At 74.4% G+C, this 57,671-nt stretch carries 40 protein-coding genes, 1 pseudogene and 2 riboswitches (1 of these 43 running past the window's edge); of the genes and pseudogenes, 23 read left to right on the top strand and 18 right to left on the bottom strand.

The window, feature by feature from the left end; all coding sequences use genetic code 11:
* Positions 1–517: the 3' portion of an FAD-binding oxidoreductase gene (locus IRQ30_RS10205; protein ID WP_338089651.1), read on the top strand. Its footprint begins 200 nt before the window's first position; the window shows 517 of its 717 coding nt (coding positions 201–717); its start codon lies off the left edge, out of view; the stop codon is at positions 515–517.
* On the opposite strand, the gene IRQ30_RS10200 is transcribed toward IRQ30_RS10205, so the two are convergent.
* The 4 genes from IRQ30_RS10200 to IRQ30_RS10185 all read right to left on the bottom strand — a co-directional run bounded on the left by IRQ30_RS10200 (position 507) and on the right by IRQ30_RS10185 (position 3,746).
* Positions 507–1,508, bottom strand: a complete 1,002-nt coding sequence (locus tag IRQ30_RS10200; protein ID WP_193612787.1) for an alpha/beta hydrolase — start codon at positions 1,506–1,508, stop codon at positions 507–509. The two genes, IRQ30_RS10205 and IRQ30_RS10200, sit on opposite strands and share 11 nt — an antisense overlap.
* Positions 1,509–1,553: 45 nt before the next feature.
* Positions 1,554–2,042: a PGPGW domain-containing protein gene (locus IRQ30_RS10195; protein ID WP_193612786.1), complete on the bottom strand. Its 489-nt coding sequence runs from the start codon at positions 2,040–2,042 to the stop codon at positions 1,554–1,556.
* Between the two features lie 80 nt (positions 2,043–2,122).
* The gene (locus IRQ30_RS10190) at positions 2,123–2,632 is read right to left on the bottom strand and encodes a nuclear transport factor 2 family protein (protein WP_338089650.1); all 510 of its coding nucleotides are present in this window, start codon (positions 2,630–2,632) and stop codon (positions 2,123–2,125) included.
* A gap of 52 nt (positions 2,633–2,684) precedes the next feature.
* Positions 2,685–3,746, bottom strand: coding sequence for a TerC/Alx family metal homeostasis membrane protein (locus IRQ30_RS10185; RefSeq protein WP_227467381.1), 1,062 nt, complete (start codon positions 3,744–3,746; stop codon positions 2,685–2,687).
* A 284-nt stretch (positions 3,747–4,030) separates the two neighbouring features.
* Between IRQ30_RS10185 and IRQ30_RS10180 the strand changes: the two genes are divergently transcribed.
* The gene (locus IRQ30_RS10180; RefSeq protein WP_193612785.1) at positions 4,031–4,936 is read left to right on the top strand and encodes a sulfite exporter TauE/SafE family protein; all 906 of its coding nucleotides are present in this window, start codon (positions 4,031–4,033) and stop codon (positions 4,934–4,936) included.
* Positions 4,937–4,955: 19 nt separating this feature from the next.
* On the opposite strand, the gene IRQ30_RS10175 is transcribed toward IRQ30_RS10180, so the two are convergent.
* Positions 4,956–5,699, bottom strand: coding sequence for a lytic murein transglycosylase (locus tag IRQ30_RS10175; protein WP_227467379.1), 744 nt, complete (start codon positions 5,697–5,699; stop codon positions 4,956–4,958).
* Positions 5,700–5,794: 95 nt separating this feature from the next.
* Here IRQ30_RS10175 and IRQ30_RS10170 point away from each other — a divergent pair, with 95 nt between their 5' ends.
* Entirely contained in the window at positions 5,795–7,366 is a 1,572-nt protein-coding gene (locus IRQ30_RS10170; RefSeq protein ID WP_193612784.1) for an adenylate/guanylate cyclase domain-containing protein, read from the top strand.
* On the opposite strand, the gene IRQ30_RS10165 is transcribed toward IRQ30_RS10170, so the two are convergent.
* Together IRQ30_RS10165 and IRQ30_RS10160 are read right to left on the bottom strand one after the other, a co-directional pair.
* Entirely contained in the window at positions 7,351–8,334 is a 984-nt protein-coding gene (locus IRQ30_RS10165; RefSeq protein ID WP_193612783.1) for an aldo/keto reductase, read from the bottom strand. The genes IRQ30_RS10170 and IRQ30_RS10165 overlap by 16 nt on opposite strands.
* 83 nt (positions 8,335–8,417) lie before the next feature.
* Entirely contained in the window at positions 8,418–11,606 is a 3,189-nt protein-coding gene (locus IRQ30_RS10160; protein WP_227467400.1) for a response regulator, read from the bottom strand.
* A gap of 143 nt (positions 11,607–11,749) precedes the next feature.
* Here IRQ30_RS10160 and icmF point away from each other — a divergent pair, with 143 nt between their 5' ends.
* The 3 genes from icmF (at position 11,750) to ppgK (ending at position 16,578) form a co-directional block, all read left to right on the top strand.
* Positions 11,750–14,980 carry a fused isobutyryl-CoA mutase/GTPase IcmF gene (gene icmF / locus IRQ30_RS10155; RefSeq protein ID WP_193612781.1) on the top strand — a complete coding sequence of 1,077 codons (3,231 nt, stop codon included), beginning with the start codon at positions 11,750–11,752 and terminating at the stop codon, positions 14,978–14,980.
* A gap of 49 nt (positions 14,981–15,029) precedes the next feature.
* The gene (locus IRQ30_RS10150) at positions 15,030–15,737 is read left to right on the top strand and encodes a helical backbone metal receptor (RefSeq protein ID WP_193612780.1); all 708 of its coding nucleotides are present in this window, start codon (positions 15,030–15,032) and stop codon (positions 15,735–15,737) included.
* A 61-nt stretch (positions 15,738–15,798) separates the two neighbouring features.
* Positions 15,799–16,578 carry a polyphosphate--glucose phosphotransferase gene (gene ppgK, locus IRQ30_RS10145; RefSeq protein ID WP_193612779.1) on the top strand — a complete coding sequence of 260 codons (780 nt, stop codon included), beginning with the start codon at positions 15,799–15,801 and terminating at the stop codon, positions 16,576–16,578.
* Positions 16,579–16,587: 9 nt separating this feature from the next.
* Here ppgK and IRQ30_RS10140 read toward each other — a convergent pair whose 3' ends face one another.
* Positions 16,588–17,226, bottom strand: coding sequence for a TetR/AcrR family transcriptional regulator (locus IRQ30_RS10140; protein ID WP_193612778.1), 639 nt, complete (start codon positions 17,224–17,226; stop codon positions 16,588–16,590).
* Between the two features lie 64 nt (positions 17,227–17,290).
* Here IRQ30_RS10140 and IRQ30_RS10135 point away from each other — a divergent pair, with 64 nt between their 5' ends.
* Entirely contained in the window at positions 17,291–18,643 is a 1,353-nt protein-coding gene (locus IRQ30_RS10135; protein ID WP_193612777.1) for a cytochrome P450, read from the top strand.
* Between the two features lie 638 nt (positions 18,644–19,281).
* Positions 19,282–20,487, top strand: coding sequence for a YibE/F family protein (locus tag IRQ30_RS10130; protein ID WP_227467378.1), 1,206 nt, complete (start codon positions 19,282–19,284; stop codon positions 20,485–20,487).
* 10 nt (positions 20,488–20,497) lie between these two features.
* Here the strand turns inward: IRQ30_RS10130 and IRQ30_RS10125 are convergent, their stop codons facing one another.
* Entirely contained in the window at positions 20,498–20,869 is a 372-nt protein-coding gene (locus IRQ30_RS10125; RefSeq protein ID WP_193607965.1) for a VOC family protein, read from the bottom strand.
* 129 nt (positions 20,870–20,998) lie between these two features.
* Here IRQ30_RS10125 and IRQ30_RS10120 point away from each other — a divergent pair, with 129 nt between their 5' ends.
* Positions 20,999–22,462, top strand: coding sequence for a protein adenylyltransferase SelO family protein (locus IRQ30_RS10120; RefSeq protein ID WP_193612776.1), 1,464 nt, complete (start codon positions 20,999–21,001; stop codon positions 22,460–22,462).
* 37 nt (positions 22,463–22,499) lie between these two features.
* Here the strand turns inward: IRQ30_RS10120 and IRQ30_RS10115 are convergent, their stop codons facing one another.
* The 3 genes from IRQ30_RS10115 to IRQ30_RS10105 all read right to left on the bottom strand — a co-directional run bounded on the left by IRQ30_RS10115 (position 22,500) and on the right by IRQ30_RS10105 (position 25,284).
* Positions 22,500–24,164 (bottom strand): sigma-70 family RNA polymerase sigma factor, encoded by a 1,665-nt coding sequence (locus tag IRQ30_RS10115; RefSeq protein WP_193612775.1) that lies wholly within the window; start codon positions 24,162–24,164, stop codon positions 22,500–22,502.
* A gap of 167 nt (positions 24,165–24,331) precedes the next feature.
* Positions 24,332–24,919 carry an RNA polymerase sigma factor gene (locus tag IRQ30_RS10110; RefSeq protein ID WP_193612774.1) on the bottom strand — a complete coding sequence of 196 codons (588 nt, stop codon included), beginning with the start codon at positions 24,917–24,919 and terminating at the stop codon, positions 24,332–24,334.
* A 41-nt stretch (positions 24,920–24,960) separates the two neighbouring features.
* A complete protein-coding gene (locus IRQ30_RS10105) occupies positions 24,961–25,284 on the bottom strand; it encodes a hypothetical protein (protein ID WP_193612773.1) in 324 nt (107 codons plus the stop codon).
* Between the two features lie 159 nt (positions 25,285–25,443).
* Here IRQ30_RS10105 and IRQ30_RS10100 point away from each other — a divergent pair, with 159 nt between their 5' ends.
* On the top strand, positions 25,444–26,802 hold the full coding sequence (locus IRQ30_RS10100) for a hypothetical protein (RefSeq protein ID WP_193612772.1): 1,359 nt from the start codon (positions 25,444–25,446) through the stop codon (positions 26,800–26,802).
* Between the two features lie 22 nt (positions 26,803–26,824).
* Here IRQ30_RS10100 and IRQ30_RS10095 read toward each other — a convergent pair whose 3' ends face one another.
* Entirely contained in the window at positions 26,825–27,559 is a 735-nt protein-coding gene (locus IRQ30_RS10095) for a hypothetical protein (protein WP_193612771.1), read from the bottom strand.
* A 4-nt stretch (positions 27,560–27,563) separates the two neighbouring features.
* Positions 27,564–28,274, bottom strand: coding sequence for a hypothetical protein (locus tag IRQ30_RS10090; protein ID WP_193612770.1), 711 nt, complete (start codon positions 28,272–28,274; stop codon positions 27,564–27,566).
* 170 nt (positions 28,275–28,444) lie between these two features.
* Between IRQ30_RS10090 and IRQ30_RS10085 the strand changes: the two genes are divergently transcribed.
* On the top strand, positions 28,445–29,209 hold the full coding sequence (locus tag IRQ30_RS10085; protein WP_193612769.1) for a sigma-70 family RNA polymerase sigma factor: 765 nt from the start codon (positions 28,445–28,447) through the stop codon (positions 29,207–29,209).
* Positions 29,210–29,782: 573 nt separating this feature from the next.
* On the opposite strand, the gene IRQ30_RS10080 is transcribed toward IRQ30_RS10085, so the two are convergent.
* Entirely contained in the window at positions 29,783–36,097 is a 6,315-nt protein-coding gene (locus tag IRQ30_RS10080; protein WP_193612768.1) for a DUF5979 domain-containing protein, read from the bottom strand.
* Positions 36,098–36,316: 219 nt separating this feature from the next.
* Between IRQ30_RS10080 and IRQ30_RS10075 the strand changes: the two genes are divergently transcribed.
* Positions 36,317–36,973, top strand: a complete 657-nt coding sequence (locus IRQ30_RS10075) for a sortase domain-containing protein (protein ID WP_193612767.1) — start codon at positions 36,317–36,319, stop codon at positions 36,971–36,973.
* A gap of 51 nt (positions 36,974–37,024) precedes the next feature.
* On the top strand, positions 37,025–37,303 hold the full coding sequence (locus IRQ30_RS10070) for a hypothetical protein (protein ID WP_193612766.1): 279 nt from the start codon (positions 37,025–37,027) through the stop codon (positions 37,301–37,303).
* Between the two features lie 106 nt (positions 37,304–37,409).
* On the opposite strand, the gene IRQ30_RS10065 is transcribed toward IRQ30_RS10070, so the two are convergent.
* Complete coding sequence (locus tag IRQ30_RS10065; protein WP_193612765.1) at positions 37,410–43,754, bottom strand: ThuA domain-containing protein; 6,345 nt, start codon at positions 43,752–43,754, stop codon at positions 37,410–37,412.
* A 190-nt stretch (positions 43,755–43,944) separates the two neighbouring features.
* Positions 43,945–44,121, top strand: a riboswitch (cobalamin riboswitch).
* A 54-nt stretch (positions 44,122–44,175) separates the two neighbouring features.
* Here IRQ30_RS10065 and IRQ30_RS10060 point away from each other — a divergent pair.
* From IRQ30_RS10060 to IRQ30_RS23360, 4 genes are read left to right on the top strand one after another with little or no spacing between them, the layout of a single operon-like run.
* Positions 44,176–45,039 carry a nitrite reductase gene (locus IRQ30_RS10060; RefSeq protein ID WP_193612764.1) on the top strand — a complete coding sequence of 288 codons (864 nt, stop codon included), beginning with the start codon at positions 44,176–44,178 and terminating at the stop codon, positions 45,037–45,039.
* Positions 45,036–45,701, top strand: coding sequence for a precorrin-8X methylmutase (locus IRQ30_RS10055; protein ID WP_193612763.1), 666 nt, complete (start codon positions 45,036–45,038; stop codon positions 45,699–45,701). Before IRQ30_RS10060 ends, IRQ30_RS10055 begins: the two co-directional genes overlap by 4 nt.
* Entirely contained in the window at positions 45,698–47,218 is a 1,521-nt protein-coding gene (locus tag IRQ30_RS10050; protein WP_193612762.1) for a precorrin-2 C(20)-methyltransferase, read from the top strand. Before IRQ30_RS10055 ends, IRQ30_RS10050 begins: the two co-directional genes overlap by 4 nt.
* A 53-nt stretch (positions 47,219–47,271) precedes the next feature.
* Positions 47,272–47,772: a hypothetical protein gene (locus IRQ30_RS23360; protein WP_227467377.1), complete on the top strand. Its 501-nt coding sequence runs from the start codon at positions 47,272–47,274 to the stop codon at positions 47,770–47,772.
* Between the two features lie 61 nt (positions 47,773–47,833).
* On the opposite strand, the gene cobM is transcribed toward IRQ30_RS23360, so the two are convergent.
* Both cobM and cbiE read right to left on the bottom strand, forming a co-directional pair.
* The gene (gene cobM / locus IRQ30_RS10040) at positions 47,834–48,601 is read right to left on the bottom strand and encodes a precorrin-4 C(11)-methyltransferase (RefSeq protein ID WP_193612761.1); all 768 of its coding nucleotides are present in this window, start codon (positions 48,599–48,601) and stop codon (positions 47,834–47,836) included.
* Positions 48,598–49,818, bottom strand: coding sequence for a precorrin-6y C5,15-methyltransferase (decarboxylating) subunit CbiE (gene cbiE, locus IRQ30_RS10035; protein ID WP_193612760.1), 1,221 nt, complete (start codon positions 49,816–49,818; stop codon positions 48,598–48,600). Before cbiE ends, cobM begins: the two co-directional genes overlap by 4 nt.
* 18 nt (positions 49,819–49,836) lie before the next feature.
* Positions 49,837–50,003, top strand: a riboswitch (cobalamin riboswitch).
* 22 nt (positions 50,004–50,025) lie between these two features.
* Between cbiE and IRQ30_RS10030 the strand changes: the two genes are divergently transcribed.
* From IRQ30_RS10030 to cobT, 6 genes and pseudogenes are all read left to right on the top strand, one after another.
* Positions 50,026–52,113, top strand: a complete 2,088-nt coding sequence (locus IRQ30_RS10030; protein WP_193612759.1) for a VWA domain-containing protein — start codon at positions 50,026–50,028, stop codon at positions 52,111–52,113.
* Positions 52,113–52,727, top strand: a complete 615-nt coding sequence (gene cobO / locus IRQ30_RS10025) for a cob(I)yrinic acid a,c-diamide adenosyltransferase (RefSeq protein WP_193612758.1) — start codon at positions 52,113–52,115, stop codon at positions 52,725–52,727. The genes IRQ30_RS10030 and cobO overlap by 1 nt, the downstream gene beginning before the upstream one ends.
* A pseudogene (locus tag IRQ30_RS24365) lies at positions 52,724–55,082 on the top strand (cobyrinate a,c-diamide synthase). The gene cobO and the pseudogene IRQ30_RS24365 overlap by 4 nt, the downstream one beginning before the upstream one ends.
* A gap of 291 nt (positions 55,083–55,373) precedes the next feature.
* Entirely contained in the window at positions 55,374–55,589 is a 216-nt protein-coding gene (locus tag IRQ30_RS10015; RefSeq protein WP_193607985.1) for a CbtB domain-containing protein, read from the top strand.
* A 92-nt stretch (positions 55,590–55,681) separates the two neighbouring features.
* Positions 55,682–56,476 carry a CbtA family protein gene (locus tag IRQ30_RS10010; RefSeq protein ID WP_193612757.1) on the top strand — a complete coding sequence of 265 codons (795 nt, stop codon included), beginning with the start codon at positions 55,682–55,684 and terminating at the stop codon, positions 56,474–56,476.
* A complete protein-coding gene (cobT, locus tag IRQ30_RS10005; RefSeq protein WP_338089647.1) occupies positions 56,473–57,501 on the top strand; it encodes a nicotinate-nucleotide--dimethylbenzimidazole phosphoribosyltransferase in 1,029 nt (342 codons plus the stop codon). Before IRQ30_RS10010 ends, cobT begins: the two co-directional genes overlap by 4 nt.
* Positions 57,502–57,671: the final 170 nt, after the last annotated feature.

The raw sequence follows: 57,671 nt of genomic DNA, 5'->3' as shown, positions 1-57,671 counted from the left end.
CGCCTCCTCGCCCGACGACCCGCTGCTGGAGCTGATGGTCGAGTGCCTGCCGGGCGGCGAGGTCTCCGGCCACCTGCACGACGTCGCCGACGTCGGCGACGTCTTCGAGCTGCGCGGCCCGATCGGCGGCTGGTTCACCTGGTCCGGCGAGGCGACCGCGCTGTGCGTGGTCGGCGGCACCGGCGTCGTGCCGGTCGTGGCGATGCTGCGTCACGCACGCGCCCACGGACTCACCGACCGGCTGCGCGTGGTCGCCGTCGGCCGGAGCCTGGCCGAGCTGCCCTACGCCGCCGAGCTGATCGAGGCGGGCGCGTTCGTGGCGCTGACCCGTGAGAACCTCGGCGACCGCGTCGCCGCCCCGCCGTACCCGGAGGAGATCGCCGCGCTCGCCGACGGCGTCGAGCGGGCCTACGTGTGCGGGTCGGTCGGCTTCGCGTCGTACGCCACCCGCCTGCTGGGCGAGATCGGCGTCCGGTCCGACACGATCCGCATCGAGCAGTTCGGCGCTACCGGCTGACGCTCGGCGCCCCGAGCGCCTCGCGCTGGGAGGCGACGATCGCGGCCAGCGCCGGCCTCGCGTGGCGGCTGAAGTGCGGGAAGCTCAGGAAGCCGTGCGGCATGACGTGGAAGTCCTCGACGCGCGCGTGCACGCCCGCCGCGACCAGCGCCTCGGCGTAGCGCACCCCGGCGTCGTGCAGCGGGTCGAGCCCCGCCACCACGACGACGGCCGGGGGCAGCCCGGAGAGGTCGGTCGCGTGCAGCGGCGAGAGCCGCCAGTCGGAGGGGTCGTCGGTCTCGGAGAGGTAGAAGCTGCGGAAGATCTCCATGTCGGCGTTGCTCAGGACGATGCCGCGGGTGTTGCCGACGTACGACTCGTGCTCGCGCAGGCCCTCGGTGAGGTCGGTCGCGGGGTAGATCAGCGCCTGGTGCAGCACCCGGGGGCCGCCCGCCTCGCGGGCCATGATCGCGACGACGGCGGCGAGGTTGCCGCCGGCGCTGTCGCCCATGAGCCCGAGCCGCTCGGGGTCGCCGCCGAGCTCGTCGGCGTGGCCGGCGGTCCACACGAGCGCGTCGTAGCAGTCCTCGACGGCGGCCGGGAAGCGGTGGGTGGGCGCCAGCCGGTAGTCGACGGAGACCACGACGGCGTCGAGGTCGGCCGCGACGTGCGAGCAGATCCAGTCGCCCTGGCGCGAGCTGCCGAGCGCGAAGCCGCCGCCGTGGAAGTTGACGACCACCGGGCGCGGACCCGCCGGCGCGTCGGGCGTGTAGATCCGCAGCGGCACGTCGCCGTGCGACGCCGGGAAGGAGCTGGTCGCGATGGTGACGCCGGCGCGCGGGCGCCCGACGAAGATCCCGGCGACCAGCGCGCCGAGACCGGCGTCGGGGATCACCTGGGTCTGGGCGCGCTGCAGGGCGCGCTCGTCCATGTGCTCGACGGAGAAGCTCTTGTTGGCCTTCATCAGGCGGTCGATCGCACGCACGCCGGGAGGCAGCCTGGGCTCGTTCATGACACCGATTGTGTCAGCGTGCCGGTGACCCGGCGCTCGGGCGGGTCAGTCGTCGCCCCAGCTGGCGTCCGCGTCGGCCTGCTCGAGGTCGGCCTCGAGCTTGGCGACGGCGTCGGGGTCGCCGTGGAAGCGGCGGTAGCTGTAGACGATGAGCGCGAGCGCGATGAAGCCGGACGCGATCTGGGTGACAGCCGTGGCGACGCCGCCGGGCAGCCACCAGGCGTCGCTGAGCGGCCACCACTCCGGCGCGGGCGGCTGCCAGATCCACAGGGCGCCGGCCGCGAAGAGGACCAGCACGCCGAACACCGAGACGACCAGCCGCGGGATCGTCTCGACGCTCTCGGCCGCGCCCTTGAGCGCGCGGAACTTGATCGGCGCGAGGCGGCGCTCGGCCCACTCGTACTGCTGGGAGAGGATCGCCAGCCCGCCGAAGACCATGAGCAGGCCGGGGCCCGGGAGGATGAGCGCCGCGATCCCGGCGACCACGAGGAGCCAGCCGACCGCTTCGACCCCGACACGCTTCGCCGCATTCATGACCCGAGCATCCCAGACCCCGCCAACCGCGGCATCCGGGACGACCCCGACCCGTCCCCCGGATCCGGGGGACGGGTCCGTCAGCCGCCGTACCGGGCGAGGTAGGCGCGGCCCTCGTCGGAGAGGGTGCCGTGGGCCTCGGCCACCCTGGCCCAGCGGACGGCCATGCGCAGGAAGCGCAGGGGGTTGTAGACGTCCTCCTCGCGGCTCCAGAGCCCGTCGCCGGCGTAGGTCATGATCGTGAGGTTGGAGGCCTCGTGGACCGAGCCGTCGCCGGGGTCGGGCATCACGTTGCGCACCTCGCAGAGCAGCCGCGAGGTCGGGACGTCGACGACCTGCCAGGCCAGCGGGAAGCCGGTCATCGCCGCGCCGGGGAACGACGTCATCGTGGCCACCGACCACTCGCGGATCGCCGCGCGGCCGCGGAACGTGCCGAACGCGTGCTCGACGTACTCCGCGTCCTCGGTGAAGCTGAGCGCGAAGTCGTCCCAGTCGCCGGTGCGCGCGTGCTCCTGCACGCGGGCGTGCATGGCGGCGTACGCCTCGGTGATCTCGGCGGCGGAGAAGGTGCCCGTGCGGTCGGTGCTCACGAGGCCATCCAACCAAGGAACAAGAACAGGTTCTAGTGTCGCCTCGAGCCGGCTAGTGCCGTCCCGCCGGGTCCGCGACCGGCTCCGGGTCCTCGTCGCCCGCGTCCTCACCGGCCGCACTGGCCGCGCTGGGCCGGGAGGCCGCCAGCGACGTCAGCGTGGTGACGACGAGGATCGCCAGGATCACGGCGAGCGAGGCGAGCGTGGGGATGTCCGGCACGGCCGGCCACGTCAGGTGGGCCCAGTGGAGCGCGAGCTTGACGCCGATGAAGCCCAGGATCGCCGCCAGCCCGAAGCCCAGGTGCACGAGTCGGGCGAGCGCGCCCTGCAGGACGAAGTAGAGCGCCCGCAGGCCCAGCAGCGCGAAGGCGTTGGTGGCGAAGACGAGGTAGGGGTCGCCGGTGATGCCGTAGACCGCCGGCACGGAGTCGATCGCGAACACCAGGTCGGTCGCCAGGACCGCCACCACGACGAGGGCGAGCGGGGTGAGCGCCCGACGGCCCCCGCGCAGCACGGTCATCCTCGGACCGTCGTACTCGTCGGTGACGGGCATCAGCCGTCGGGCGAGGCGCACGACCCGCAGCTGGGACACGTCGACCTGGTGGTCCTGGCCCTTCAGGGCGTCGCGGAGCAGCTTGACGCCCGTGGCGAGCAGCACCAGGCCGAACACCAGGAACACCCAGTCGAAGGCGCTGAGCGCGGCGGCGCCGAGCGCGATGAACGCACCGCGCATCAGCAGCGCGCCGACGATGCCGTAGAGCAGGACCCGCTGCTGCAGCGCGGCCGGTACGGCGAAGGCCGCCAGCAGCAGCATGAAGACGAACAGGTTGTCGACGCTGAGCGCCTTCTCCACGACGTAGCCGGTGTAGTACTCCACGCCGCGCTCGCTGCCGTGCTGCGACCAGACGTAGCCACCGAACGCGAGCGGCAGGGCGACGTAGAACGCCGACCAGGCGACGGCCTCCTTCATGGAGACCTCGTGGGGGCGGCGGGTCACGACGAAGTCGACGACGAGCAGCACCACGACGGCGGCGATGGTGACGGCCCACAGGCCGGGGGTGCCGATCGTGTCCAGCGCCAGCGGCGTGGGCATCGGCAGGGCGGACGACAGCATGCAGGTCTCCTCAAGTGGTGATCACTTGAGGTCTTCCTCACCGGCCCCGTGGGACCGGCGACCGCCCGAGACGGCGTCGGAGCCGTCGTACTGACCGGGCGGTGCTTGGGCGAGGTACTCCCCTCGCGGACAGGCTACGGGCGGCACCCAAGAGCGACGGCGACGCGCCGGAGGATTGCGCTGCCGACCACTTGGAGGATAATGTTTAGTAATCCACTGCATTAGTGGATCACAGTCGACTACGTCGGGCCCGGTGCAGGGTCCGAACAGCCGGAAGGTCCACCATGCGCAAGCTCATCGTCCTGGGGTTCGTCGGACTCCTCGCCCAGCTCATCGACGGCTCCCTCGGGATGGCCTACGGCGTGACGTCGTCGACGCTCCTGCTGGCCGCCGGCCTGGCCCCCGCGTCGGCCTCCGCCGCGGTGCACTTCTCCGAGATCGGGACCTCGCTGGTCTCCGGCTTCTCCCACCACAAGCTCGGCAACGTCGACTGGCGCACCGTCTCGATCCTGGCCATCCCGGGCTTCGTGGGCGCCTTCGCCGGCGCGACGTTCCTCGCGGGCCTGGACGGCGACGTCGCCAAGCCCTGGGTCGCCGGCATCCTGCTGAGCCTCGGCATCTACGTCATCTGGCGCTTCCTGGTGCTCGGCGGCCGCCGTCCCACCTTCAAGAGCCGCCCGTCCGCGCGCATGCTCGCGCCGATGGGGCTCGTCGGCGGCGCGCTCGACGCCATCGGCGGCGGTGGCTGGGGCCCCGTGGGCACCACGACGCTGCTGTCGTCGGGCCGCCTCGAGCCCCGCAAGGTCGTCGGCTCGATCGACACCTCGGAGTTCGTGGTCGCCGTCGGCGGCTCGCTGGGCTTCCTGCTGGCCCTCGCCTCCGAGGACATCCCCTGGAGCTACGCGCTCGCCCTGCTCGCCGGCGGCGTCGTCGCCGCGCCGGTCGCGGCGTGGCTGGTCAAGAAGCTCGCCGCGCGGGTGCTCGGCGTCGCGGCCGGCGGCCTCATCGTCCTGACCAACTCCAAGACCATCGCCGAGACCCTCGGCGCCGGCACGGGCACGGTCATCGCCGTCGCCGCCGTGCTCGCGGTCCTGTGGGTGACCGGCATCGTCTGGGCCGTCCGCCAGGAGCGCCTCACCCGGGCCCTCGAGCGCGCCGCCGAGCGCGAGACGGAGCCGGCCCCCGCCTGACAGCGGCCGTCGTCGGCCCTCAGCTGGTGCGGGAGGCGTACGACGTGGCCGCGGCGTAGACCGCGTCGACGTAGGACTGGGCGTGGTTGTAGGAGAAGATCCCGCCGGCCCAGCCCGAGCCGGTGGTGAGGTCGCGGCCGTCGTGGCACAGGTAGCGCGCCGCGGCGTAGGCCGCGTCGTCGATGTCGTTGGGGTTGGCGCGGCCGTCGCCGTCGCCGTCGGAGGCCCAGGTGTCCCAGGTCGACGGGATGAACTGCAGCTGCCCCACGGCGTGGTCCCACCGCGGGTCGCCGTGCCAGCGCGTGGAGTCGGCCGTCGCTGGGATCGCCGCGACGTCGCCGACGCCGTCGAGCGCCGGCCCCAGGATCCGTCGCGACGACGTGCCGTCGTCGCGGAGCGTGCGCCCGCCGATCGTGCCGTGCTGCGACTCGACCCAGCCGATCCCGGCCAGCGTGGTCCAGCCGATCCCGCAGTCGGCGTCGGCCTGCACCGTCGCGCGGGCGTAGGCGAGCACCGCCCGCTCGGGGATGCCGGCGCGCGCGGCCGTCGTGCTCACCCAGGCGGCGTCGATGGTGGGCACGGTGCTCGCCGGGGCGGCGGCCGCGGTGGCCGGCGGCGGAGCCGCGGCGGGTACGGCGCCCGGCGTCAGGTCGAGCGGCTCGCGACCGCCGTAGAGCGACTGCTGGAGCACGAAGCCGACCCCGCCGATGACGGCCAGCGCCGCGAGGAGGAGCACAGCGCTGCGCAGGGGGGAGCCGGTCATGACGGTCCCCAGTATGCGATGCCGCCCCACGCGCCACGACATCGTGGCCCGCACCTGGCGGCCCCTGGCGACACTGCGGCACTAGGCTCGCGCCCATGGGGCAGCGCCGTACCGACGTGCGCCGCCGCAACCCGTTCGGCTCGCGCCTGCTGGGCGCCGCCGACCAGTCGGCCCGGGCGCTGCGGATCCGCGTCCAGGTCCTGCTGACCGCACTCCTGGTCACCACCAACGTCGTGGGCGCGGTGCTGGTCTTCGTCATCTCCTACTTCGTGGTGCCCGCCCCTCGGCCCACGGCCGCGACCGTGCTGTCACTGGCCATCGCCGTGCCCGTCTACGTCGCCGCCGCGGTCGTGGTGGGCGCGGCCGTGGGCACGACCACCACGCTGCGGGCACTGCGCTGGGCCACCACGGGCGCCGCCCCCGACGACGCCGACCGCCGTACGGCGCTGCGCGTGCCGCTGCGGCTGACGCTCATGCAGGCGGGGATGTGGCTGGTGGCCACCGCGCTGTTCACGCTGCTCGCCGTCGTCCTGCAGCCCAGCCGCGCGCTGAGCACCGGACTGACGGTGGGCATCGCCGGGCTGGTGTCGTGCGGGGTGGCGCACCTGCTGACGGAGTTCACGCTGCGCCCGCTGGCCGCGCGGGCGCTGGCCGGCGAGGCGGTCAGCCGCCGGCCGCGCGGCGCCGGCGTGGGCGGTCGGATGGTGCTCTTCTGGTGGCTGGGCACGGGCGCACCGGTCGTGGGCCTGCTCGTCGCGGCGATCGTGGCGCTCACCGACGACGACACCTCGCTGGTCCGGCTGGCCGTGACGGCGCTGGTCCTGGCGGGCGTGATCCTGGTCTTCGGCTTCCTGCTCACCGTGCTCAACGCCCGCTCGGTCGTCGCCCCGATCCTGTCCGTGCGCGACGCGCTCCTCGACGTCGAGCACGGCGACCTCGACCGAGAGGTCCCGGTCTACGACGGCACCGAGCTCGGGCTGCTGCAGTCGGGCTTCAACCAGATGGTGAGCGGGCTGCGCGAGCGCGAGCACCTGCGCGACCTCTTCGGCCGCCACGTGGGACGCGACGTCGCGCAGCTCGCGGCCGACGGCGAGGTCGAGCTGGGCGGCGAGACCCGCGTGGTCTCGGTGGTGTTCGTCGACCTCGTCGGCTCCACGACGTACGCCGAGGCGCACTCGGCCACCGAGGTCGTGCAGGTGCTCAACCGGTTCTTCGCCGTCGTCGTCGACGAGGTCGACCGGCACGGCGGGCTGGTCAACAAGTTCATGGGTGACGCCGTGCTCGCGATCTTCGGGGCGCCGGTCGAGCTCGACGACCACGCCGGCGCGGCGCTGGCCGCCGCGCGGACGATGGCGGAGCGGCTGGCCGCGGAGGTGCCCGAGATCGGCGCCGGCATCGGCGTCGCCACGGGCGAGGTCGTCGCGGGCAACGTCGGCCACCAGGAGCGCTTCGAGTACACCGTCATCGGCGACGCGGTGAACTCCGCGGCCCGCATCACCGACCTCGCCAAGGACGTCGACGGGCGGCTGCTCGCCGCGTGGCACACGGTGGAGTCGGCGCAGCGGTCAGGCGACGGCGACGCCGCGGCGTGGGTGCGCCACGACAGCGTCACGCTGCGCGGCCGCGGCGCGCCGACCGAGCTGGCGGTGCCCTACCAGCGCTCGTGAACGGCGGCGCGGAAGCGCTGGTCGTAGATGCGGTGCACGCCCTCCTCGACGTCCTCGCCGAGCGGAGCGGCCTGACCGGCGGCGGCGTTGGAGCGCGACTGCTCGACGTTGCGGGCACCCGGGATGACCGTGGAGACGCCCGGCTGCTGCCAGACCCAGGCGATCGCGGCCTGGGCCGGCGTGAGGCCCTCGGGCACCAGCGCCGCGAACTCCTGCGCCGCGGCGACCCCGGTCTCGAAGTCGACGCCGGAGAAGGTCTCGCCGATGTCGAAGGCGCTGCCGTCGCGGTTGTAGGTGCGGTGGTCGTCGGCGGCGAACGTCGTGCCGGCGTCGTAGCGGCCCGAGAGCAGGCCCGAGGCCAACGGGACGCGCGCGATGATGCCGACGCCGGCCGCCTCGGCCGCGGGCAGCACCTCGTCGAGCGGCTTGAGGCGGAAGGCGTTGAGGATGATCTGCACCGACGCGACGCCCGGGCGCGCGATCGCGCTCAGCGCCTGGGCGGCGGTCTCGACGCTCACGCCGTACGCCGCCAGGGAGCCGTCGGCGACCAGGGCGTCGAGCGCGTCGTACGTCGCGTCGTCGTCGATCACCGCCGAGGGCGGGCAGTGCAGCTGTACGAGGTCGAGGGTGTCGACGCCGAGGTTGCGGCGCGACCGGTCGACCCAGGCGCGGAAGTTGTCGGGCGTGTAGCTCTCCGGGAGCTGCTCGGCGCGGCGGCCCATCTTGGTCGCGACCGTGAAGCCGGCGTCGGCGTGGTCGGCCAGGAAGCGCCCGACGATCTGCTCGCTGCGGCCGTCGCCGTAGACGTCGGCGGTGTCGAAGAACGTCACGCCCTCCTCGGCGGCGGTCTCCAGGACCGCCCGGGCGTCGCTCTCCGAGACGTCGCCCCAGTCGGCGCCGAGCTGCCACGTGCCGAGGCCGACGACGGAGACGAGTCGGCCGGTGCGTCCGAGGGTGCGCTGTTCCATGCCCCCGACCCTAGGCGGCGCCTGGTGGTCGGCGGTCGGGTGGTGGTCGCGGATGCAGTTGGACTCGCCGAGCGCGGACGGGCTCAGGCGAGGCCGCGGCTGGCGAAGTCGGCGAGCTCGTCGGCGGCGCGGTCGAGGGCGAGCGTGAGGTCGGGGAGGTGGGCGTCGGTGGGGAGCTCGCCGGCGAGGCCGCGGCGCTCGACCTCCTCGCACAGCCCGGCCAGGGCGAGCAGGCCGAGGGTGGCGGCGCTGCCGCGCAGCGCGTGCGCCTCGCGCGCGACAGCGGCGGGGTCGCCGGCGGCGGCGGCCTCACGCAGCCGCTCGGCGGTGGCGGTCGCCGTGGGCACGAAGCGCTCGATCATCCGCGCCACCAGCTCGCGGGGGATGCCGTCGCGGTCGATGAGCTCGCGCAACCGGCGGGCGGCCGGCGAGTCCTCGGGCTCCACCGGCTCGGGGGCAGGGGCGACCGGGGCCGGGCGCTCGGGCACCCAGCGCGCCAGCGTGGCCTCCAGCAGGTCGACGTCGACCGGCTTGGAGAGGAAGTCGTCCATCCCGGCGGCCAGGCAGCGCTCCCGCTCGTCGGCGATCGCCGCGGCCGTCATGGCGACCACCGGCGTACGCACGCCGCTGCCGCGCTGCATCGCCCGGATCGCGCGGGTGGCGTCGAAGCCGTCCATCACCGGCATCTGGCAGTCCATCAGGATCACGTCGAACCCGTCGGGGGCGTCGGCCAGCGCCGCCACGCCGGCAGCGCCGTTGTCGGCGAGCACCACGTCGTAGCCGAGCCGTCGCAGCACCCCCTCGGCGACGAGCTGGTTGACGTTGTTGTCCTCCACGACCAGCACCCGGCCGCGCCCGGTCGCCCCGGCCGTCGCCGTCGCCGGTCCCGCGGCCGTCACCGCCGCCGGGTCCATCCGTCCGCCCAACGTGGCCAGCACGTCGAGCAGCCTCGTCGGCAGCACCGGCTTGCTCACGAACAGGTCGACGCCCACGTCGGTCAGCCACTCCGCCGTCGGCTCCTCGGCCGCGGACAGCAGCACCAGGCGGGTCTGGTCGTGGCGCTTCTCGGCCCGCAGGATCCGGGCCAGCTGCTCGCCGTCGACCCCGGGCATCAGGTGGTCGAGCAGCACCACGTCGTACGGCGTGCCGGTGCGGACCGACGCGTCGAGCTGCACCAGCGCCTCGTAGGCCGACTCCGTGGCCGTCACGTCGACGCGCCAGACGGCCAGCTGCTCGGCCAGGCTGGTGCGGTTGGTCTCGTTGTCGTCAACGACCAGCACCCGCAGGCCGGCCACCGAGTCCTCGCGCGACGCGTCGCGTCGCGGCCCCGCGCTCAGCGGGGTCTCGAAGGACGCGGTGAACCAGAAGGTGCTCCCGACCCCGAGCCGGCTCTCCACCCCGATGTCGCCGCCCATCGCGGACACGATGCGCCTGCTGATCGCCAGCCCCAGCCCGGTGCCGCCGTACTCACGGGTGGTCGAGCTGTCGGCCTGGCTGAACGCGTCGAACAGCCGCGCCTGCGCCGACTCCTCCACGCCCACGCCGGTGTCGGTGACCTCGACGCGCAGCACGGGACCGTGCTCGCCGACCCGTCCGGTCGTGCGCACCACCACCTCGCCCTCGGAGGTGAACTTCACCGCGTTGGCCGCGAGGTTGGTGACCACCTGGCCGAGCCGGACCGGGTCGCCGCGCACGAGCCGCGGCAGGTCGGGCGCGCCCGCCACGACGAGCTCCAGGCCCTTCTCGCGCGCCTTCTCGGCGACCAGCCCGACGCTCTGCTCGAGGACCTCGCGCGGGTCGAAGTCGACCTCCTCGAGGTCGAGGTGGCCGGCCTCGATCTTCGACAGGTCGAGGATGTCGTTGACCAGCGCCAGCAGGGTGCGTCCGGCCTGGTCGACGCCGGCGGCCAGGCGCTGCTGGTGCGAGGTCAGCTCGGTGCGGCGCAGGAGCTCGCTGAGCCCGATGACGCCGTTGAGCGGGGTGCGGATCTCGTGGCTCATCGTGGCCAGGAAGTCGGACTTCGCGCGCGAGGCGCTCAGCGCCTCGTCCCGGGCGGCGGCGAGCTCCTCGGCCGCCCACTCCCGCTCCGCGACCCGCGCCAGGAAGCCGAGCATCTGGTTGAAGACGGCGAGGTCCGAGGCGCGCGGGGCGACCGGGTCGAGGGAGTCCGACACGATGACCGCAGCCAGCCGGCCGCCGTAGACGACCGGTCCGGCCACCAGGGCCGTGCCGCCGGGACCCACCTCCACCAGGGTGCGCTGGGCCTCGGCCGCGCGGGTGGCGAGGTCGCGCGCCGACCGCCGTACGTCGTCGGGGTGCTTGTCCCACGCCACGTCGATGAACCACAGCCCGCCGTCCTCGAGGTACGGCGCGGCCACCAGCACGGCGGGCCACTGGGCGTAGGGCATGACGTGCTGCTCGGCGGCGTTGAGCACCTCCTCCAGCGTGCGGGCGTCGTTGGCGGCCGAGGCCATGGCGGTCAGGAAGCCCAGCCCGAGCTCGTTCTCCTTGGCGGCGGTGACGTCCTGGAGGGTGCCGCCCATGCGCAGCGGCGTGCCGTCGCGGTCGCGGGTGACGACGCCCTGGGCGTGGACCCAGCGGGCCTGGCCGCCCTCGACGGCGACCCGCGCCTCGAACTCCAGGGTGTCGCTGCCGGCCAACATCCGCTCGAAGGCGGCGACCGCCAGGGGACGGTCGTCGGGGTGCAGGAGCTCGAAGAACGACTCCGGCGTCGCGTGGAAGGTCTCGGGGTCGACCCCGCACAGGTGGTAGGTCTGCTCGGACCACTCGGCCTCGCGCGTCAGCAGGTCGAGGTCCCAGCTGCCGATGCGGCCGATCTCCTGCGCCTCGGCGAGCTGGTGCTCGCGCCGCTGCGACTCGGCGAGCACGCGGCGCTGCTCGGTGTGGTCGCCGACCCGGTGCAGCCAGCCGCGCAGGGTCCCGTCGTCGTCGCGCAGCGGGGTGACCCGGACCTGGGCCCAGAACTCCTCGCCGTCGGTGCGGGTCACGCAGCACTCCACCTCGGTGGCGACGTCCTCGTGGTCGCGCAGCCGGCGCCGGTGGCGCTGCAGCAGCTCGAGGCCGTCGTCGTCGAGCGCCTCGGCGACGTCGTAGCCGGCGACCTCGTCGGGCGGCACGCCCAGCATCTGCGCCATCCGCTCGTTGACGTAGACGGTGGTGCCCACCTCGTCGACGACCCAGAGCCCGTCGGGCAGGGCGCGGACGATCCAGTCGTGGAGCCCCGGGGGCGGCGCGGGCCGACCGTCCTGCATCGCTCTCACCCCGTCCTCGTCCGTGCTGTTCGCGCCCACTGTAAGGGGGCCGCCCGCCGGCCGCTGCCGGTCGGGATGACCGAGTTACTAGGACGTCCTACTATATTGGTGGCACGCCCCAGTCGTGAGCACCCGGAGGACCGATGTCGGACCTGTACCGCCCCACCCACCCCGTGCGCCTGGTCACGGCCTCGGCGCTGTTCGACGGCCACGACGCCTCGATCAACATCATGCGGCGGATCCTGCAGAGCCAGGGCGCGGAGGTCGTCCACCTCGGCCACAACCGCTCGGTCCAGGAGGTCGTCGACGCGGCGATCGAGGAGGACGTGCAGGGCGTCGCCGTGTCGTCGTACCAGGGCGGTCACGTGGAGTACTTCGAGTACCTCGTCGAGTCGCTGCGCGCCCAGGGCGCCGACCACGTCAAGGTCGTCGGCGGCGGGGGCGGCGTCATCGTCCCCGAGGAGATCGCGCGCCTGCGCGAGTCGGGCGTCACGATCTTCTCCCCCGAGGACGGCCAGCGCCTCGGGCTGGTCGGCATGATCAGCCAGGTCGTGCAGGACTGCGACTTCGACCTCTGGGCCGGGCGCCAGGTGAGCGCCGAGCAGGTGCTCAGCGGCGACCGCTTCGCGATCGCGCGCGCGATCACCGCCGCCGAGCGCGGCCAGCTGCCCGCCGACGTGCTGGACCAGCTGCGCGCCGCGGGCGCCCGCCACGCCGTGCCGGTCCTGGGCATCACCGGCACCGGCGGCTCGGGCAAGTCGTCGCTGACCGACGAGGTCGTGCGCCGCTTCCGGCTCGACCAGCAGGACAAGCTGCGCATCGCCGTGCTGGCCGTCGACCCGACGCGCCGCCGCGGCGGCGGCGCCCTGCTCGGCGACCGGATCCGGATGAACAGCCTCGACGGCGACCGGGTGTTCTTCCGCTCCCTGGCGACGCGCGGCGCCCACGAGCTGCCCGAGCACCTCAGCGACGTCCTCGACGTCATCAAGGGCGCCGGCTTCGACCTGGTCGTGGTCGAGACGCCCGGCATCGGGCAGGGCGACGCGGCGATCGTGCCGTTCGTCGACACCTCGATGTACGTCATGACGCCGGAGTTCGGCGCCGCCTCGCAGCTCGAGAAGATCGACATGCTCGACTTCGCCGACCTCGTGGCCATCAACAAGTTCGAGCGCCGCGGCGCCAAGGACGCGCTGCGCGACGTGGGCCGCCAGCTGGTGCGCAACCGCGAGGCGTTCGGGCAGCAGCCGGCCGACATGCCGGTCTTCGGCACGTCGGCGGCGACCTTCAACGACGACGGCGTGACCGCGCTCTACCAGCACCTGCGCGACCTCCTGGCCGACCGCGGCCTCACCGTCTCCGAGGGCGCGCTGCCGGCCGTGGACGTCAAGCACTCGTCGGGCATCCGCCAGGTCGTGCCGTCGGAGCGGGTGCGCTACCTCGCCGAGATCACCGAGACCGTCCGCGGCTACCACGCCCGCACGGCTGAGCTCGCCGAGGCGGCGCGGCGGGTGCAGCGCCTGGAGCTGGTGGCGGCCGAGCTGGCGGCCGGTGACGGCCTGGACGCCGGCGGCGTCCCCTCGCTGCTGGAGCAGGCGCGCAAGGACCTGCCCCACGAGGTCGCCGAGCAGCTCGAACGCTGGCCGGACGTCGTGGCGTCGTACTCCGGCGACGAGCAGGTGACCCGCGTGCGCGACCGCGAGATCACCACCCGGCTGACGCGCGAGTCGCTGAGCGGCAACAAGATCCCGCGCGTCTCGCTGCCGCGGTTCACCGACCACGGCGAGCTGGTGCGCTTCTGGCGCGGCGAGAACCTCCCGGGCTACTTCCCGTTCACCTCCGGCGTCTTCCCGTTCAAGCGCGACGGCGAGGACCCCGCCCGGATGTTCGCCGGCGAGGGCGACCCCGCGCGCACCAACCGCCGGTTCAAGATCCTGTCGGCCGACGGCGACGCCAAGCGGCTCTCGACGGCGTTCGACTCCGTGACCCTCTACGGCCGCGACCCCGACCCGCGCCCCGACGTCTACGGCAAGGTCGGCACCTCCGGCGTCTCGGTGGCGACGCTCGACGACATGAAGGTGCTCTACGACGGCTTCGACCTGGTCGCGCCGTCGACCTCGGTGTCGATGACGATCAACGGCCCCGCGCCCACCGTGCTGGCGTTCTTCCTCAACACCGTCATCGACCAGCAGGTCGACGCCTTCCGGGCGAAGGGGGATCGCGAGCCGTCGGAGGAGGAGCGCGCCATGCTCGCGGCGCACGCCGTCGCCAGCGTGCGCGGCACGGTGCAGGCCGACATCCTCAAGGAGGACCAGGGCCAGAACACCTGCCTGTTCTCCACGGAGTTCTCGCTGCGGATGATGGCCGACATCCAGGAGTGGTTCATCCAGCACCAGGTGCGCAACTTCTACTCGGTGTCGATCTCCGGCTACCACATCGCCGAGGCCGGGGCGAACCCCATCAGCCAGCTGGCGTTCACCCTCGCCAACGGCTTCACCTACGTCGAGGCCTACCTCGCGCGCGGCATGGACATCGACGACTTCGCGCCCAACCTGTCGTTCTTCTTCTCCAACGGCATGGACCCGGAGTACTCCGTGATCGGGCGCGTCGCCCGCCGCATCTGGGCGGTCGCGATGAAGGAGCGCTACGGCGCCAACGAGCGCTCGCAGAAGCTCAAGTACCACGTGCAGACGAGCGGCCGCTCCCTGCACGCGCAGGAGATGGACTTCAACGACATCCGCACCACGCTGCAGGCGCTGATCGCGATCTACGACAACGCCAACTCCCTGCACACCAACGCCTACGACGAGGCCGTCACGACCCCGTCGGAGGACTCCGTGCGCCGCGCGCTCGCGATCCAGCTGATCATCAACCGCGAGTGGGGCCTGGCGATGAACGAGAACCCGCTGCAGGGCTCGTTCGTCATCGACGAGCTCACCGACCTCGTCGAGGCGGCGGTCCTGGCGGAGTTCGACGCCATCAACGAGCGCGGCGGCGTCCTCGGCGCCATGGAGACCGGCTACCAGCGCGGCCGCATCCAGGACGAGTCGATGCTCTACGAGCACCGCAAGCACGACGGCTCGCTGCCGATCATCGGCGTCAACACCTTCCGCAAGGCCGACACCGGCGCCGCCCCGCAGGAGATCGAGCTGGCCCGCGCCACCGACGACGAGAAGGAGTCGCAGCTCAACCGCGTCCGCGCCTTCCAGGCGTCGCACACCGACGAGTCGGCCGCCGCGATCGCCCGCCTCCGCGAGGCCGCGGTCTCCGGCGAGAACGTCTTCGCCGTCCTCATGGACGCCGCCCGCGTCTGCTCGCTCGGCCAGGTCACCGAGGCGTTCTTCGAGGTCGGCGGCCAGTACCGGAGGAACGTCTGAGCGCGGGCACGGCGGAGCCCGGCGTCTCGACACCAGTGAGAATTGAGAGATGACCGCACAACGCGTGGTGTCCCTCGTCCCCTCGATCACCGAGGCGCTGGCGCAGGCACGGCCGGAAGCACTGGTGGGGGCGACCGACTGGTGCACGCACCCCGCCGGCCTCGACGTGACCCGGGTGCGCGGCACCAAGAACCCCGACCTGGCCGCGATCCGCGCGCTCGAGCCGGACGTGGTGGTCGTCAACAAGGAGGAGAACCGCGAGCTCGACGTGCGCAGGCTGCGCGACGCCGGCGTGCGCGTGCACGTGACGGTCATCGAGACCGTGCCCGACGCCGTGGCGGCCTACGACGAGCTCTTCGACGACGTCCTGGAGTGGCCCCGTCCGGACTGGCTGGCGCAGGCGCGCGAGCTGTGGTGCGGGCCGGTGCCGCCGGCGACCGGCAGCTGTGCCGTGCCGGTGTGGCGCGACCCGTGGATGGTCGTGGGCCGGTCGACGTTCACCGGCGACCTGCTGCGTCGCGCCGGCCTGGCCAACGTCTTCGCCGACCACGCCGACCGCTACCCCAAGGTCGAGGCCGCCGAGATCGACGCCGCCGGCGCCGACGTCGTGCTGCTGCCGGACGAGCCGTACGTCTTCACCGACGCCGACGGCCCCGAGGCCTTCACCCGGACCCCGACCCGGCTCGTCAGCGGCCGGCTCATCACCTGGTACGGCCCCTCCCTCGTCGAGGCGCACGCGGCGCTCACGCCGGCTTGACCCGCGCGCGGCCGCCCCGCGATCCTGGGCCGACCCCGCCTGACCTACCTCTCGAGGACCCATGCACCTGCCACGCCTGCACCTGCCGACGCGACGAGACGGTCGGGGGGCGACGCCCGTCGGCGTCGACTTCGGCGGCTCGGGCATCAAGGGCGCGCCGGTCGACCTCGCGGCCGGGAAGCTCGCCGCCGACCGGGTCCGGATCCCGACCCCGCAGCCCTCGACGCCCGAGCGTGTGGCCGAGGTGCTCGTCGACCTGCTGGCGCAGCTCCCGGAGGCGGAGGGTCCCGTGGGCGTCACGGTGCCCGGCGTCGTACGGCACGGCGTGGTCGGCAGTGCCGCCAACATCGACGAGTCGTGGATCGGCACCGACGCCGACGCGCTGTTCAGCCGGGCGACCGGCCGCACCGTGCGCACCGTCAACGACGCGGACGCCGCCGGCCTGGCCGAGGTGCGCTTCGGCGCGGCGCGCGGGCAGTCGGGGCTGGTCATCGTCACCACCCTGGGCACGGGCATCGGCAGCGCGTTCGTCCACGACGGGGTGCTGGTCCCCAACTCCGAGCTCGGCCACCTCGAGGTCGACGGCGCCAACGCCGAGGCGCGGGCGGCCAACAGCGCGCGCGAGCGCGAGGACCTGACGTGGGAGGAGTGGGCCGAGCGGCTCACCCGCTACTACCGCACGGTCGAGCGGCTGTTCTCCCCCGACCTGATCGTGGTCGGCGGCGGCGTCAGCAAGCACGCCGACAGCTTCCTGCCGCTGATCGGGATCGACACCCCGATCGTGCCGGCCAAGCTGCGCAACAAGGCCGGCATCATCGGCGCCGCCCTCTACGTCAGCTGATCGACAGAGTCAGGCCCGTGGGTCGGCGGGGCGCGTGAACGCGTCGGCGAGCCCGGCCAGCACCTGACCGGTCAGTCCGTCGGGCGCCTCGTGGGGCGCGATCAGGCGCTCCATCGCCATGCCGTTGGCCAGGGCCATGATCGCAACCGCGACGTGCTCGGCGGGGATGGTCAGCTCCGACCCGCTCGCGGTCGCGTGGTGGCGCACGGCGTCGGCGATCGCCTCGCACATGGCCGTGCGGCGCTCCTGGAAGCCCTGCGCGGCCGGGTCCTCGCGCACCGCGCGCTGCCACAGCTCCACGAAGAGCAGGTGCCAGTCGCGCTCCTCCTCGCTCGCGTCGTCGAGCCGGTCGCCGAGCGCGCGGGCGATCTCCGACAGCGAGCCCTCGGTCCCGGCGGCGGTGGTCAGCCCGAGCGAGAGGTACGCCGCCGTGCGGTCCTCGACCAGGGCGGCCACCAGGCCGTCCTTGTTGCCGAAGTTCGAGTAGACGGCGCCCTTGGTGTAGCCGGCCTCGGCCGCGACGTCGTCCACGCTCGCGCCGTCGATGCCCCGTCGCCCGAAGACCCGGGCGGCGGCGCTCAGCAGCGTCGAGCGCACCTCGGACCGGGTCGGACGTCGGGTCCGGAGCCGCTCACCCGTCGTTGACATACGGCCCAGGATACTTCACGGTATTGGATACCGCTCGGTATCGAGCGGGGAGGGAGAGGACGCCATGACCGGCACCACCACCCCGGCACGGACGGAGCCGAGCCCGGACGGGGTCGGACGGCTCGGACGCGGCGCGCGGTTCGCCACGCGCTGGGGACTCGGGCACGCCGTGCCGTGGACGGCCATCCGGATGCAGGCGCGGGGCGGCGACCTGCACGCGGCGGCGCTGGTCCGCTCGACGGGGTCCGAGACCCCGGTGGAGCTCTTCGACGAGATCCGCGCCGGAGGCCCGCTCCACCGCTCCCGGCTGTCGTTCGTCACCGCCCACCACGCGACGGTGAAGGAGGTCCTGGCCAGCCCCGACGTCCGCGCCGGCGTCGAGCTGCGCGGCCGGGGACGGCTGGGCCGGATGAGCGACTGGGCCCAGGCCACCGCCCCCATGAGCCCGATCAAGCCACCCTCGCTGCTCGCCATCGAGCCGCCCGACCACACCCGGCTGCGACGCCTGGTGACCCGCGTCTTCACGGCGCGGGCGGTCCAGCGCCTGGAGGCCCGCACCGAGCAGATCGCCGACCAGCTGCTCGACGAGCTGCCCCGGGGCGAGCCGGTCGACCTGGTCGAGCGGTACTGCGCCCGGCTGCCGGTCCTGGTGATCTGCGAGATCCTGGGCGTGCCCGAGAGCGAGACCGAGCTGGTCCGCGCCTTCGGCGCCGGCGCTGCTCCCAGCCTGGACGTCGGCCTCGGCGTCACCGAGCTCGCCCGAGTCGAGCACAGCCTGCGCGACTTCGACGCCTGGCTCACCCAGCACCTCGCCCGGGCGCGACTCCAGCCCGGCGAGGACCTGCTCAGCCAGCTGGCGGTCGCGACCGACGACGACGGAGCCCCGCTCACCGACGCGGAGCTGAAGAACACCGCGGGTCTGGTCCTCGCCGCCGGCTTCGAGACCACCGTCAACCTGATCGGCAACGGGATCGCACTCCTGGCCCAGCACCGCGACCAACGCGCCCTCGCGCTGGCCGACGAGCAGCGGTGGGGCGGCGTCGTCGAGGAGGTCCTGCGCTACGACCCGCCGGTCCTGCTCACCGGCCGCACGGTCGTGCGGGACACCTCCGTCGCCTCCGTGCCGGTGCCGCGCGGCGCGGTCGTCACCGTGCTGCTCGCCGGCGCGAACCGTGACCCCGACGTCTTCGCCGACCCGCACCGCTTCGACATCGCCCGCCCCGAGGCGCACGAGCACGTGTCGTTCTCCGCCGGGCGCCACTACTGCCTCGGCGCCGCGCTCGCCCGGATGGAGGGGCGCGTGGCCCTGCAACGGCTCCACGAGCGCCACCCCGACCTGCGGCTCCGCCCCGGCGCGGAGCGGCGACCCACCCGGATCCTGCGCGGCTACCGCACACTGCCGGCGTCGCTCACGTAGGCCCTCAGGCGAAGGTGGCGCGGGGCTGGGGTTGGCCCGCGCGCTAGCAGCCCGGGCCCTGCCTATCGATCACCTACGTCGGCAGTTCGAGCCCCGGGCGGAGTGCTTCACGCTTGGCCGGGCCGAGCTGGTGACCAACTGCCGACGCTGAGTGTCGGTTGCCGCAACACCAGTCACATGCGCCTCAGCAGGGGGTGCCGCGCATTGCGCGGGCGGCGCGGGCGAAGCCCGTCTCGCCCCGTGCGCCGCCAAGCCGGTCGAGAGAGGCTCCGGGTCAAGGACGGCGAAGCCGCCGCGAAGCGGGCGCCGAAGGCGATCCTTGACGCGGAGACGCGACCGGCTACGCGCGCGGCACCCCAGTCCGTCCCCGAAGGCAGTCAGAGGTGCAGGGGTCTCGACGGGCGCTCGTCGCTGGCGCTCCTCGCTGCTCGACCACCGGAGCATTGGTTTCGAGGCTCGCTGGCGCTCGCACCTCAACCACCGTGGGGTCGGCGTTCGACTCACGGGGTCTCGACGGGCGCTCGTCGCTGGCGCTCCTCACTGCTCGACCACCGGTACGTGGTTTCGAGGCTCGCTGGCGCTCGCACCTCAACGACCGAGGGCCGGCCTGAGGTGGGGTGGGTGGGAGGATTCCGGCCATGGGCCACGGACACTCGCACTCGCACCGCGCCGGGGCCGACGACGGTGTGGAGATCAACCGGGGCGCGCGGCTGAGCCTGCTCGGGCTGCTGGCAGCGGTCGGGGTCGCCACGCTGGTCGGGCTGGCGCTGCTGTGGCCCGACGGAGGGGCCGCCGACGACCTGCAGGGCTCGGTCGGCTTCGCGGCCGAGGGCGTGACCTTCCCGGAGGCGGTCGTCGACGAGGTCGAGCCGGTCTGCGCGTCGGCCGAGGTCTCGCCCGAGGAGGAGCAGTGCGGGCGGATCATGGCGACCGTCGACGACGGTCCCGACCAGGGCACCGAGGTCGCGGTCGAGGTCCCGCCCCAGGTCACGGCGTCCGGCCTCGGTGCGGGTGACCGGCTCGAGCTGGTCCGCCAGCCGCAGGAGGGGGGCGAGGCGTCGTACAGCTACTTCGGCACCAAGCGCACCGGCGCCCTGTGGCTGCTGGGCATCGTCTTCGTCGTGGTGGTGGTCGCGATCGCGCGGCTGCGCGGCGTGATGGCCTTGCTGGGACTGGGGTTCGCGAGCCTGGTGATGTTCTTCTTCGCGCTGCCTGCACTCCTGACCGGGGAGTCCGCCATCCCGGTCGCGCTGGTGGCCGCAACCGCGATCATGTACGTCGTCCTCTACACGACCCACGGCTTCTCCGTGCGCACGAGCACGGCCCTCGCCGGCACCCTCGCCGGGCTCGGCATCACCGCCCTGGCGGGCTGGTGGGCGGTCCGCTCCACGCACCTGAGCGGCATCGCCGGGGAGGAGGGCGGCTTCCTGACGACGTTCACGCCGTCGATCAGCTTCCCCGACCTGCTGACGGCGGCCGTCATCATCGCCGGCCTCGGTGTGCTCAACGACGTCACGATCACCCAGTCGTCGGCGGTCTGGGAGCTGCGCGGGGCCTCACCGACGATGAGCCGCACCCAGATCTTCACCAGCGGCATGCGCATCGGGCGCGACCACATCGCCTCGACGATCTACACCATCGTCTTCGCCTACGCCGGCACGGCCCTCACCCTGCTGCTGGTCCTGCAGCTCTACGACCGGCCGCTGGTCGACCTGCTCGGGACCGAGGAGATCGCCACCGAGGTCGTCCGGTCGCTGGTGAGCAGCATCGGCCTGGTGCTGGCCGTCCCGCTGACGACCGCGATCGCCGCGCTCACCGTGCCCCCCGCGCGCCAGGAGGCCTGAGCCGACGGCGTCAGCCGGGCACGACGAGCTCCTGCAGCGCCCACCGGTTGCCGTCGGGGTCGTCGAACCGCACGAAGCGGCCCCAGGCCTGCTCGTCGACCCCCTCGCACGCGATGCCGCGCTCGCGCAGGTGGGCCAGCGCCCGGTCCGCGTCCTCGACGACGACCTGGACGTACTGCGACGAGCCCGGGGGCATCATGTCGAGCCCGACGCCGAAGCAGATGGAGCACGCCGAGCCCGGCGGCGTCACCTGCACGAAGCGCAGCTCCGGCGTGACCACCACGTCGTGGTCGACGCTCCAGCCCAGGCCCTCGCCGTAGAACGCCACCGCCCGGTCGACGTCGGCCACCGCGAGGGGGACCAGCTCGATCCTGAAGTCCATGACCGTCTCCTTCCTCGGGCCCCGCCTGCGGGGACCACCTGGACGCGAGCGTAGGACGGACCGAGGACAGCACCCGCCCGCACGCGATGGGCCCTGGTGAGCCTCCGTCCGCCGCGTACGCTGGACGGGGTGAGCATCGCTACCGACCGCACCCTCGTCCTGGGCGACCGATTCGCGCGCGAGCTCCCGGAGCTGGCGCTGGACTGGAAGGCCGAGGAGGCGCCCTCCCCCACGCTGCTCGCCCTCAACGAGCCGCTCGCGGGCGATCTCGGCCTGGACAGCGACGCCCTGCGCAGCGACGACGGCCTCCGCCTCCTGGTCGGCAACCTCGTGCCCGAGGGCGCGCACCCCGTCGCGCAGGTCTACGCCGGCCACCAGTTCGGCGGCTTCAGCCCACGCCTGGGCGACGGCCGCGCGCTGCTGCTCGGCGAGCTCACCGCCGGCGACGGGACGCTGCGCGACCTGCACCTCAAGGGCTCGGGTCGTACGCCGCTCGCGCGCGGCGGAGACGGGCTGGCCGCGGTCGGCCCCATGCTGCGCGAGTACGTCATCAGCGAGGCCATGCACGCGCTCGGCATCCCCACCACCCGAGCGCTGGCGGTGGTCGCCACCGGCCGTCCGGTGCGGCGCGAGACCGTGCTGCCCGGCGCCGTGCTGACCCGCGTCGCGAGCAGCCACCTGCGGGTGGGGAGCTTCCAGTACGCCGCCGCGCAGGGCGACGTGGAGCTCACCCGCCGCCTCGCCGACCACGCGATCACGCGCCACCACCCGGAGGCCGCGCAGGCCGAGTCTCCCTACCTCGCGCTCCTCGAGTCGGTCGTCGCGGCCCAGGCGTCGCTGGTCGCGCAGTGGATGCTCGTCGGCTTCGTCCACGGTGTGATGAACACCGACAACATGACGATCTCCGGCGAGACCATCGACTACGGGCCGTGCGCCTTCCTCGAGGCCTTCGACCCGACCACGGTCTTCAGCTCCATCGACGAGACCGGCCGCTACGCCTACGGCAACCAGCCCCTCGTCGCCGAGTGGAACCTCGCCCGCCTGGCCGAGGCGATCCTGCCGCTGCTGCACGACGACCAGGAGCAGGCCGTGGCGATCGCGGTCGAGGCGCTGGGGACCTTCCGTCCGGCCTACTCCGGCGCGTGGACGCGGGGGATGCAGGCCAAGCTCGGGCTGCCCGAGGGCCTCGCCGACGAGGTCGTCACCCCGCTCCTCGGCGACCTGGTCGAGCTGATGAGGTCCAGCCGCGTCGACCACACCGGCTTCTTCCGCGCCCTCGGCGCCGCCGCCCGCGGCGACCTCGAGCCGGCGCGCGGCCAGGTGCTCGACCTGGCGGCCTTCGACGCGTGGGCCGAAAGGTGGCGCGCGCTCGGTCCGGACGGTGACGCGATGGACCGCGTCAACCCCGTCTACCTCGCCCGCAACCACCTCGTCGAGGAGGCGCTGGTGGCTGGCACCGACGGCGACCTCGCACCGCTCGAGCGGCTGTTGGAGGCGCTGTCGTCGCCGTACGACGAGCGGCCCGGTCTGGAGCGCTACGCCGAGCCGGCGCCGGAGGACTTCGGCCACTACACGACGTACTGCGGGACCTAGCCCGCCGGTCCCAGAGGGCTCGGCAGACCCAGAGGACTCAGAAGACCACGGCGTCGTTGGCGGGGTCGGGATCGACGTTGTGCTCGGCGGAGACCCGGGCGCTCGCCTCGAACGGACCCTCGACCCAGACGTCGATGGCGAAGGTGCCCGACCCGGCCGCCAGCGAGCACGTGACGGTCCCGGGCTCGCCCGGCGCCGAGGCGGTGAAGGCGCACGCGGTCCCGACGAAGTCGCGGTCCTGGTGGACGCTCACGCCGGTGAGGCCGGCGACCCGGAAGGTCACGGTCGTCGGGTCGAGGCGCGCCTCGACGGTCATCTCGAGGTGGTGGTGGGGTGCGTAGTAGGCGTGCTGCCCCTGGCCCAGGGAGAGGTCCTCGGTCGTCGGCGGGTCCGGCGTCGGACCGGTGGTCGGGGGCGTCGTGGGCCCGACGGTGGGAGCGGTCGTCGGGAGCGGCGGCAGGTCGCTCGGCACCGTCGGCTGCGGCCAGGGAGGCAGCGTGAGCGTCGGCTGCTCCGTGGTGGACGACGGCGAGGGCGGACGGCCGGGCGTCGTCGAGCCGGTGGGGGCGGGGCTCGTCGCGATGCCGCCGGAGGGACTGGCCGTGGCGCTCCTCGACGGTGAGGCGGGCGTGGACGGCGCCGACGTGTCCTCCGGGTCGCCGGCACCGGGCGTCGGGCTCGAGGTCGCGGCGGCGGGACCCCCGGCGGACCCCGGATCGCCTCCACGGTCGCCGATCAGCGGCTGGGCGGCCCAGGCGGCGCCGAGCATCACCGTGACGAGGACCGTGGCCGCCACGGCGGCCCCGGCCGGACGGCCCACGAGGTGTCGCACCCGGGCCGCGACGGCGGCCACCGTCGGCGCGGCACCCGGGACGGACGCGGCGGCGTACCCGATGCCGGACGCGCCCAGCACGGCCGGCGCGAGCAGCGCGCCGAGGCCGGTGTAGATGGCGCCGAGCTCGAGGTAGGCCGCCGAGCACTCGCGGCAGGACTCCAGGTGCTCCTCGACCTCCTCCCGCCGGCGCCGGCCGAGGCCACCGCGCAGGTAGACCGGCAGCTGGTCGACGAAGGGGCGGCACTCCTCGGACCGGGCCGCCGCCACGTGGGCGGCGAGGTAGGCCTTGCGCAGGCCCTCGCGGGCACGGAAGCTGAGCGCCGCCACGGCGTTCGCCTTCACCCCGAGGAGCCGACCGACCGTCTCGTGGTCCTCGCCCTCGACGGCGGTGTGCCACAGCACCACCTGCCAGCGCTCGGGCAGGGTGGAGAAGGCCGTGGCGAGCAGCTGGGAGTCGGCGTTCTGCGCCGTGGCGTCGGGCACGAGCGGGTCGAGCCCTGCCTCGGAGTGGTCCGCGGTCCACACGTGCCGGCTGTCCTGCCGGACGTGGGTGACGTAGGCGTTGCGGACCGCGGTGAGGAAGTACGGGCGGAACGCCGACGTCGGCCCCTTGCCCGCCCGCAGCGCCTGGAGCACCCGGGCGAAGGCCTCGGCCACGATGTCCTCGGCCGTCACAGGATCGGAGAGGTGTCGCGCCAGGCGGAGCGCGGCGTCGCGGTGGCGACGGTAGAGCTCCTCGACGGCGGCGTCGTCGGCGTCGGCCCGCACCCGCTCGATGAGGCCGAGGTCGCCGTCGTGCGGGGTCGGCGGCCCGTCAGCCGGGTCCTCCGGCCCGCCGGCGCCCCGGGGGTGCCCGTCCTCCTGCATCGTGCGTCACCTCGCTGCTCGTCCACGGCGGGGGCACGGAGACGCCCCCGTCCGAGGCAGCTGGACCCCGGGCGGGGACGTGCCCCCCGGACAGAGACGGAGATGTGGGCACGTCCTTACGCCCGACGCCCCAGCTGATTCGCGGACGTCGGGACACGGGGGTCGGGTCAGGCCGCCATCAGGCTCCCGAGGAGCCGGCGCATCGTGGCGCGCGCGCGGAAGGCCAGCTGGCTGGCGGCGTTCGGGCTGACCGCGATCTCCTCGGCGACCTCCGCGACGCTCAGCCCGTCGACGACGAGACGCACCAGGACGTAGCGCTGCCGCTCCGGCATCTCCCGCAGCGCGCGCGCCACCGCGCGGCGCTCCTCGGGGAGCAGGTCGGAGGCCTCGTCGCCACCGATCCGGGCGTCGCCGGCCTGGCGCTCCGCGATCTCGCGCCGCTGCACGCGGGCGCGGACGGTGTCGACCACGAGGTTGCCCGCCGCGGTGCGCAGGTAGGCGCGCAGCGAGTCCGGCGCCGGGTGGACGCTGAAGCGCACCAGCGTGCGCAGCAACGTCTCCGAGGCGACGTCCTCGCCCTCCTCGTCGCTGCGCAGCGCGGACGCCGCCCAGCCGCGCACCCACGGGTAGTGCCGCCGCCAGAGCTCCTCCCAGGCCTGGCCGTCACCGCGGCGCAGGCCGGCGAGCAGCGCCGTGTCGTCCGCGCTCCTGGGTGCCGGGCCGCCCCCGGCCGGCTCGGTCCTCGTGCCGTGCATCGCCCCCGTCATGCCAGTCGGACGCACCGCCGCGGGCTTGCTTACGCGTCGCCGGCCGCATCGAGCTCGGGCCACGTGTCCCGTCCGGGTGGGTGGAGGGGAGCTACGCCGAACCGCCGCGCTCCCTCGCCGGCCCACCCCGCCAGGGAGGCACGCTGCCGCTCGGCGGCCGTCGCGGCCGCGAGGGCGTCCGGGTAGGGACCCCGGCAGGTCGTCGCCCCTCCGGGGAGCTCGGTGCAGATCACGACGTGGGGCACGTCCAGCTCGGCCACGGCGCCGTCGACGATCCGGTCCAGGAGCAGCGCCGCCAGCGCCTCGCGCGCCGATCTCGCGTCCTCGTCGGGGAGCCCGTGCTCGGGGGGCATCGCTACCTCGTTCCTCGGCGCGTGCGCCGCAGCGTCGCCTCGGCCCGAGCCGGGGGTCCTTCGTGTCCCTCAGGGACGCGCGTCGAGCGGATCCCTTACGCGGAGCACGCAGGACGGACCACGTCCGGCTCCCGGCACGCGCTGTGGAACGATGACGCCGTGTCCGTGGTGACGGGGGTGCACCTCATCGCGGCCGTGATCGCGGCCGCGACGACCGGCTACCTGTGGCTGCGCACGGAACGACCGTTCGGCGCCACCCGCTACCTGCTGTGGGCCTCGGCCGGCACGGTGGTCTGGACCCTCTCCGTGGCGTCGGTGAAGGCGGAGGGCCTGCACCCCTGGCACCAGGTGCTCTGGCTGCCCGTGATCGCCTTCTGCGGCGGGGCCTTCCTGATCTGGGCGGGCACCTTCTCGCGCTACGGCTGGCAGCCGCCACGGGCGCTCGTGGCCATGTGGCTGGGCGTGCCGGCCGCGATGCTGGCGCTCCGGGTCGGGTGGGGGCTGGACTCACGCGACCCGTTGTTCGTCTTCAACACCGTCTACTCCTTCGGGGTGCTGGTCGTCGCCACGGTGTGGGTGGCGCAGCGCGCCAACGACCCCGCTCCCGCCGTGCGCCACATCGCCCGGGGCGTGCTCGCCTCCGCGGTGGGGATCCTGGTCGCGGAGGCGTTCCTGCTGAACGTCACCGACGTCGTGGCCGCCGTGCTGCTGCTGGTGCTGGCCCTCGCGACCGTCCGCGCGGCCGACGAGCTGCGCGTGCGTCCCAGCCCCGACGTCCTCATCGACGACCTGGGCGCGCTGCTCTTCGTCTTCGACCAGGACCAGCGCCTGGTGGACCTCAACGCGCCGGCGCGGCTCTTCTACACGCTGCGCGGCGCGAGCCCGCCGGACGCCGGCAGCAGCGGCGAGGAGCTGCTGGGCTCCGACCTCGCGGGCATCGACACCGTGACGGTCGTCCTGGACGCGGGCGAGGACAGCGTCCGGTTCAGCGGCTACGTGCAGCGGCTCCCCTCGCACGGGTCGCCCTCCCGCGGGTGGGTGTGCCTGCTGCGCCGCTCGGCCGGCGACGCCACCGAGGAGCAGACGCGCAGCGCCCGGCTGGCCGTCATGAACCGGCTGCCGGCGTACGACCCCTCGACGCGGGTGCTGTCGGCCCGCGCGTTCGACCAGGCGCTCACGAGTGCCTCGTCGTTCGACCGCGGGCGCTCGGTCCCGGCATCGGCGCTGGTCGTGGAGGCCGCGGACGCCGGCACGCTCAGCCGCGTGGCGCGCACCGTCGCCGACGCCTGGGAGGACCGGCTCGAGACGATCGCGGTGGGCAGGTGCGGGGAGCTGCGGCTCGGGCTCGTGGCCCGGGACGTGCCCGAGAGCAGCCTGCGGTCCTGGTCCGAGCAGGTGCTGGACGGCGCGCACGTGCGCCTGGCGACACGCAGCGGGACCATCGAGTCCGCCTCGGACCTGGTGGACGACGCCCTCGCCGAGCTCACCCGCGACTGGCGTCGCCGCCCCACCTCCTGAGTCGGTGGCGCCGCGCGCCCACTCAGTCCCGGCGCTCGACGGCCTCGCGGAGCGCGGCCAGCATCCCGTCGGGATGGCCGGTCAGGGCGACCACCCGGACGTCGAGGGCCCCTTCGCCACCGATGGGCTGCGCCTGCAGCCGCGCGCGCGCCAGCTCGGGCCGCCCCTCGTCGGGTCCGGAGACCACGAGCGCGAGCACCCGGTCCGGCTCCTGGCCGGTGGGCGGGCGCAGCAGGCTCACCTGCTCGCCCGGCCGGACCAGGTAGGAGGCCAGCACCTGCGCGGCGCCGCGCAGGTGGTCGACCGGGCCCAGCACCGAGGCCAGGGCCGACCCGCCGGCCTCGGCCGGGCGCGGCGTACCGGCGCGGACCTCGACGAGCCACGTGGGGTCGGGCCCCTCGCCCAGTCCCACCGACCCCCACAGGTGGCTCTCCAGCTCGTGCCAGGTCCGCACCGCCACGTCGTCGGCCGACCCGGCGGCGAGCTCCTGCTGCACCGAGGCCCAGGCGAGTGCGCACGCGCGCAGGACCGGCGCCGGAAGGTCCGCGCCCGGCGCGAGGTCCAGCACCAGGCGCAGGTCCTCGAGCACGGCGGACAGCGGCAGCCCGTCGACCGCGGCCTGCCCGGTCATGGTGACGACGTCCTGCACGAGGTCGTCGTCGAGCGGTGGCTCCACGGGCTGCGCGGTGGACCCGGCGACCTCGTCGCGAGCACCCGCCCACCGGCTCCACCGGGACCGCCGGCCGTCGGGACTCATGGGCTCAGCCCGCGGGGCGCAGCAGACGGTCGACGCCGCCGGCGTCGGCAGGCACGTCCGCGAGGCTGACGGCTGGGGGTACGTCGGCGGCCAGCTCCGCGCAGCGCGCCGCCAGGGTGGACACGCGCCCCGGCAGCGAGGGCGAGTCGGCGACGGCCGCGACCACACGGTCGTAGGCGGGCTGTGGGGCCACGGCCGAGCGCGGGAAGACCTGCCGGGTCTCCCGCACCACGCGGTCGAGCTCCTCCGCGGACGGACGGGGACGCCCGGCGTTCGGGCCCGGCCAGGTCACGAGCAGCAGGCGACCGACGGGGACCAGCGGACCCCAGGACGCGCCGTTCCCGTCCTGGTGCAGGAGCCGCTCGACCTCGCGCAGCTCCTCGACGTCCCGGCCCGGCGCCGGCGACCCGGAGGCCTGCGCGGCCACTCCGTCCAGGAAGGCGTCCGACCAGGCCACCGACGAGGCCTCGATCATCCGACTGGAGGCGCCGATGCCCACCACGGAGCACAGGACGTCGAGGTCGGCGAGCAGGTCCTGCAGGGTGCGTCCCGCGCGCGCGTAGCCGCGGCTCAGGACCGCGAGCGCCTCCTCGTCGACCCGGCCACCGGGGCCGTCCGGCCAGAGTCGGGGCAGCTGCGCACGCAGGTCCGGCGGCGTCGCTCCGGCCGCGGACGACGCACCGGCCGGCCGGGAGCGCGCAAGACGGTCGGTCACCCACGTCCAGCCCATGCTCCACCGCCTCGTGTCCTGCGGCATGCCGCTGTCTCGGTCTCGCCCCTTCGGCGGTGCGGTACCCGATTGCTCGGTAGCATAGCCACGTGTTGAGCCACCTGCCGTCGATCCGACGGGCGGCGAAGGGCCGGGGGGCTCCACTCGCTGCCGACGTGCCGTCCCCCGCCGTCGCGGCGGCTCCGGCCGAGGACGACGCGCGTCTCCACGAGCGCCGTCTCATCGAGCGCGCTCGCGCCGGCGACCTCGACGCCGTCGCCGAGCTGTACGACGCCCACCAGCCGGTCGCGCTCGGCATCGCCCGGCGCCTGTGCCGCCCCTCCGACGTCGACGACGTCGTGTCCGAGGCGTTCACCAAGGTGCTCGACCAGCTCTCGCGCGGGGCCGGCCCCCGGGTGTCGTTCCGTGCCTACCTGATCACCGCCGTGCGGAGCTCCGCGGCCGACGTCGGGCGCGGCCAGTCGCGGCTGCTGCCCACCGACACCGTCGAGGACCTGCAGCCCGACGAGCCGGGAGCTCCCGACGACCAGCCGGCCAGCGGCCTGCGCACCGACTCCGAGATGCTCGCCCAGGCGCTGTCCAGCCTGCCCGCGCGCTGGCAGCTCGCCCTGTGGTGGACCACCGTCGAGGGGCGGCCGCTCGCCGAGGTCGGCGACGAGCTGGGACTCAACGCCAACGCGGTCGCGGCCCTGAGCTTCCGCGCGCGGCAGGGCCTGCGCGACGCCTACCTCGCCCTCCACGTCGCCCGCAGCGCCGACGCCGACTGCGACGCCCTGCGCGACGACTTCCCGGCGTTCGCCCGCGACCGGCTGGACCCGGCACTGACCGCCACCATCGGCGCGCACCTGCTCGACTGCGAGGCGTGCCGCGAGGTCATCGCCGAGCTGCGCTCGCTGCTCGCCGTCGGCGCCTCGGGCTGATCCGTCGCGCCTCTGGCTCGTTGCTCGGCTCGAGCTGGGTGCCGCGGCACCCCTCTGGTGGGGCTGGTGTGACTGGTGGTGCGGCAACCGACACTCAGCGTCGGCAGTTGGGCGCCACCCGGGCCCGGCCAAGCGTGGAGAGGCCGAGGTCAGGCTCGAACTGCCGACATAGGCGACCGATAGGCAGGGCCCGCGCTGTTTGCGGGCGGCGCGGCGAAGCCGCCGCCGCCCGTGCGCCGCCCAGCAGCCCGGGAGAGGCTCGGAGTCAAGGACGGCCGTAGGCCGCCGCGAAGCGGGCGCCGAAGGCGATCCTTGACGCCGAGACCCGGGCTGCTACGCGCGCGGGCCGACTCCAGCCCCGCATCGAGGGTGTGGTTTCGAGGCTCGCTGCGCTCGCACCTCAACCACCGTGGGGTCGGTCGGCGTTCGGCTCACTGGGTCTCGACGGGCGCTCGTCGCTGGCGCTCCTCACTGCTCGACCACCGGGGTCTCGACGGGCGCTCGTCGCTGGCGCTCCTCACTGCTCGACCACCCGGAGACGTGGGGGCCGCCGGGAGGCGGCCCCCACGTCCGTCAGGCCTGCGACGGGTCGCGGCGGCGGCGCGACGTCACGACGAGCGAGCCGCCGGCGGTGGCCAGGAGGACGCCTGCGAGGAGCAGCCACAGCTGCGGGCCGCCGGCCGAGGGGAGCAGGCCCCCACCGCCCTCGCCGCCTTCGTCGGTCTCCTCGGTCTCGCCCGCACCGTCGGGGAAGGAGTTGACCACCGTGACTGAGGCGTCCGGGTCGACGCGGACCGTGCCGTCGTCGGTGCGGTCGGAGTCCTCGAAGGTCACCGTCGCGTCGTCGGGGACGTCGGTCTCCTCGACCGTGCAGGTCGCGCCGAGCGGCACGCTGACGGTGCGGGTCTCCCCCGCCCGGAGGCGGAAGCCGGCGTCCGCCGGAGCCAGCGCCACATCACCCTGGTCGGTCACGCAGGCGAGCGTGAACGAGTAGGGACCGGCTCCACCGCCGACCACCTTCTTGGTCACGCGCAGCTCGCCGGCCGCGAAGGTGTTGGTGACCGTCAGGTGACGCGGTTGGTCGGTGACGACCGCCGGCTGCGCCGGCCCGGCGAACTCGACCACGGTCGAGGTGGCCCCGCCCGCGTCGGTCTCCTCGGCCCAGCACTCCGCGCCCACCGGCAGCTCCTCGATCACCAGCGGCGTGCCGGCGGTGATCGTGTGCGGCTCGCGAGTGAGCAGCGGGGTGACCGCGGCCCCCTGCGGCAGCACGCACGTCACCTCGACGGCGAACTCCCGGCCGGCGGCGTAGCCGGCGGCAGCGCCGTCGACGACCTTGTCCAGCACCAGCGACGACAGGTCGAAGGTGTTGGTCGCCTCCAGCTCCATCGTCTGCAGGTCGTCGGGAGCACCGCCCACGACCACCAGCGCGTCGGCGAAGGAGTCGGCGTTCACCGCGTGCGACGTGGCGCCGCCGGTGTCGCTCTCGGTGCCCCAGCAGTGCGTGCCGAGCGGCAGCAGGACCGGGTCGCCGAGCGCGTCCTCCAGCTCGAGCCGCTCGCCGCCGCGGATCTGCACCGCGTCGGAGAACAGCACGTTCGTGGCGTCGTCCAGGGCGCAGGTGACGTCGACGGTGAAGACCGCGTCGGTCGCGTACGGCGCCGCGGCGCCCGCACCGGCCAGCACCTTCGAGAGCGCGACCGTGCCGGCCGAGAACTCGTTGGTGAAGGTCGCCTGCACCGTGTTGTCGTCGGCGTTCTCCACGATCGTCACGGTCACCGGCGGCGGCGTGGCGTCGGCCCCGCCGTCGTCGGTCTCGGTCACCGTGCACTCGGCGCCGATCGGCAGCACCAGCGGGACGTCGGCCACGAGCTCCCGGTCGTCACCGTTGCGGGCCACCGTCACCGTGACGGGGTCGATGGCCGTGCCCTCGAACGTGCAGGCCACGTCGTACTCGAACGGGCCGTCCGGCAGCGACGCACCGGACCCGCTGAGCTTCTTGAGGATCTGCAGGCTGCCCGCCTCGAACGTGTTGGTCACGGTGAGGCTGAGCGCCGCCGGCGCACCGGGGGTGATCAGGACGCCGGCCGCGGGGGCCACCGTCGTGGTGGTCGCGCCGCCGTCGTCGAGCTCGGTGGCCGTGCAGGTCGAGCCCACCGGGGCGTCGATGCTCTCCGTGTCGTCGCCGACCAGGTCGACGGTGACCGGGAAGCCGGTCGCCGTCACGCCGTCCATGGCGCACAGCACCTCGACCGGGTACGTCGTGGCGTCGCCGTACGCGGCGGCGTCGCCCTCGACGGACTTGGTCACCGACAGGGCCGCCAGCGGGTAGCTGTTGGTCACGGTGACGACGGTCGCGTCGACCGCCGCGCCCAGCTGGGGCGTGATGGTGACGACCGCGGGGTCGTCCTCGGGGTGGTTGGTGACTCCCCCGAAGGCGTCGGTCTCCCACACCTCGCACTCGGCGCCGGCCGGGATCCCGGTGACGTCCGCGGACTCACCCGGCTTCACCGACAGGGTGCCCTCGGCGACGGTCTGCGCCGGGTTGCCGATCGGGTCGATCGAGCAGGCGTAGGCCATCTCGAACTCGCGGTCGCCGACCGGGAGGCCGCCGGGGTTGGCCAGCAGCTCCTTCTCGACGCGCAGCGTGCCGTAGGCCAGCGCGACGCCCACCTGGATCGGCTCCGTCGGAGGCAGCACCCGGGTGGCGCCGCCGCCGCGCAGCGTCGTCTCGGCGTGGCCGAAGGAGTTCCACGCGATGGTGGGGTCGGCGACGCGCTCGACGTGCAGCGGGGTGTTCATCGAGAACGCGATGCTGACGCCCTGCCCCGGCGCCAGCGGGGTCGCCCACGCGACGCGCATCTGGGCCGCGACGGCCTCCGGGCCGAACGGGTCCGCCCAGGAGCCGGCCCCGCAGGACGAGGTCATCGAGAGGTCGGTCGTGCAGACCCCCGCCTCGGCGTGGGCGTACGACGTCGTGAGCGCGCCGCTGCCGATCAGCACCGGGGCGGTGGCGAGCGTCGGGCGGTGGTCCCACTGGGTGCCACGGTCGGTGCCGGTGAGCACGACGCCCTTGTCGCCCTGCACCGGGAACCGGTCGATGATCCGCATGTTCGTGGCCGGCTCGGTGCCGGAGTTGACCATGCGGAGCAGGTAGTCGTAGCGGTCGCCCGGGTTGACCAGCGCGATGCACGGGAACGCCGTGTAGGTGCGCCCGGCCTCGCTCAGCGACGGGCAGCCGGCGGCACCGACGGGCACGGCCTTGCCGGTCCGGTTGTCGAACCAGCCCAGCGCGTCGTTGCCGGCGACCCACTTGCGGGCCTCGAACGCGGCGCCGGCCTTGGTGGTCACGGCCGCGGTGTCGGTGCACCACGTGCCGGCCCCGAGGTCGCCGTCGGTCTGGGTGCCGGTGCCCGGCGCGCAGGCCAGGTCGTCCGCGGACGAGATGGCGCCCATGAGGTTGGTGTTGACCTGGCCCTCCGTCACGCCGGGGGCCAGCTTGACCTGGATCTCGATCGTGAACGTCGCGCCAGGACGCATCAGCCAGTCGCCGAAGCCCCAGCGCAGGCCAGTGACCCGGCCGCCGGGCGCGGTGGTGGTGGTGAAGGTCGGCGCGGGCGGCTGGGCCGTCCCCGCGGGCACCTGCACGTCGACCACGCGGTAGCCCACGTTGCCGGCGAAGGTCTCGTCGAAGGACAGGCCCGGCGGCAGCAGGTCGCGCACGACCACGTCGGGCAGGTCCGCCGTGCCGGAGTTGGTGACGGTCAGCCGGAACGGCGCGGTCTCCCCCGGGACGATCGCGCTGTTGGGCGTCTTGTCCACGTCGAGCTCGGGCTCGCCCTCGGCGAGCACCAGGTCGGCGGTGACCGGGGCCACCGGGTTCATGACGCCCGGGGTCTGCAGCCGCGTCTCGTAGCCGCCGACGAGGGTGTTCTCGAGGTCGTCGGGGACCGGCGTGCCCGGGTCGGAGCGCAGTGCGGCGCGCGGGTGCACGTCGAACACGACGACCGCGGTGCAGCTCGCCGGGGTGGGCACGCCCTCGCACGGACGGATGTCGTAGCCACCGCTCGCGGAGGTGAACGTCGCCCGGATGCCCTGCACGTCGGCGGCGGCGATGCCGGCCGGGAGCGGGAAGGACGAGGCGCCCTTGGCCACGGCCGTGCCGGTGACCCAGCCGGTGCCGTCGAAGGCGTCGATGCGCACCCGGTCGGCGGCCAGCGGGAACTGCACCGAGGCCACCTTCCCGAAGTCGGCCGCGTCGAAGAAGTCGCGGTCCTCGTCGGTCAGCTGCAGCTGGCGGGCGCTCATGTTGCCGGTGTTGGCGATCGTGAGGCGCACCTGCGCGGTCTGGCGCGGGACCCCCGGGATCGGGGCGACCAGCCGGCCGGGCGCGATGCTCTTGTTGATCGCGGCGGCGGACGAGGCCGGGGCGGACTCCATGCCCGGCGAGCAGACGGGGTCCCCGCTCCAGCCGGCGGCTCCCGCGGCGAAGCAGTTCGACAGCGTGACGCCGTCGGGCACCCCGTCGCGACGCATCGTCACCAGGTCGAGGAACACGGCCTTGGTCGGAGCCAGCTCACCGTCCACGACCGCGCGCACGCCGGTCGACCGGGTGAGCAGGGCGGTGTCGGCGCCGGCGTAGGCGAGCCAGGCGCCGGCGCCGCCGGCGGCCGCGGGGTCGAAGAGCTCCAGCGCCACGGCCGGCACGCCGGTGTCCTTGCGGACGGCGGCCGAGACGATGCGCACGATCGCGAACGGGTTGCCCGCCGCGCGCGGCGTGCCGTCGGCCTCGGTGACCGGGTCGGAGAGCACGGCGTCGACGAGCGGCACGTTGCCGTTGTTGCGCAGCGTGATCCCGAAGTCGACGGGCTGCCCGGGCGGCAGCTGGGTCTGGCTCACGGTCTTCACACCGGTGCCCGACGAGCGCGGGCTCTCGACCGGCAGCGACTTGCAGGCGCTGCCCGACGTGGTGCCGGTGCTGTTGGAGGTCGTCGCCTTCGCGGTGTACTGCGCGCAGTTGACGACGCCCGGGGACGTGCCGTTGGCCAGGTCCTGCGCCGTCACCGAGGAGTTCAGGGTCCCGTGCACGTCGAGGTACGCCGTCGCGTCGATCGCGATGGACGGCGCGCCGTCGCCGGTCACGCCCGTGTAGACGACCTCGATCCGCGAGGGACGGGTCCCGGCGCGGGCCACGTCTATCGTGGCGCCGGCCGTGCGGTCGACGACCAGGTCGGCGCTGCCGTCGGCGTAGGACACCACCAGGTGCGCGGCGGTCGCGCCCGTGGGGAACCGCAGCCGGACCTTGGTCACGTCGAGCTTGGCGAACTCGCCCATCGGGGCTCCGGCGTCGGGCTCGACCACGCGGATCTCCTGCAGCGGGAAGGCCGACTTGTTCTGCACGCGCACGGTCGCGCTCACGGGCGAGCTCTCGCCGACGACGGCGTACTCGCCGTTCTCGCGGGAGAAGTCACCGTCGGTGTCGGCGACGTAGTCCTTGGACGCGTCGATGAGCACCGTGCTGGGCAGCACGTCGTAGGTGTCGCAGACCGCGGGGCCCGAGGTGAGCGCGTCGAGCTCGTCGACGGCCGCGGGGACCGCGCAGTTGGTCGTGACGAGCTTCTGGGTCGGCTCGAGCGGCGCCCCGGTGGAGCGCACGGTGTCGCGCAGGACGAGCCCGGCGCGCACGGAGCCGCCGGTGGCGTCGTACGGGAGGGCGTCGCCGTTCGCGTCGGTGAAGACCACGACGAAGCCGGTGACGTCGTCGAGGTCGACGCCGGCCGGCAGGCCCAGCGAGACGGGCGCGGGCCCGCCGGCGGCGGGACCGGCGACCTGGTCGGCCGCGGCGCACGTCGTCGTCGCGGCGGTGCAGACCAGGAGCCGTGCGGTGTCGGTGCCGGCGGGGAAGCGCTCGACCTGTACCCCCGTCAGGTCGAAGCGCTCGTACGTCGCCGGCGTGACGTCGCTGACCCGCAGCTCGTCGACGGTGACCGAGCTGGAGGAGGCGTTGCGGATGCCGAGGACGACCTGCGAGGCCTCGCCGGACCCGGCGACGGCCGAGCCGTCGTTCCACGTCTTGGTGGCGACGGGCTTCACGTCGCGCGGCACGCTCACCGTGATGTCGGCCTCGGCGGAGGCCTGGTCGGCGTTGTCGGCGACCGTGGTGGCGGTGTTGGTGATCGTGGTGCCGTCGGGCGCCGGGGTGTTGGCCGGGACGCGCATCCCGATCTCGAGCACCCGGGTCGCCCCGTCGTTGAGGCCGAGGGCGCCGACCGGCTCCTGCAGCGGCTCGATGAACCGCACGGTCAGGGTGCGGGTGGCGGCCACGTAGGTGACCTCGCGCGTCGAGGTGGACGACGGCAGCGACGTCATGTCCAGCCCGGCCGGCAGCACGTCGGTGACGGTCTGGTTGATGCAGCCGGCCGTCAGGCCGGAGCACCGCGCGGTGAGGATGTAGGTGAACTCGCTGCCGGGCACGGCGGGAGCGCCGTCCAGGCTGGTCTCCTTGGCGATGCCGACCACCGACTCGGCCCTGGCGGCCGCGGCCGCCGGTCCGGCGCGGCCCTCGGCGGCGCCGCCGTCGCGGGTCTCGTCGTCACCGTCCTCGGGCGCCCGCGGGGCGTCCGACGGGTCGTCCTGCGGCGCGTCCTGAGCGCCGGTCGGCGATGAGGGAGCGTCGTCCCCGTCACCACCGTCGCCCTCGTCGGGCGCGACGTCCGTCGCCTGCTCCTCGCTCGTGGGGCCCTGAGTCGGACCCTGGGTCGGGCCCCCTTCCTGGCTCACCGCCGGCTGCTCGTCCGGCGCCGCGACCGCGGCGCCGGGCGCCAGCCCGGTCATCGACACCACCACGGTCACCAGCGCCCACATCAGCGCACGACCCGACCAGCTCATCCCCACTGCCCCCACTGCTACTCCCGATCCCTGCTCGCGGTTCACGCGAGTCCGTCTGCTCCGCGGCAGGGCAGATCGCCCCAGCCGCACCTGACAGAGACGTCCACCCGGCCGGTCCCTTACGCGCGGCCGGTGTGACGTAGGTCCGGTCCAGACCAGTGGTCGCCGCGCCCGTCCCGGGCGGCGCTGCGGCTGGGGGCTCCGGGCACCATGTGCGGCGTGCCCTCCCTGCCCCGTCACCGCGGACGCCTCGCCGCCGGCGTGGCGCTGCTGCTCGTGGGCCTGGTCCTGCTGGGCTACGTCGGCTGGCAGCTCGTCGGCACCAACTGGGTGTCACGGCGCGCGCACGCGTCGGGCGTCGAGGCCCTGCACGAGCAGTGGGAGCAGGGGCGCGACCACGCCGACGTCGACGACCGTCGCGTGACGGCGGTCGTGCGGGTGCCTCGCCTCGGCGACGACGAGGTGCCGCTCGTCGAGGGCAGCTCGCCGGAGGCGCTCGCGGCCGGCTTCGGGCACGTGACGGGCACCGCGGCACCCGGTGCCGCCGGCAACGTGGTGGTCTCGGGCCACCGGGTGACGCACGGCGAGCCACTGCGGGACATGCCCGACCTCGAGGCGGGCGACCGGGTCGTGATCGAGACCCGGACCGCCACGCACACCTACGTCCTCGACACCGCCGGCGACGACCTCTCGGTGCCGTTCACGGCCGACTGGGTGCTCGGGTCCCGGCCCCGGAACCCCGACGGGGGCGTCGAGCCGCCCGCGGACGCGGGCCCCCGCCTGCTCACGCTCGTCACCTGCGCGGAGCTCTTCCACACCGACCAGCGGCTGGTGGCCTTCGGGCACCTCGTGTCGTCCACGCCTGCTCCGTCATAGGACCGCGGGCGCGCCGCCGTAAGGACCGGCGACGCGGGGCGTCTTCTCAGCATGAGGAGCATTCTCGGCCGCCCGACGAGGCGCCGCCCGGACCACCCGCGCCCGCCCCGCGCCCGGGACCGACCGACGCCGCGTGGTTCCCTGGCGGCGTACGAGACGCAGCGCCTGGTGCGCTCGCTGAGCCCAAGCGAGTGGGCCGCGGTCCTCGACCTGCTGGGCGACGAGATCGCCCGCGGCTGGGTGCCGAAGAGACCCGACATCGAGGCCGCGATGGGCGTCCTGCAGATCCCCGTCCGGACGCGCGCCCTGGAGGGCGACGGCCGCCGCTAGAGGTGCTCGGCGCGGACCCGGACGCGGGGGGGCGGCCCCCCCCCCCCCCCCCCCCCCCGGCCCCCCCCGCCGCGCCCGCCCCGCCCCCCCGGCCGGATGATCCTTGCTAGCGCAGACCCCTGATCAGCACCGCCAGGTCCTGCCGGACGAGTGCCCGGACGGTCGCCGACTTGATCCGGCCCGCGTCACGACGCACCTCCCGGAGCTGCGCGGCCGCCAGCGCAGGACGTCGCCGCTCGAGCTGCCGGGCGCGGTTGAGGCCGGCCACCAGCTCGTTGCGCAGCGCCTTGCCCATGGCCCCGGCCTTGGCGGCCCGATTGACCAGACCCTTCACGTCGGCGATCGAGGTCCGCACCCGGAACGCCACCCGCACGGTCGTGGTGTTGCCCCGGACGTCGACCGCGCGCACCACGAGCGTCTGGCTGCCCAGCCGCAGCCGGGACAGGTCCACCCGACCGGCCCGGACGGCCTTGCCGTCGAGGGTCGCGGTCACGCTGCGGACGGCGTCCCCGGTGGGCCTCGTCGTCCAGCGGAGCACGGGCTGCTGCGCGTGCCCGTAGACGAAGCCCGGCCGCAGCCCGGTGACCTGCACCGTGGGACCGGTCGTGTCGGGCGGGCCGCCCGCCACGGTGACCGTCACCGTCCGGGTGGCCTCCACCAGGCCCGCGGCGTCGGTGGAGCGGACCAGCATCGTGTGGTCGCCCTCCCCCTCGACCAGGACCGGTGCGGAGTAGTCGGTCCAGTCGCCACCGTCGAGCGCGTACTGCGTCGACGCGACCCCGGACGTGGCGTCCACCGCCGTGAGCGTGACGCGCACGCCGTCGCCCGCCACGGCCTGGGTGGCCGTGGTCACCGGAGCGACCCGGTCCACGCGGACCTCGGTCGAGCCGACCTCCTCGACGTTGCCCTCGACGTCGGTCGAGCGGTACTCCACGGTGTGCTCGCCGTCGCCGGTGACCGTCACCGGCCCGTCGTAAGCCGTCCACCCGCCCTCGTCGATGCGGTACTCGGTCGTCTCGACTCCCGATCCCTCACCGTCGTCGGCGCTGAGCGTGAGCTCCGGCTCGGTGACGAACCAGCCGTTGGCACCGTCGGCCTGTGCCGGGTCCAGGGTCGCCGTCGTCGTGGGCGCGGTCGTGTCCTCGACCGGCTCCTCCTCCCCGCCGAGGCGGACGTAGTCGAACGACACCGTGACCGGCTCGTCCTGCTCCGGACCGATCGCCATCAGGCCCAGCCCGGTGAGCGGCTTGTCGTAGGTGAGCGCGGCGCCGATCGGGGTCCAGGTGACCCCACCGTCGCTGACCTCGGACGTGTAGGAGCTGCCGGTCTTGGTGACCCGGACGTACCAGTAGCCGCTCTCGCTGGTGTCGGCGATGTTGACGTTGCGGCTGCCGAAGCCCGTGCCGTTGCTCTCCCCGGCCATCTCGGCCCGCAGGTCCACCGCCGCGCCCGGTGCGTTGTAGGCGACGACGTCGGCCTTCACGTAGTTGTCGTCGTCGGTGTACATCAGCAGCCCGGCCAGCTGGTAGCGGACCTTCAGCGGCGCCTTGAACCGCGTCGTCGCCACCCAGTCGCCCTCGGGGGCGTCCTGGAGCACGAAGTTGCGCGGGTTGATCGGGTTGGCGCCGTTGATGTCACCGACCTGGGTCTCGACGTCCAGGTGACCGTCGGCCACGGAGACGTGGTCGGCGTCGTAGCGGACCGTCTGGGCCCACCGGCACCCGTCCAGCGCGTCGCCGTCGAACTCGTCGTCGGGGGTGAACGCCGGGGCCGTCCGGTCCGGGGTGACCCGGAACCAGTCGACGGAGGCGACGGTGTCGCCGACGCCGGTGTCGCCGGCGGCGACGAGCCCCAGCTCCGCGTCCGCCTTGATCGGCGCGGCGTTGCCGGTCATCTGCGTCCAGGCCACCCCGTCGGTGGAGTAGTGGGCGCGCAGGCCGGTGCCGTCGCTGACCAGCTTGAGGTAGGCGGTGGTCGGGAAGCCGGCCGGGACCGTGAACGAGGCGTGGGTGGTGCGAGCGCCCGCGGTCTCGGTCTGGAACTCCAGGAACCGGTTGCCGTTCTGGTTCTTGACGAACGCGAGCTTGGTGTACTCGTCGTCCGACCTGTGCAGCATCAGCCCGGCGTACTGCCAGTGCGTCGCGTGCGCGAGGGTCAGCTTGGTGCTGGCCTCCCACGACCCGGAGGGCGCCGGCTGGCCGACGAAGCTGACCGGACCCGGTGTGGCCTCGTTGATGTCGCTCGTGGTGACCGGCATCAGCAGCGCACCGGCGGTGGTGCGGACCGCCTTGCCGGTCTGCTGGCGCACGCTCCACTTGCCGTTGAGGCCGGTGCCGAACTCATCGCTCAGCGGGCTCAGGCACGTGAGCGGCTCGTAGGTCTGCTCCGGGGACTCCTGCACCGGGTCGGTGTCGACGGAGAACTGCGAGAAGTCCGCGGTGCCGGGGGTGGCGGAGTGGGCGGTGGTGGTCATGCCGATGTCCTGCGGGGTCGCCGCACCGGTCAGGGTGGCCGCCGGACCGACCTGGGTCCACGTCGTGCCGTTGCGCGAGTAGTGCGCCGTGTACGACGTCCCGTTGCGCTTGATCTTCAGCCATGTCGGGTAGGCGGTGCTGCCGCCGGCGTCGGAGGCGTTGAGCTGGCCGTTGCCGTCGGGGTCGCGCAGCCACTCGACGCCGCCGGTCGGGCGGATGCCGAGGTAGGCGTAGCCCGCGGACGAGCCGGGCGCGGCGATGTCGTTGCGGACGATCAGCCCGCTCTTGGCGCCGCCGTTGGCGTGGCTCTGGCCGTCGACCCTGACCACGGCCTCCCAGGTGTCGTCGTCGACGCCACCGGGCAGGTAGAGCGAGCTGTACTGGTCGACGCCCTGCCAGACGTTGGCACCCGCGCCGGTGATGCGGAAGGCACCGGGACCGGTCTTCTCGAACTCGCCGCCGGCGTTGGAGAACGGCACGAGGGCGCCGAAGAGCTCGCCCACCTGCGCCCCGACGACGCGGGAGGTGGTGGTGGCGCCCGAGGAGCTGGTCGCCACGGCGGTCAGCTCGTGGACTCCCTCCTCGGTCGGGGTCGTCCAGGTCGCGGTGTACGGCGCCTGGGTGTCGGTGCCGAGCGACTGGTCACCGGCGAAGAACTCGACCTGGGTGATGTCGTGCGCGGAGTCGGTCGCGCTCGCGGCCACCTCGACGTCGGTGCCCGGCGGGAGGGCCGTGCCCTCCGCGGGGGCGGTGATGCGCACGACCGGGCGGGTGTCGGGCGAGGAGCCCTGGCCCACGGCCTCGATGAAGTTCAGCCGGCGCTCGCCGGCACCCGGCATGACGACGACCAGGTCGAAGGTCTCCTCGACCTCGGGGGCGTCGACCAGCACGTCGACGTAGCGCGGGCCGGTGGCCGGCACCTCGACGGTGCTCAGGAGCTCACCGTCGGCGGTGTCGCGGCGCAGCTCGATGGTGCCGGCCCTGGCCGCCGAGACCCGCAGGGCGAGCTGGTCGATGCGGTACAGGTTCACCGGGCTGTACGACGCCCAGGCGCCGTCCTGGCCCGAGAGGACCCGGTCGCCGCCGGCGATGTCGCGACCGACGCCGACCGTCATCGACGGCGACTTGGCGGTGAAGAACTCCGCCTGCTTGGTCTTGGGGAGCACCAGGGTGGTGGCCGATCCCGTGAGCGGGTTCGCCCCGCCCTCGCCGCCGTGGTCGGTGTAGCGAGCGTCGATGGCGAAGAAGATGTTCTCGTCCGGGGCGTGCCCGCCGAGGCTGGTCGGCGTGGTGCCGGTCAGGCCGGAGAACGGCTGCGTCGGGTGGGCGTGGTAGTCGTGGCCGAGGGCCGGCTGGATGACGACCTCGTCCTCCTCGATCGTCCCGTCCTCGGGGTCGGTCACGGTGACGTCCCAGCTGAGGTCGTCCCCGAAGTCGAAGAACGACCCGTCGGGCGGCAGGTCGAAGGCGACCGTGGGCTCGGTGTTGCCGACCGTGATCGGCACGGTCGTCGTGCCGTCCTTGCCCGCGGGGTCGGTCACGGTGAGCCGTGCGGAGAACACGCCGACGACTCCGTAGGTGTGGCTGGCGGTGGCGCCGGTCGCGTCCGTGGCGCCGTCACCGTCGAAGTCCCAGGCGTAGGTGAGGTCCTCGCCCTCGGGGTCGCTGGAGGAGGCGCCGTCGAACTCGACGGTCAGCGGCGCCGGACCCGAGGTCACGGACGTCTCGATCACCGCGACCGGCGAGCGCGAGCCAGAGATGTAGTCGATGCGGTGCAGGCCCGAGCTGGGGTTGTCGCGACCGTAGCCGCCGCCCCAGTCGAGGACGTAGAGCGAGCCGTCCGGGCCGAAGCGGGAGTCGATCGGGGCCAGGAACTGCTCCTGTGGCAGGAAGGTGTTGACCTTCTCCACGGCCTTGCCCGGGTCGGTGGCCGTCTTACTGAGGTCGACCGAGTACATCTTGTTGCGCGCCCACTCGAAGAAGAAGGGCTTGCCGTCGTAGTACGCGGGGAACTTGGTGTCGGAGTCGAGGTCGGCGTCGTACTCGTAGAACGGGCCGCCCATGGGGGCGAGGCCGCCGCCGGCGTTGATCACGCCGGGCGCCGAGGTGCGGTTGTAGCCGTAGAACATGTCGGCCGCACGCGCCGGGGGCAGCTGGGTCAGACCCGTGTTGCGGGGCGAGTCGTTGACGGGGGCGGCGCAGTCGAAGTAGGCGCCGACCACGACCGGGCCCGCCGACGTGGTGCCGTAGTCGACCTTGCGGAAGGGCTCGTTGGCGCCCATGCACAGCGGCCAGCCGTAGTTGCCGGGCGACTTGATGACGTTGTACTCGGCGATGCCCGCGGGGCCACGGGTGGCCGGGGCGTCGGTGTTGTTGTCCGGGGAGTAGTCGGCCAGGCCCACCCAGCCGGTCCGCTGGTCGACGGAGAAGCGGAACGGGTTGCGGAAGCCCATGGCGTAGATCTCGGGGCGCGTCTTACCGGTGGCGTCGTCGGCCTCGGCGAAGAGGTTGCCCTCGGGGATCGCGTAGGTGCCGTCGGCCTTCGGCGTGATGCGGAGCAGCTTGCCCCGCAGGTCGTTGGTGTTGGCGGAGGTCTCCCGGGCGTCGTGGAAGGTGCCGTTGCGGGTCGACAGCGGCGCGTAGCCGCCGCTGGGCTCGGAGTGCGGGTTCACGTCGTCGCCGACGCCGAGGTAGAGGTTGCCCTGGGCGTCCATGTCCAGCCCGCCGCCGGTGTGGCCGGGCTCGTCGGGCAGGCGCCGCGCCGGGACCTTCAGCAGGATCTTCTCGGTGGCCCGGTCGATGGTGCCGGTGGTGTGGTCGTAGGTGAGCCGCGAGAGGTTGCTGAAGAAGTTGACGGGGTCGGACTCGTTGCCGTTCGTCGCCGCGGGTGCGTAGTAGACGTAGAGGTGACCGGACTCCGCGAAGTCGTTGGCCAGCGTGATGCCGAGCAGGCCGTCCTCGCCGCCGGAGTAGACGGGGATGCTGACGGCGGTGCTGGTGACCTGGGTGGTCGGGTCGTAGACGCGGATCTCGCCGCGGACGAGCTCGGTGTAGAAGACCTTGCCGTCGGGGGCGACGTCCATCGCGAACGGCGCCGAGGTGTTCTCGTCGAGCGCCACCTTCTCGTAGTTGTCCCAGACGGTGCCGCCGCAGTCGCCCGGCTCCAGCCCGGCGGCGTACTTCGTGCCGCCCACGATGTGCTGCACGAACGCCGGCTCCGCGGTGTAGTGCGAGCCGAAGTGGCCCATGCCGGTCATCCAGGTGCGACCGCCGTCGTAGGGCTTGCACCACGAGATCGGGTGGTCGTAGCCCATCTTGTTGCCGCCGGCGTCGTACGTCGACTCGTCCATGGTGGCGAGGACGTGCGCGTCGCCGCGGACGTTGGTCGAGTAGTTGTACCACTCGTCGGCGCGGTTCCAGCGCTGCTCGAGGTGCTCGGTCGAGGGGTGGTCGTGGTCCTCGACGCGCACCGTGCCCGGCAGCCCGGGCGTGGTGCCGGTGGCGGCGTGGCCGGGCATCACGGTGCCGACCATCGCGTCCCACCACGCCCAGTTGCCGCGCATGTCGGTCGCGTTGTGGACGCCCACGATCCCGCCGCCCGCCTGGACGTAGCGCTGCAGGGCCGCCTTCTGGTCGGCGTCCCACGGGTCGCCCGACGCCTGGAACATCATGATCGCGTCGTACTGCGCGAGGTTCGCGTCGGTGAAGAGCGCGGAGTCCTCGGAGACCGTGACCTGCATCCCCTCCGCCTCGAGGGCGGCCTTGAGCACCGGGGTCCCCTGGGCGATCGCCTCGGTGTGCCGGAACTGCGTGGTCTTGCTGAAGATCAGCACGTGCCCGTGGCCCGGATGCGCCTGGACCGGCGGTGCCGTCAGGGCCATCACCCCGACTCCCACGACGAAGGCCAGCAGGATGCTGGCGAACCGGCTGGCGGACCGGCTGGCGGACCGGGCGAGGGAGGCGCGGGCTGGCGACATGGGGGCTCCTGGGGGAGGGGGTGGGGGTGACGGGGATCACACCGCGTCCGCAACCTAGGCAGCACTTCTGACGGCTGTCAACCAAAAGTTGGAAGAACGTCGCCGGAACCGGTCGCCTGCTCGCCCGAAGTGCGAGGTTCCCGCAGGGTCGCTCGGAGCGGCCTGCGGGGCGGCAACGGGGCGGCGCGTCTAGTAGCCTCGTGGCGCCAGTGAAGGGAACCCGGTGCGACTCCGGGACTGACGCGCAGCGGTATGGGTGACGGACGAGACGCTGTCTTCGGACAGGCCACTGGACCTCCGGGTCCGGGAAGGTGTCTCGCCCCGGCTGACCCCGAGTCCGAAGACCTGCTGGCCCTTGCGGTGACCACCGTGAGGTCAGCCAGGGGCTCCGCGCACGAGCCCCAGACCTCGAAGGACCCACGTGCCCGCCACCTCCGTGAACCGGTCCCGTCCCGACCTGTGCCCCGGGGCCCTGCGCCCCTGGCCCGCCGATGACGGCGCGCTCGTGCGGCTGCGGCCGCCCGGGGGTCTGGTGGCGACCACCTCCCTGCGTGCGCTGGTCTCCGTGGCCACGACGTACGGCGACCACGCGGTGCACCTGACCGGGCGTGCCAACCTGCAGCTGCGCGCGCTGCCCGCGACCGACGGGGTCCTCGAGCCCGAGGTGCTGGCCGCGATCGAGGCGACGGGGCTGCTGCCCTCGCGCAGCCACGAGCTGGTCCGCAACCTCATGACCTCCCCCCTGACCGGGCTGGTCGGCGGGCGCGCCGACCTCCGGCCGGTCGTCGCGGAGCTCGACCGCCTGCTCTGCGCGGACCCCGCCCTGGCGGGCCTGCCGGGGCGCTTCCTCTTCGTGCTCGACGACGGCCGCGGCGACCTCGTCACCCGGACGTCGGACCTGGGCCTGGTCGCCCTCGACCGGAGCACCGCGCAGCTGCGGGTCGGCGCGGGCTGGGGTCCGGTCGTGCCGCTGGCCGACGCCCCCGCGGCGCTGGTCGCCCTGGCCGCGCTGTTCCAGGAGCGCCGGGGCGACGGGCCCACGGCGGCGTGGCACGTCGACGAGCTGGCCGAGCCGCTGGTGGCCGCCGGGCCCGCCGACCCGCGCGCGCTGGTGGCCGGCGAGCCGGCGGCGTACGGGAGGCACGGCGGGGTCGAGCACGTGGAGGTGCCCGACGGGGTGCTCGTGCCGGAGCTGGCGCTGGCGCTCGCCGCGCGCGGGCCCGAGCTGGTCGTGACGCCGTGGCGAGGCTTGGTCGTCGCGGCCCTGGACGGAGGTGCGCGATGAGCACGCTGGCGCGGCCCGGGCGGCACTACGACTACGTCGACGACGGCCCGGCGATCTACGTCGAGTCGTTCGCGACGATCCGGCGCGAGGCGTCGTTCGCCGGGCTGCCCGCCGACGCCGAGAAGGTCGCGGTGCGGATGGTCCACGGCAGCGGCCAGGTCGACCTGGTCCGCGACCTGGTGGTCCACCCGCGGCTCGTCGGCGCGGCGCGGACCGCCCTGATGCTGGGCGCGCCGGTCCTCACCGACGCGCGGATGGTCGCGATGGGCATCACGGCCTCGCGGCTCCCGGCCGGCAACGACGTGCGCTGCTTCCTCACCGACGAGCGGGTCCCCGGCCTGGCCGCCGCGTGGTCCACGACGCGCACGGCTGCCGCCGTATCCCTGTGGGAGCCCTACCTCGACGGCGCCGTGGTCGTCATCGGCAACGCGCCGACCGCGCTGTTCCACCTGATGGAGATGCTGATCGAGGGCGCCCCGCGACCGGCGGCGATCATCGGCTGCCCGGTCGGCTTCATCGGCGCCGCGGAGTCCAAGGAGGCGCTGGTCGCGCTCGCCGACGACCACGGGATCGACGTCCCCTACGTCACCGTCCGCGGCCGTCGCGGCGGCTCGGCGATGGCGTCGTCCGCGCTCAACGCCCTGGCTCAGGAGGCCGAGTGACCGGCCGCTTCTACGGCGTCGGGCTCGGCCCCGGCGACCCCGAGCTCGTGACGCTCAAGGCCGCGCGGCTGATCGGCGCCGCCGACGTCGTCGCGTTCCACGCCGGCGTCGGCAAGCAGTCCAACGCCCGCCGCATCGCGGCCTCGCTGATCCCCGCGACGGCCGTCGAGGAGGAGCTGCGCTATCCCGTGACGACCGGACCCACGGCCCACCCGGGCGGCTACGCCGGCGCCATGGCGGAGTTCTACGCCGAGTCGGCCACGCGGCTGGCGGTCCACCTCGAGGCCGGGCGCGACGTGGTCCTGCTGGCCGAGGGGGACCCGCTGTTCTACGGCTCGTTCATGTACATGCACGACCTGCTGGCGCCGCGCTTCCCCACCGAGATCGTGCCCGGAGTCCCGGCCTTCGCGGCCGCGACCGCCGCCGCGGCGACCCCGCTGGTGCGCCAGACCGACGTGCTGACGATCCTGCCCGGCACGCTGCCCGAGCCCGAGCTCGCGCGCCGGCTCGCCGACACCGACGGCGCGATCATCATGAAGCTCGGCCGCACCTTCCCCGCCGTACGCTCCGCGCTGGCGCAGGCCGGCCGCCTGGAGCACGCCGTCTACGTCGAGCGCGCGTCGATGGAGACCGAGCGGCGGCTGCCGGTGGCGGACGTCGACCCGGCCACGGTGCCGTACTTCTCGCTGGTCGTCGTGCCCGGCGACTCGCGGCACGAGGAGCCCACGGGACGGCGGGTCGCGCCGGCTGCCGACACGTCCTCGGACGTCGTGGGCGGGCCGGCCGAGCTGCTCGTGGTCGGGCTCGGGCCGGGCCCCGACGCGTGGGTCACGCCCGAGGTCACGGCGGCGCTGGCCGAGGTCGACCACGTGGTCGGCTACGCGCCGTACGTCAACCGGGTGCCGCAGCGCGCCGGCCTCACCCGGCACGCGTCGGGCAACACCGTCGAGGTCGACCGCGCCCGCCTGGCGCTCGACCTCGCCCTCGCCGGCGAGCGGGTGGCGGTCGTGTCGGGCGGCGACGCGGGCGTCTTCGGGATGGCCTCGGCGGTCTTCGAGGCGGCCGAGGACCCGGCGTACGCCGCCGTGCCGGTGCGCGTGCTCCCGGGCGTCAGCGCGGTGCAGGCCGTGGCGGCGCGGGCGGGGGCGCCGATCGGCGCGGACTTCGCGGTGATGAGCCTCTCGGACCGGCTCAAGCCGTGGCCGGTCATCGAGCGCCGGCTGCGCCACGTGGCCGAGGCCGACCTGGTGCTCGCGATCTACAACCCCGCGTCGCGCTCGCGGACCGAGCAGGTGGTGCGCGCCCAGAAGGTGCTGCTCGAGCACCGCTCCCCCGACACCGTCGTCGTCGTGGGTCGCGACGTCGGCCGCGCCGAGGAGTCCCTCGTCGTCACCACCCTCGGCGCCCTCGACGCCGACACCATCGACATGAAGTGCCTCCTCATCGTCGGCGCGACCGGCACCCGCCGTACGCCGTCGGGCGCCGTCTGGAGCCCCCGCAGCGTCCCCGAGGAGTGACCCCGCTGCGGGGCCGGGTGTCGGTGTCGGTGGTGACCGGCAGGGTGCCGCCCATGGGTTGGGTCGGGGAGCGGGTGCGGGACGCGCGGATGCTCGACGCCTACCTCGCGGTCGAGGACGCGGCGTCGTGGTCGGAGTGGCTGGCCTTCGACGAGGCGGTCCCGTGGGCGCCGCGGGAGCCGGGCGTCTACCTGTTGAGGGACCCCGCCAGCCAGGTGGTCGTGCACGTCGGGATGGCCGGCGAGCGGGCGGCGTCGGGACGGCCGCGAGGGCTGCGCGGCCGGCTCGCGACCTACCGCACCGGCCAGGACGCCGTGGGCGGGTTCGTCGAGGCCGCCCTCGACCGCGCGCTCGCCGACCCCGACTGGGTGGCGAGACGGCTCGACGACCTCCGCAGCCACGGCCCTCGCCGCACCCGTCAGTGGGCCGCCGCGGCCGTCGCCCACGCCGCCCCCGAGGTCTCCTGGGCCGTCCGTCCCGAGCGCGCCGACGCCAAGCTCCTGGCCGACCAGGTCGAGCTCCTGCTGCGCCCCCACGGCCTCTGGACCCGCTGACCGTCGAGGTGGTCCCGGACGCACGTGTCGACGTGGTTTCGAGACGGGACTTCGTCCCTCCTCAACCACCGAGGAGGCGCTTGGTGGAGCGGTCGCGGGAGGGGGCGTAGAGGTAGGACTCGCCGGCGGCGGAGGACGGGTCGAGAGCCGGGCCCACCAGGATGACGGCGGCCTGGCGCAGGCCCGCGTGCTCCACCCCGTCGGCGATCGAGGAGACGGTGCCGCGCAGGACCAGCTCGTCGGGCTGGCTGGCCTTGTGGACCACGACCACCGGGCAGTCCGGGCCGTAGTGCCCGGCGAGCTCGTCCATCAGCTCGCGGGTGCGGGTGATGGCCAGGTGCAGGACGAGGGTGGCGCGGGTGGCCGCGAAGCGGGCCAGCTCCTCGGTCTCCGGCATCGCGGTGGAGCGGGCCTGGGCGCGGGTGAGGACCACCGACTGGGTCACCAGCGGCACCGTCAGCTCGCGACCGACGAGCGCGGCCGCGGCGGCGTACGCCGGGACGCCCGGCGTGACGTCCCAGGGCACCCCGGCCTCGTCGAGGCGGCGGGTCTGCTCGTGCAGGGCGGAGTAGACCGACGGGTCGCCCGAGGCGAGCCTGACGACGTCGAGGCCGGCGCGGTGGGCGTCCACGAGCTCGGCGACGATCCGGTCCAGGTCGAGGTCCTGGGTGTCGACGAGCCGCGCGTCCGGGCGACAGTGGGCGAGGACCGCGTGGTCGAGGTAGGTGCCGGGGTAGAGGCACACGTCGGCGGCGGCGAGCATCGTCGCCGCGCGCAGCGTGATCAGGTCGGCCGCCCCCGGTCCGGCGCCGACGAAGTGGACGGTCATGCGGTCTTCTCCTTGGTCCAGGCCCACTGGGTCACGGCCCGCGTCGGCGTCCAGCCCGTGAAGGAGCCGATCGCGCCGGCGTGCTCCACGTGCAGCCGGCTCAGCTCGCCCCCGCGCTCGGCGTGCAGCCGGCCGAGCAGCGCCTCGGTCTCCAGCGTCACGCCGTGCACGACCAGCCGACCGCCGGGCCGCAGCGAGTCGAGGCAGGACGCTACGACGCCCGTCACGGTGGCACCGCCGCCGACGAACACCGCGTCCGGCAGCGGCAGCCCCACGAGCGCCTCGGGCGCCCGGCCGTGCACCACCCGCAGCCCCGGCACGCCGAGGCGTGCGGCGTTGCCGCGGATCCGCTCGGCCCGCGCCGCGTCACCCTCCACGGCGACCGCCGCGCAGGTGGGGTGGGCCCGCAGCCACTCGATGCCGACGGACCCCGCGCCGGCGCCGACGTCCCAGAGCAGCTGGCCGGGCTGGGCGGCCAGCCGGGCGAGGGCCGAGGCGCGCAGGTCGCGCTTGGTGAGCTGGCCGTCGTGCTCGAACGCCTCGTCCGGCAGGCCACCGCTCCGCGGCCCGACGACCGGGCCGATCAGGGTCAGCGCGACGACGTTGAGCGCCGGCGCGTCCCCGCTCCAGGACCGGGCCAGCCCGTCGCGACGGGACTCGGCGGCGGAGCCGAGGTCCCCGAGCACGGTCAGCGCGCTCTCGCCGTAGCCGGCGGCGTCGAGCAGGCCGGCGACCTCCGCGGGCGTGGAGGCGTCCGACGACAGCACCAGCACCCGGTGACCGGGCGAGAGCGCGCGCAGGACCGCGTGGGCGTCGCGGCCGACGACCGAGACCACCTCGGCCGTCTCGGCCGGCCAGCCCATCCGGGCACGGGCGAGCGCCACCGACGACACCGCCGGCAGCACCCGCACGACGTCCGCGCCGAGCAGCCCGACCAGCGTCGAGCCGATGCCTGAGACCAGCGGGTCGCCCGAGGCGAGCGCGACGACCTCGCGGCCGGCGTACCGCTCGAGCAGGGCCGGCAGGCCGTCCCTCAGCGGCGAGGGCCACGGCGTGCGCTCCTGCCCGGGTACGGCGGGCAGCAGCGCCAGGTGCCGCGCGCCGCCGAGCACCACGGGCGCCTCCAGCACGAGGCGCCGGGTGTCCTCGGGGACGCCGGGCCAACCGTCCGCGCCGAGGCCGACGACCGTCAGGCGAGGACGCGTGGAGGAGGGCACGGGGACGAACGCTATCGTGACGACCGACAGGCACGAGGTGCCCCGACCCCCCGCTGCGACGCGGGAGCGACGGGAGAATCTGGGAAGCCGGTGAGAGTCCGGCACAGGCCCGCTGCGGTGATCTGGACGGCGTCGACGACGCCGATCCAGGAAGTCCGAAGACCGGCCTCGCGCCCCCTGAAAGCTGGCGAACGAGCGGGAGCCTCCATGCCACAGCAGTACCCCTTCTCTGCCGTCGTCGGATCAGACGGACCCGACGGCCCCGGCGGCACCGACGGCCTCGATGGCATGGCGCTCGCCCTGGTCCTCACCACGATCTCGCCCGAGGTCGGCGGCGTGCTCGTGCGCGGTGAGAAGGGCACGGCCAAGTCGACGATCGTCCGCGCGCTGGCCGCCGTCCTGCCGCCGATCGACGTCGTGGCCGGCGACCGCTTCTCGACCGACCCGCGCGAGCGTCACGTCGCCTCGCCGGACGGCCCCTTCGGCCCCGACGCCGCCACCGAGACGCGGCCGGTGCGGCTCGTCGAGCTGCCGGTCGGCGCGACCGAGGACCGCGTGCTCGGCTCGCTGCACCTCGAGCGGGCGCTGTCGGAGGGCAAGGCGGAGTACGAGCCCGGCCTGCTCGCCCGCGCGCACCGCGGCATCCTCTACGTCGACGAGGTCAACCTCCTCCACGACCACCTCGTCGACCTGCTGCTCGACGCCGCCGCGATGGGCCGCTCCACCGTCGAGCGCGACGGCGTCTCGGTCGAGCACGCCGCCCGGTTCGTGCTCGTCGGCACCATGAACCCGGAGGAGGGCGAGCTCCGCCCTCAGCTCCTCGACCGCTTCGGCCTCACCGTCGAGGTGGCCGCACCGCGCGACCCGCAGACCCGGGTCGAGGTCGTGCGCCGCAGGATGGCCTACGACGCCGACCCCGACGCGTTCGTGGCGGCGTACGCCGAGCGCGAGGCCGCGCTCACCGCACGGATCCAGCGCGCCCAGGAGCTGGTCGGCCGGGTCGTGCTCTCGGACGCGGCGCTGCTCAAGATCGCCGAGGTCTGCGCGGCGTTCGAGGTCGACGGCATGCGCGGCGACCTGGTCACCGCCCGCACGGCGATCGCGCACGCGGCCTGGCACGAGCGCACCTCGGTGACCCGCGAGGACATCCGCGCCGCGGCCCGGCTGTCGCTGCCCCACCGGCGCCGGCGCAACCCGTTCGACGCGCCCGGGCTCGACGAGGAGCTGCTCGACCGGGTGCTCGGCGACGACGAGCTGCCGCCGGAGCCGCCGGAGGGCGGCGGGGGCGGTGACGACGACACCGGCGACACCGGCGACGGCGCCGGGGACGACGGGCGCGCCGAGGACCCCGATGGTGGGGACGGCGACGGCGACGAGGGTTTCGAGACAGACGCCGGCGCGCCTTCCTCAACCCACGACGAGGCGCCTTCCTCCACGCACGAGGACGCGTCCGGCGCCGGAGGTGCGGCGCCGGGGACGCCGGTGGCCGCGGGCACGCCGTACCGGCCGCGGCTCTTCACCGTCTCCGGCACGGGGGCGGGTGCGGCCGGCAAGCGGAGCCGGGCGATCACCGAGTCCGGTCGGCGGGTGGGCGCCCGGCGCTCCGACGGCGCCGGCGGCTCGATCCACCTCAGCGAGACCGTGCGGGCCGCGGCGCCGCACCAGGTCGCGCGGGGACGGGTCGACGGGCCGCTGCGGTTCCGCGGCGCCGACCTGCGGGTGGCCGTGCGCGAGGGTCGGGAGGCCAACCTCGTGCTGTTCTGCGTCGATGCGTCGGGCTCCATGGCCGCGCGCAAGCGCATGGAGCAGGTCAAGACCGCGATCCTGTCGCTGCTGCTCGACGCCTACCGCCGCCGCGACAAGGTGGGGCTGGTGACCTTCCGCGGCGCCGGCGCGGAGCTGGCGCTCCCGCCCACCCGCTCCGTCGACATCGCCGCCACGCGCCTCCAGGACCTCGGCGCCGGCGGCCGCACCCCGCTCGCCGAGGGGCTGCTCGAGGCCGACCGGGTGCTGCGCGTCGAGCGCGTGCGCGACCCGCACCTGCGCCCGCTGCTGGTGGTCGTCACCGACGGCCGCGCCACCCAGGGCGCCGATGCCGTGGCCCGCTCGCGGCAGGTGGCCGCCCACCTCGCGACCACGGTCGACTCGGTGGTCGTCGACTGCGAGACCGGGTCCTTCCGGATGGGACTCGCCGCACGCCTGGCCGAGTCGCTGGGCGCCGAGCACGTCCCGGTCGCCGAGGTGAGCGCCCCCGGCCTCGCCGCGATCGTCCACCACTCCGTGGGCGCGGCCTGATGCCGCAGGGACAGCCGGACGCGGTGCCCCACGACGGCCTGACCACCCGCGAGCGCCGCCAGCAGCCGCTGCTGATGGTCCACACCGGCGACGGCAAGGGGAAGTCGACGGCGGCGTTCGGCCTGGCGATCCGGGCGTGGAACCAGGGGTGGGACGTCGGGGTCTTCCAGTTCGTGAAGTCCGCCAAGTGGCGCATCGGCGAGCAGACCGTGCTCGAGCGGCTCGGTGAGCTGCACCAGCAGACCGGCGAGGGCGGACCCGTCGAGTGGCACAAGATGGGCGCCGGCTGGTCGTGGTCGCGCAAGGCCGGCGACGAGACCGACCACGCCGCGGGCGCCGCGGCCGGATGGGCCGAGATCAAGCGCCGCCTGGCCGAGGAGACCCACGACCTCTACGTGCTCGACGAGTTCACCTACGTCATGGAGTGGGGCTGGGTCGACCTCGACGACGTCATCCAGACGCTGTCGCAGCGGCCGGGGCGTCAGTACGTCGTCGTGACCGGGCGCCGCGCCCACCCCCGGCTGATCGAGGTCGCCGACCTGGTCACCGAGATGACCAAGGTCAAGCACCAGATGGACCGGGGCCAGAAGGGCCAGAAGGGAATCGAGTGGTGACCGCCCCCAGCACGGCGCTCCCGCGCATCGTCGTCGCCGCTCCGGCCACCGGCCAGGGCAAGACCACGGTGTCCACAGGGCTGATGGCGGCGCTGACGCGCGCCGGTCACTCGGTGAGCGGTCACAAGGTCGGTCCCGACTACATCGACCCCGGCTACCACGCGCTCGCCTGCGGGCGCCCGGGCCGCAACCTCGACCCGCACCTCGTCGGCGAGCACCGGGTCGCCCCGCTGCTGCTGCACGGGGCACGGACGCCGGCGCCGGCCGACATCGCCGTGGTGGAGGGCGTGATGGGCCTCTACGACGGCCGCGTCGGCCACGACGGGTTCTCCTCGACCGCCCACGTCGCCCACCTCACCGACTCGCCCGTCGTGCTCGTCGTCGACATCGCGCGCTCGTCGCGCTCCATCGGGGCGGTCGTGCACGGCATGGCGACCTGGCGCGGCGCGCCCCGGATCGCCGGCGTGATCCTCAACCAGGCCGGCTCCCCCCGCCACGCCGCGGAGGTCGCCTCCTCGATCGACCTGCCCGTGCTGGGCACGGTCCCGCGCGACGAGACGGTGTCCGCGCCGTCGCGCCACCTCGGGCTGGTCCCGGCCGCCGAGCGCGACGAGGCCGCCCACGCGCTGGACCGGCTCGCCGAGCGGATCGCCGAGACCGTCGACCTCGACGCGGTCCTCGACGTCGCCCGCTCCGCGCCGGACCTCGACGTCGAGCCGTGGGACCCGGCGCACGAGGTGCGCCCGTCCGGGGACGGGCGCCCCGTGGTGGCGATGGCCGGCGGGCGCGCCTTCACCTTCCGCTACGCCGAGACCGAGGAGCTGCTGCGCGCGGCCGGCTGCGAGGTCGTCACGTTCGACCCGCTCGCCGACCCCGCGCTCCCGCCGGGCACCGCCGGGATCTACCTCGGCGGCGGGTTCCCGGAGGTGCACGCGGCCGACCTCACCGGCAACGAGCCGCTGCGCCGCGAGCTGGCCGCGGCCGTCGCGGCCGGCGTACCGACCGTCGCGGAGTGCGCCGGGCTGCTCTACCTCTGCGACACCCTCGACGGCGCCCCGATGGTCGGGGCCCTGCCGGCGCACGCGGAGATGACCTCGCGGCTGACGCTGCGCTACCCGACGGCCACGGCGGCCGGCGACTCGCTGCTGACCCGCACCGGCGAGGAGGTGACCGGGCACGAGTTCCACCGCACGCACGTCGAGCCCGTGCGCGGCGACACCGCCACCTGGACCGTCGACGGCACGGCGGTCGGCTTCGGCACGGCGAGCCTGCACGCCTCCTACCTGCACACGCACTGGGCCGGCCACCCGCGGATGGCGCAGCGGTTCGCCGACGCCGTGCACGCGCATGCGTGAGCCCCTCGAGGATCCCCTGCGCCACCACGGCGACGTCGAGGTCGGCGACCTGCTCGACCTGGCCGTCAACGTCTACGCCGGCGCCCGCCCCGACTGGCTGCAGGCGGCCCTGAGCCGCTCGCTGGACGACGTCGGCGCCTACCCCTCCCCGACCGCGGCCGAGACGGCGCTGGCCGGTCGCCACGGCGTCGCCCCCGACCGGGTGCTCGCGACCGCCGGCGCCGCGGAGGCGTTCTCGCTCGTGGCGCGGCTGCGCCCGTGGGCGCGGCCGGTGGTCGTGCATCCGCAGTTCACCGAGCCGCACGCCGCGCTGCTGCAGGCCGGCCGCACGGTCACCGAGGTGGTGCTGCCCGAGCCGTTCGTCCTGGACGCCTCGCTGGTGCCCGACGACGCCGACCTGGTGGTGGTGGGCAACCCGACCAACCCCACCGGCGTCCTGCACCCGTCCGCCTCGCTCCTGGCACTGGTCCGGCCCGGGCGGCTCGTGGTGGTCGACGAGGCGTTCCTCGACGCCGTACCGGGCGAGCCGGGGTCGCTGGTGTCCGCCGGGACCTCGGGGGTGCTGGTGGTCCGCAGCCTGACCAAGCACTGGAGCATCCCCGGCGTCCGCGCCGGGTACGCCGTCGGCGACCCCGGCCTCGTCGCCGAGCTGCGCCGGGGTCAGGTGCCGTGGTCGGTGTCGGCGCAGGCGTCCGCGGCGATGCTCGCCTGCTCCTCGACCGAGGCGCTGGTGGAGTCCGAGCGCCGAGCGGTCGAGATCGGCGAGTGGCGGGCGCACCTCGAGGATCGCCTGCGGGAGCTGGGGATCCACCACGTCGCCTCGTCCGCGCCGTTCGTGCTGGCTCGCGCCGGCGACGGCGTCCACGCCCGGCTGCGCGCCGCAGGCATCGCCGTCCGCCGCGCCGACACCTTCCCCGGCCTCGGCCCCGACTGGGTCCGCATCGCCGTCCGCCCTCCCGCCGTCACGGACCGGCTGGTGGCGGCGCTGGCGCCGTGGTGACGTTTCCCCAAGGTATGCAGCGGAGATGTCACTTCCCGTGCGCTGCAGACCGAGGGAAGTGACGTTTCCCCTGCATACCTTGGGGAAACGTCACCGGCCGGACGGCCGCTAGCGGCCGACGACCCGATGCCCTAGGCTGCTCGCGCGGGCACGAGGAAGCCGGTGGGAATCCGGCACAGTCGCGCTACTGTGACATCGCCTCCGAGAGCATCGGATGCGGTGGAGTCAGACCCGAAGGTCCGCCTACACCCCATCGAAACAGGGACGCACTCATCCCTGAGGAGGACACACATGTCATCGGCCGTCGCCACCCCCGCACCCGAGGTCGAGATCCCCTCGATCCCCCTCGCCGAGATCGCCCCGTGGGCGCTCTTCTTCGGACTCCTGGGCACGCTGGTGCTCTTCTTCATCAGCGCCGACCAGGGCGCGGTCTCCATCCCGGCCGGCACCGCGATCCACGAGTGGGTCCACGACGGGCGCCACCTGCTCGGCTACCCCTGCCACTGAGCCTCCGCTCTCCGCAGCAGCAGTAGCCCCAGGCAGCACCTTCACCCCTACCCGACCGCCCCCCGGGCGGTCGGTCGTCGGACGGACCCCACATGACCGCACGCTCGTTCCTCGTCCGGGGGCTGCTGGTCGGCCTCCTGGCCGGCCTCGCCTCCTTCCTCGTCGCCTACACCGTCGGCGAGCCGCACGTCGACACCGCCATCTCGCTCGAGGAGTCGGCCCCCGCCGGCGCCGCCGAGGCCGATGACGGCCACACCCACTCCCACGCCGACGACGGCGAGGCCGAGGAGGGCGTGACCGAGGTCAGCCGCGGCACCCAGCGCACCTGGGGCCTGCTCACCGGGACGCTGGCCGTCGGCGTCGCGCTCGGCGGCATCGTCGGCCTGCTCGCCGCCGCGACGGTCGGCCGGCTCGGCCGGCTGACCCCGCGCCAGTCGACGGCGACGGTCAGCGCCATCGGCTTCACGTCGTTCGCGCTGGTGCCGTTCCTGAAGTACCCCTCCACCCCGCCCGCCGTCGGCAGCGGCGACACGATCGGCGACCGCACCGCGTGGTACTTCGGCCTGGTGCTGCTCTCCGTCGTCGTCGCGGTGCTCGCGACGCTGGTCGCCGTGCGCCTGGCCGAGACGTACGGCGCGTTCACCGGCGTGGTCGGCGGCGCCGGGCTGTACGTCGCCGCGATGGCTGTCACCGTGCTGCTCCTGCCCACGGTCAACGAGGTGGGCAGCTTCCCTGCCGACACGCTCTGGTACTTCCGGCTCTCCTCGCTGCTGACGCTCGCCACCCTCTGGACCGTCATCGGCGTGGGGCTCACCGGCGTCGTCGGCCGGCTGCACGAGCGCTCGGTGGCCGTGCAGGCCCGCCGCGAGCTCGCGGCCAGCCTGTGAGCACCTCCGCCATCGTCGCCCCCTCGGCCGTGGCCCGCGCCGCGGCCGAGGTGCGGCTGGCCGCCCTGGCGACCCCTGCCGGCGCGCTCGGCCGGCTCGGCGACCTCGCGGTGTGGGTCTCCGGCGCGCAGGGCAGCGTGCCGCCCCGCGAGCTGACCGACGTACGCCTGGTGATCTTCGCGGGCGACCACGGCGTCGCGGCGCACGGCGTCTCGGCCTACCCGCCGGCGGTCACGCCCGCCATGGTCCGCACCTTCCTCGCGGGCCGGGCCGGCGTCTCCGCGCTCGCCCGCGCGCACGGCGTCGCCGTGCGGGTGCTGGACCTGAGCGTGGACGACGACCTCGAGGGGGTGCCGGCCGACGTGCTCGCGCACAAGGTGCGGCGCGGCTCCGGCGCCATCCACCTCGAGGACGCCCTCACCCCCGACGAGACCCGGCAGGCGCTCGAGGCCGGCGCCGCGGTCGCCCGCGAGGAGGTCGCGGCCGGCGCGGACCTGCTGCTGAGTGGCGACATGGGCATCGGCAACACCACTCCCGCGGCCGCGCTGGTGGCCGCCGGGCTCGGCCTCCCGGCGGCCGAGGTCGTCGGCCGCGGCACGGGCGTCGACGACGCCGGGCTGCGGCGCAAGACCGAGGTCGTCGAGGCCGCCCTGCGCCGCGCCGGAGCCCGCACCGACGACCCGGTCGCCACCCTCACCGCGCTGGGCAGCGCCGACCTCGCGGCGTCCACCGGCTTCCTGCTGGAGGCCGCGCGCCTCGGCGTGCCGGTGCTGCTCGACGGCCTCATGGCCGTGGCCTGCGCGCTGACCGCCGACCGGATCGAGCCGGGCGCCGCCGCCTGGTACGCCGCCGGGCACCGCTCGACCGAGCCGGCCCAGTCGCTCGCGCTCGACAAGCTCGGCCTCGAGCCGGTGCTCGACCTCGGGCTCCGGCTCGGCGAGGGCTCGGGCGCGGTCGCGGCCGTGCCGGTGCTCCGCTCGGCCGTGGCCCTGCTGCGCGACGTGGCGCTGCTCGCGGAGCTCTGAGCCCGTGGACGCCTGGCGGCTGGCCGTCGGCACGCTGACGGCGCTGCCGGTCGCGGCGCCGTCGCGGGTGGACCGCCGGACCGCCGGGCACGCCATGCTGCTCGCCCCGCTCGCCGTGCTGCCGCTGGGCGCGCTGGTCGCCGGCCTGCTGCTGCTCGGCGACCTCGCCG

The sequence above is a fragment of the Nocardioides lijunqiniae genome (genome assembly GCF_015024225.1).
Taxonomy (GTDB): domain Bacteria; phylum Actinomycetota; class Actinomycetes; order Propionibacteriales; family Nocardioidaceae; genus Nocardioides; species Nocardioides lijunqiniae.
Note: the sequence above shows the minus strand (reverse complement) of the source record. Positions and strands in the feature narration are given on the sequence as shown.

Excerpts from the sequence above, each read along its gene's own strand:
- IRQ30_RS10030 (WP_193612759.1), top strand. The coding sequence starts at position 50,026 with ATGCCACAGCAGTACCCCTTCTCTGCCGTCGTCGGATCAGACGGACCC.
- IRQ30_RS10015 (WP_193607985.1), top strand. The coding sequence starts at position 55,374 with ATGTCATCGGCCGTCGCCACCCCCGCACCCGAGGTCGAGATCCCCTCG.
- IRQ30_RS10180 (WP_193612785.1), top strand. The coding sequence starts at position 4,031 with ATGCGCAAGCTCATCGTCCTGGGGTTCGTCGGACTCCTCGCCCAGCTC.
- IRQ30_RS10080 (WP_193612768.1), bottom strand. The coding sequence starts at position 36,097 with ATGAGCTGGTCGGGTCGTGCGCTGATGTGGGCGCTGGTGACCGTGGTG.
- IRQ30_RS10195 (WP_193612786.1), bottom strand. The coding sequence starts at position 2,042 with ATGAATGCGGCGAAGCGTGTCGGGGTCGAAGCGGTCGGCTGGCTCCTC.
- IRQ30_RS10070 (WP_193612766.1), top strand. The coding sequence starts at position 37,025 with ATGAGGAGCATTCTCGGCCGCCCGACGAGGCGCCGCCCGGACCACCCG.
- IRQ30_RS10115 (WP_193612775.1), bottom strand. The coding sequence starts at position 24,164 with ATGCAGGAGGACGGGCACCCCCGGGGCGCCGGCGGGCCGGAGGACCCG.
- IRQ30_RS10130 (WP_227467378.1), top strand. The coding sequence starts at position 19,282 with ATGGGCCACGGACACTCGCACTCGCACCGCGCCGGGGCCGACGACGGT.
- IRQ30_RS10175 (WP_227467379.1), bottom strand. The coding sequence starts at position 5,699 with ATGACCGGCTCCCCCCTGCGCAGCGCTGTGCTCCTCCTCGCGGCGCTG.
- IRQ30_RS10065 (WP_193612765.1), bottom strand. The coding sequence starts at position 43,754 with ATGTCGCCAGCCCGCGCCTCCCTCGCCCGGTCCGCCAGCCGGTCCGCC.
- IRQ30_RS10140 (WP_193612778.1), bottom strand. The coding sequence starts at position 17,226 with ATGTCAACGACGGGTGAGCGGCTCCGGACCCGACGTCCGACCCGGTCC.
- IRQ30_RS10110 (WP_193612774.1), bottom strand. The coding sequence starts at position 24,919 with ATGCACGGCACGAGGACCGAGCCGGCCGGGGGCGGCCCGGCACCCAGG.
- cobO (WP_193612758.1), top strand. The coding sequence starts at position 52,113 with ATGCCGCAGGGACAGCCGGACGCGGTGCCCCACGACGGCCTGACCACC.
- IRQ30_RS10185 (WP_227467381.1), bottom strand. The coding sequence starts at position 3,746 with ATGCTGTCGTCCGCCCTGCCGATGCCCACGCCGCTGGCGCTGGACACG.
- cobM (WP_193612761.1), bottom strand. The coding sequence starts at position 48,601 with ATGACCGTCCACTTCGTCGGCGCCGGACCGGGGGCGGCCGACCTGATC.
- IRQ30_RS10160 (WP_227467400.1), bottom strand. The coding sequence starts at position 11,606 with ATGCAGGACGGTCGGCCCGCGCCGCCCCCGGGGCTCCACGACTGGATC.
- IRQ30_RS10055 (WP_193612763.1), top strand. The coding sequence starts at position 45,036 with ATGAGCACGCTGGCGCGGCCCGGGCGGCACTACGACTACGTCGACGAC.
- IRQ30_RS10200 (WP_193612787.1), bottom strand. The coding sequence starts at position 1,508 with ATGAACGAGCCCAGGCTGCCTCCCGGCGTGCGTGCGATCGACCGCCTG.
- IRQ30_RS10170 (WP_193612784.1), top strand. The coding sequence starts at position 5,795 with ATGGGGCAGCGCCGTACCGACGTGCGCCGCCGCAACCCGTTCGGCTCG.
- IRQ30_RS10010 (WP_193612757.1), top strand. The coding sequence starts at position 55,682 with ATGACCGCACGCTCGTTCCTCGTCCGGGGGCTGCTGGTCGGCCTCCTG.
- IRQ30_RS10165 (WP_193612783.1), bottom strand. The coding sequence starts at position 8,334 with ATGGAACAGCGCACCCTCGGACGCACCGGCCGACTCGTCTCCGTCGTC.
- icmF (WP_193612781.1), top strand. The coding sequence starts at position 11,750 with ATGTCGGACCTGTACCGCCCCACCCACCCCGTGCGCCTGGTCACGGCC.
- IRQ30_RS10150 (WP_193612780.1), top strand. The coding sequence starts at position 15,030 with ATGACCGCACAACGCGTGGTGTCCCTCGTCCCCTCGATCACCGAGGCG.
- IRQ30_RS10105 (WP_193612773.1), bottom strand. The coding sequence starts at position 25,284 with ATGCCCCCCGAGCACGGGCTCCCCGACGAGGACGCGAGATCGGCGCGC.
- IRQ30_RS10095 (WP_193612771.1), bottom strand. The coding sequence starts at position 27,559 with ATGAGTCCCGACGGCCGGCGGTCCCGGTGGAGCCGGTGGGCGGGTGCT.
- IRQ30_RS23360 (WP_227467377.1), top strand. The coding sequence starts at position 47,272 with ATGGGTTGGGTCGGGGAGCGGGTGCGGGACGCGCGGATGCTCGACGCC.
- IRQ30_RS10125 (WP_193607965.1), bottom strand. The coding sequence starts at position 20,869 with ATGGACTTCAGGATCGAGCTGGTCCCCCTCGCGGTGGCCGACGTCGAC.
- ppgK (WP_193612779.1), top strand. The coding sequence starts at position 15,799 with ATGCACCTGCCACGCCTGCACCTGCCGACGCGACGAGACGGTCGGGGG.
- IRQ30_RS10135 (WP_193612777.1), top strand. The coding sequence starts at position 17,291 with ATGACCGGCACCACCACCCCGGCACGGACGGAGCCGAGCCCGGACGGG.